This window comes from Aeromonas sp. FDAARGOS 1406 (assembly GCF_019048565.1).
GTDB lineage: Bacteria > Pseudomonadota > Gammaproteobacteria > Enterobacterales > Aeromonadaceae > Aeromonas > Aeromonas caviae.
In genome coordinates this window covers 3920587-3978257 of record NZ_CP077378.1, presented here as the reverse complement: position 1 = coordinate 3978257, position 57671 = coordinate 3920587, and the positions used below count along the sequence as shown (strand labels likewise).

At 53.6% G+C, this 57671-nt stretch carries 49 protein-coding genes and 6 pseudogenes (2 of these 55 only partly in view); 24 read left to right on the top strand and 31 right to left on the bottom strand.

Annotated elements, in window-relative coordinates; all coding sequences use genetic code 11:
• Positions 1-917, bottom strand: the 5' portion of a protein-coding gene (locus I6L36_RS18830) for a diguanylate cyclase (protein ID WP_216986784.1). Its footprint begins 370 nt before the window's first position; the window shows 917 of its 1287 coding nt (coding positions 1-917); its start codon is at positions 915-917; the stop codon falls past the left edge of the window.
• Between the two features lie 283 nt (positions 918-1200).
• On the bottom strand, positions 1201-2877 hold the full coding sequence (locus I6L36_RS18825; protein WP_216986783.1) for a sigma-54-dependent Fis family transcriptional regulator: 1677 nt from the start codon (positions 2875-2877) through the stop codon (positions 1201-1203).
• Between the two features lie 290 nt (positions 2878-3167).
• Between I6L36_RS18825 and I6L36_RS18820 the strand changes: the two genes are divergently transcribed.
• Positions 3168-4685 (top strand): aldehyde dehydrogenase family protein, encoded by a 1518-nt coding sequence (locus I6L36_RS18820; protein WP_039039283.1) that lies wholly within the window; start codon positions 3168-3170, stop codon positions 4683-4685.
• 51 nt (positions 4686-4736) lie between these two features.
• On the opposite strand, the gene I6L36_RS18815 is transcribed toward I6L36_RS18820, so the two are convergent.
• Positions 4737-5531, bottom strand: coding sequence for a helix-turn-helix transcriptional regulator (locus I6L36_RS18815; RefSeq protein ID WP_010673466.1), 795 nt, complete (start codon positions 5529-5531; stop codon positions 4737-4739).
• 96 nt (positions 5532-5627) lie between these two features.
• Here I6L36_RS18815 and I6L36_RS18810 point away from each other — a divergent pair, with 96 nt between their 5' ends.
• Positions 5628-6515: a DMT family transporter gene (locus I6L36_RS18810; protein ID WP_010673465.1), complete on the top strand. Its 888-nt coding sequence runs from the start codon at positions 5628-5630 to the stop codon at positions 6513-6515.
• Between the two features lie 114 nt (positions 6516-6629).
• On the opposite strand, the gene I6L36_RS18805 is transcribed toward I6L36_RS18810, so the two are convergent.
• Both I6L36_RS18805 and I6L36_RS22055 read right to left on the bottom strand, forming a co-directional pair.
• The gene (locus I6L36_RS18805) at positions 6630-7391 is read right to left on the bottom strand and encodes an aldo/keto reductase (RefSeq protein WP_254203445.1); all 762 of its coding nucleotides are present in this window, start codon (positions 7389-7391) and stop codon (positions 6630-6632) included.
• A gap of 57 nt (positions 7392-7448) precedes the next feature.
• Positions 7449-7613, bottom strand: a complete 165-nt coding sequence (locus I6L36_RS22055; RefSeq protein WP_254203444.1) for a hypothetical protein — start codon at positions 7611-7613, stop codon at positions 7449-7451.
• Between the two features lie 99 nt (positions 7614-7712).
• On the opposite strand from I6L36_RS22055, the gene I6L36_RS18800 reads away from it, so the two are divergent.
• Positions 7713-8621, top strand: coding sequence for a LysR family transcriptional regulator (locus tag I6L36_RS18800; protein WP_202044281.1), 909 nt, complete (start codon positions 7713-7715; stop codon positions 8619-8621).
• Between the two features lie 105 nt (positions 8622-8726).
• Here I6L36_RS18800 and I6L36_RS18795 read toward each other — a convergent pair whose 3' ends face one another.
• Both I6L36_RS18795 and I6L36_RS18790 read right to left on the bottom strand, forming a co-directional pair.
• Positions 8727-9419: a response regulator gene (locus tag I6L36_RS18795; protein ID WP_216986782.1), complete on the bottom strand. Its 693-nt coding sequence runs from the start codon at positions 9417-9419 to the stop codon at positions 8727-8729.
• A 3-nt stretch (positions 9420-9422) separates the two neighbouring features.
• A complete protein-coding gene (locus I6L36_RS18790; protein WP_104451731.1) occupies positions 9423-10988 on the bottom strand; it encodes a sensor histidine kinase in 1566 nt (521 codons plus the stop codon).
• A gap of 258 nt (positions 10989-11246) precedes the next feature.
• Between I6L36_RS18790 and slyA the strand changes: the two genes are divergently transcribed.
• The 4 genes from slyA (at position 11247) to I6L36_RS18770 (ending at position 14359) form a co-directional block, all read left to right on the top strand.
• Positions 11247-11720, top strand: a complete 474-nt coding sequence (slyA, locus tag I6L36_RS18785; protein WP_010673459.1) for a transcriptional regulator SlyA — start codon at positions 11247-11249, stop codon at positions 11718-11720.
• Between the two features lies 1 nt (position 11721).
• Entirely contained in the window at positions 11722-12777 is a 1056-nt protein-coding gene (locus tag I6L36_RS18780; protein WP_103260631.1) for an HlyD family secretion protein, read from the top strand.
• Positions 12778-12787: 10 nt separating this feature from the next.
• Positions 12788-13816: a DUF2955 domain-containing protein gene (locus tag I6L36_RS18775; protein ID WP_010673457.1), complete on the top strand. Its 1029-nt coding sequence runs from the start codon at positions 12788-12790 to the stop codon at positions 13814-13816.
• 183 nt (positions 13817-13999) lie between these two features.
• A complete protein-coding gene (locus I6L36_RS18770; RefSeq protein WP_010673456.1) occupies positions 14000-14359 on the top strand; it encodes an MliC family protein in 360 nt (119 codons plus the stop codon).
• A 58-nt stretch (positions 14360-14417) separates the two neighbouring features.
• Here I6L36_RS18770 and I6L36_RS18765 read toward each other — a convergent pair whose 3' ends face one another.
• The 4 genes from I6L36_RS18765 to nrdD form a co-directional block, all read right to left on the bottom strand.
• Positions 14418-14798 carry an energy transducer TonB gene (locus I6L36_RS18765; RefSeq protein ID WP_223931061.1) on the bottom strand — a complete coding sequence of 127 codons (381 nt, stop codon included), beginning with the start codon at positions 14796-14798 and terminating at the stop codon, positions 14418-14420.
• 147 nt (positions 14799-14945) lie between these two features.
• On the bottom strand, positions 14946-15116 hold the full coding sequence (locus I6L36_RS18760) for a YqaE/Pmp3 family membrane protein (protein WP_010673454.1): 171 nt from the start codon (positions 15114-15116) through the stop codon (positions 14946-14948).
• A gap of 63 nt (positions 15117-15179) precedes the next feature.
• A complete protein-coding gene (nrdG, locus tag I6L36_RS18755; RefSeq protein WP_048208156.1) occupies positions 15180-15689 on the bottom strand; it encodes an anaerobic ribonucleoside-triphosphate reductase-activating protein in 510 nt (169 codons plus the stop codon).
• 109 nt (positions 15690-15798) lie between these two features.
• Positions 15799-17916: an anaerobic ribonucleoside-triphosphate reductase gene (gene nrdD / locus I6L36_RS18750; RefSeq protein ID WP_216986781.1), complete on the bottom strand. Its 2118-nt coding sequence runs from the start codon at positions 17914-17916 to the stop codon at positions 15799-15801.
• 439 nt (positions 17917-18355) lie between these two features.
• Here nrdD and I6L36_RS18745 point away from each other — a divergent pair, with 439 nt between their 5' ends.
• Positions 18356-19324, top strand: coding sequence for an ABC transporter substrate-binding protein (locus I6L36_RS18745; protein WP_202015905.1), 969 nt, complete (start codon positions 18356-18358; stop codon positions 19322-19324).
• Between the two features lie 57 nt (positions 19325-19381).
• Here I6L36_RS18745 and I6L36_RS18740 read toward each other — a convergent pair.
• Positions 19382-20248: pseudogene (locus I6L36_RS18740) on the bottom strand (helix-hairpin-helix domain-containing protein); the annotation flags it as partial.
• A 278-nt stretch (positions 20249-20526) separates the two neighbouring features.
• On the opposite strand from I6L36_RS18740, the gene I6L36_RS18735 reads away from it, so the two are divergent.
• The 4 genes and pseudogenes from I6L36_RS18735 to I6L36_RS18725 all read left to right on the top strand — a co-directional run bounded on the left by I6L36_RS18735 (position 20527) and on the right by I6L36_RS18725 (position 25300).
• Positions 20527-22962 (top strand): hypothetical protein, encoded by a 2436-nt coding sequence (locus I6L36_RS18735; protein ID WP_162540649.1) that lies wholly within the window; start codon positions 20527-20529, stop codon positions 22960-22962.
• Positions 22963-23564: 602 nt separating this feature from the next.
• On the top strand, positions 23565-23771 hold the full coding sequence (locus tag I6L36_RS18730; RefSeq protein ID WP_005895552.1) for a helix-turn-helix domain-containing protein: 207 nt from the start codon (positions 23565-23567) through the stop codon (positions 23769-23771).
• 401 nt (positions 23772-24172) lie between these two features.
• A pseudogene (locus I6L36_RS22050) lies at positions 24173-24358 on the top strand (DUF4172 domain-containing protein); the annotation flags it as partial.
• 114 nt (positions 24359-24472) lie between these two features.
• Complete coding sequence (locus I6L36_RS18725) at positions 24473-25300, top strand: Fic family protein (protein ID WP_254203476.1); 828 nt, start codon at positions 24473-24475, stop codon at positions 25298-25300.
• A 396-nt stretch (positions 25301-25696) separates the two neighbouring features.
• Here I6L36_RS18725 and I6L36_RS18720 read toward each other — a convergent pair whose 3' ends face one another.
• Positions 25697-26104, bottom strand: coding sequence for an H-NS family nucleoid-associated regulatory protein (locus tag I6L36_RS18720; RefSeq protein ID WP_109112874.1), 408 nt, complete (start codon positions 26102-26104; stop codon positions 25697-25699).
• A 352-nt stretch (positions 26105-26456) separates the two neighbouring features.
• The gene (locus I6L36_RS18715; RefSeq protein WP_109112873.1) at positions 26457-26756 is read right to left on the bottom strand and encodes a hypothetical protein; all 300 of its coding nucleotides are present in this window, start codon (positions 26754-26756) and stop codon (positions 26457-26459) included.
• Between the two features lie 426 nt (positions 26757-27182).
• Here I6L36_RS18715 and I6L36_RS18710 point away from each other — a divergent pair, with 426 nt between their 5' ends.
• Positions 27183-28130, top strand: coding sequence for an IS30-like element ISAs2 family transposase (locus I6L36_RS18710; RefSeq protein WP_019706001.1), 948 nt, complete (start codon positions 27183-27185; stop codon positions 28128-28130).
• 31 nt (positions 28131-28161) lie between these two features.
• On the opposite strand, the gene I6L36_RS18705 is transcribed toward I6L36_RS18710, so the two are convergent.
• The 3 genes from I6L36_RS18705 to I6L36_RS18695 all read right to left on the bottom strand — a co-directional run bounded on the left by I6L36_RS18705 (position 28162) and on the right by I6L36_RS18695 (position 31346).
• Complete coding sequence (locus tag I6L36_RS18705) at positions 28162-29193, bottom strand: IS630-like element ISAhy2 family transposase (protein WP_001809438.1); 1032 nt, start codon at positions 29191-29193, stop codon at positions 28162-28164.
• A 105-nt stretch (positions 29194-29298) separates the two neighbouring features.
• A complete protein-coding gene (locus I6L36_RS18700; RefSeq protein ID WP_049790239.1) occupies positions 29299-29664 on the bottom strand; it encodes a hypothetical protein in 366 nt (121 codons plus the stop codon).
• A gap of 650 nt (positions 29665-30314) precedes the next feature.
• Positions 30315-31346, bottom strand: coding sequence for an IS630-like element ISAhy2 family transposase (locus tag I6L36_RS18695; protein ID WP_001809438.1), 1032 nt, complete (start codon positions 31344-31346; stop codon positions 30315-30317).
• An 851-nt stretch (positions 31347-32197) separates the two neighbouring features.
• Between I6L36_RS18695 and I6L36_RS18690 the strand changes: the two genes are divergently transcribed.
• Positions 32198-33688, top strand: a complete 1491-nt coding sequence (locus I6L36_RS18690) for a SulP family inorganic anion transporter (protein WP_109112871.1) — start codon at positions 32198-32200, stop codon at positions 33686-33688.
• Positions 33689-33707: 19 nt separating this feature from the next.
• Positions 33708-34553 carry a universal stress protein gene (locus I6L36_RS18685; RefSeq protein ID WP_109112870.1) on the top strand — a complete coding sequence of 282 codons (846 nt, stop codon included), beginning with the start codon at positions 33708-33710 and terminating at the stop codon, positions 34551-34553.
• On the opposite strand, the gene I6L36_RS18680 is transcribed toward I6L36_RS18685, so the two are convergent.
• The 3 genes from I6L36_RS18680 to I6L36_RS18670 are packed head-to-tail and all read right to left on the bottom strand — an operon-like array spanning position 34536 to position 37573.
• Positions 34536-35906, bottom strand: coding sequence for a bifunctional diguanylate cyclase/phosphodiesterase (locus I6L36_RS18680; RefSeq protein WP_216822661.1), 1371 nt, complete (start codon positions 35904-35906; stop codon positions 34536-34538). The genes I6L36_RS18685 and I6L36_RS18680 overlap by 18 nt on opposite strands.
• Positions 35907-35937: 31 nt before the next feature.
• Positions 35938-36690, bottom strand: a complete 753-nt coding sequence (locus I6L36_RS18675) for an MCP four helix bundle domain-containing protein (protein WP_216986780.1) — start codon at positions 36688-36690, stop codon at positions 35938-35940.
• Positions 36691-36709: 19 nt separating this feature from the next.
• The gene (locus I6L36_RS18670) at positions 36710-37573 is read right to left on the bottom strand and encodes a methyl-accepting chemotaxis protein (RefSeq protein ID WP_216822660.1); all 864 of its coding nucleotides are present in this window, start codon (positions 37571-37573) and stop codon (positions 36710-36712) included.
• Positions 37574-37682: 109 nt separating this feature from the next.
• Here I6L36_RS18670 and I6L36_RS18665 point away from each other — a divergent pair.
• A pseudogene (locus I6L36_RS18665) lies at positions 37683-38881 on the top strand (IS3 family transposase); the annotation flags it as partial.
• On the opposite strand, the gene I6L36_RS18660 reads toward I6L36_RS18665, so the two are convergent.
• The 9 genes from I6L36_RS18660 to I6L36_RS18620 form a co-directional block, all read right to left on the bottom strand.
• Positions 38876-39658, bottom strand: a complete 783-nt coding sequence (locus I6L36_RS18660) for an MCP four helix bundle domain-containing protein (protein WP_216986779.1) — start codon at positions 39656-39658, stop codon at positions 38876-38878. The pseudogene I6L36_RS18665 and the gene I6L36_RS18660 sit on opposite strands and share 6 nt — an antisense overlap.
• Positions 39659-39661: 3 nt before the next feature.
• The gene (locus tag I6L36_RS18655) at positions 39662-40153 is read right to left on the bottom strand and encodes a DoxX family protein (protein ID WP_216986778.1); all 492 of its coding nucleotides are present in this window, start codon (positions 40151-40153) and stop codon (positions 39662-39664) included.
• Entirely contained in the window at positions 40150-40920 is a 771-nt protein-coding gene (locus I6L36_RS18650) for a DUF2063 domain-containing protein (RefSeq protein ID WP_109113108.1), read from the bottom strand. Before I6L36_RS18650 ends, I6L36_RS18655 begins: the two co-directional genes overlap by 4 nt.
• Complete coding sequence (locus I6L36_RS18645) at positions 40917-41768, bottom strand: DUF692 family multinuclear iron-containing protein (RefSeq protein WP_234823653.1); 852 nt, start codon at positions 41766-41768, stop codon at positions 40917-40919. Before I6L36_RS18645 ends, I6L36_RS18650 begins: the two co-directional genes overlap by 4 nt.
• A gap of 13 nt (positions 41769-41781) precedes the next feature.
• Entirely contained in the window at positions 41782-42135 is a 354-nt protein-coding gene (locus I6L36_RS18640) for a DUF2282 domain-containing protein (protein ID WP_254052439.1), read from the bottom strand.
• Positions 42136-42179: 44 nt separating this feature from the next.
• Positions 42180-42746, bottom strand: coding sequence for a carboxymuconolactone decarboxylase family protein (locus I6L36_RS18635; RefSeq protein WP_109113105.1), 567 nt, complete (start codon positions 42744-42746; stop codon positions 42180-42182).
• A gap of 25 nt (positions 42747-42771) precedes the next feature.
• A complete protein-coding gene (locus I6L36_RS18630) occupies positions 42772-43293 on the bottom strand; it encodes an RNA polymerase sigma factor (protein WP_109113104.1) in 522 nt (173 codons plus the stop codon).
• A gap of 3 nt (positions 43294-43296) precedes the next feature.
• Entirely contained in the window at positions 43297-43506 is a 210-nt protein-coding gene (locus I6L36_RS18625) for a DUF2892 domain-containing protein (RefSeq protein WP_109113103.1), read from the bottom strand.
• A 225-nt stretch (positions 43507-43731) separates the two neighbouring features.
• Positions 43732-44763, bottom strand: a complete 1032-nt coding sequence (locus I6L36_RS18620; protein ID WP_001809438.1) for an IS630-like element ISAhy2 family transposase — start codon at positions 44761-44763, stop codon at positions 43732-43734.
• 1283 nt (positions 44764-46046) lie between these two features.
• Here I6L36_RS18620 and I6L36_RS18615 point away from each other — a divergent pair.
• The 5 genes and pseudogenes from I6L36_RS18615 to I6L36_RS18595 all read left to right on the top strand — a co-directional run.
• On the top strand, positions 46047-47228 hold the full coding sequence (locus I6L36_RS18615) for a cupin domain-containing protein (protein WP_162540683.1): 1182 nt from the start codon (positions 46047-46049) through the stop codon (positions 47226-47228).
• An 18-nt stretch (positions 47229-47246) separates the two neighbouring features.
• A complete protein-coding gene (locus tag I6L36_RS18610; RefSeq protein WP_109113166.1) occupies positions 47247-48059 on the top strand; it encodes a TylF/MycF/NovP-related O-methyltransferase in 813 nt (270 codons plus the stop codon).
• A complete protein-coding gene (locus tag I6L36_RS18605; RefSeq protein ID WP_162540684.1) occupies positions 48047-49267 on the top strand; it encodes an MFS transporter in 1221 nt (406 codons plus the stop codon). The genes I6L36_RS18610 and I6L36_RS18605 overlap by 13 nt, the downstream gene beginning before the upstream one ends.
• 141 nt (positions 49268-49408) lie before the next feature.
• Positions 49409-50310 (top strand): annotated as a pseudogene (locus tag I6L36_RS18600) (DDE-type integrase/transposase/recombinase); the annotation flags it as partial.
• Between the two features lie 110 nt (positions 50311-50420).
• Positions 50421-50555, top strand: a pseudogene (locus tag I6L36_RS18595) (IS481 family transposase); the annotation flags it as partial.
• 59 nt (positions 50556-50614) lie between these two features.
• Here I6L36_RS18595 and I6L36_RS18590 read toward each other — a convergent pair.
• Positions 50615-51646, bottom strand: coding sequence for an IS630-like element ISAhy2 family transposase (locus I6L36_RS18590; RefSeq protein WP_001809438.1), 1032 nt, complete (start codon positions 51644-51646; stop codon positions 50615-50617).
• 408 nt (positions 51647-52054) lie between these two features.
• Here I6L36_RS18590 and I6L36_RS18585 point away from each other — a divergent pair, with 408 nt between their 5' ends.
• Entirely contained in the window at positions 52055-52888 is an 834-nt protein-coding gene (locus tag I6L36_RS18585; protein WP_125117149.1) for a hypothetical protein, read from the top strand.
• Positions 52889-53254: 366 nt separating this feature from the next.
• Positions 53255-53504, top strand: a pseudogene (locus I6L36_RS22045) (IS481 family transposase); the annotation flags it as partial.
• 169 nt (positions 53505-53673) lie between these two features.
• On the opposite strand, the gene I6L36_RS18575 reads toward I6L36_RS22045, so the two are convergent.
• Entirely contained in the window at positions 53674-54504 is an 831-nt protein-coding gene (locus I6L36_RS18575) for a hypothetical protein (RefSeq protein ID WP_216986776.1), read from the bottom strand.
• 638 nt (positions 54505-55142) lie between these two features.
• Here I6L36_RS18575 and I6L36_RS18570 point away from each other — a divergent pair.
• Positions 55143-57671 carry the 5' portion of a UvrD-helicase domain-containing protein gene (locus I6L36_RS18570; RefSeq protein WP_216986775.1) on the top strand. 333 nt of this gene lie beyond the right edge of the window, so only the first 2529 of its 2862 coding nucleotides appear in the window; it begins with the start codon at positions 55143-55145; its stop codon lies beyond the right edge, outside the window.

Here is a 57671-nt window from a genome sequence, read left to right as displayed (position 1 = left end):
ATATAGATGAAGGAGAGCGGCATCTCGCCGAGCTCCCCGAGCAGCTTTTCGCCGCCGAGCCGATTGAGGGCCCCGGTCAGGGGATCGTAACGGGCCTCCTCCTCGGTACGCCGGTTCTGCTCGCACAGGCTCGCACTCAGGGCTTCAGCCGCGAGGCGCGCCTCCCTGGCCTTGCGCAGCCGATCCCCGAACATCAGGTTCTGGACCAGGAAGAGCAGCACGCCGTAGACAAGCCACCCCAGCAGCAGATAGCGATAGAAGTCCCCCGGCTTGCACCAGCGGCCATAGAACTCCAGCCGCTCGAGCCGCAACCGGTACTCCCCCGGCAACATCTTGTCATCGGAGGCGATCTCGATGGCGTAGACATGGTGCAGATCCGGCCCCTGCTGGACCAGCGGAATGTCGTACTGCTGCACCCACCAGGAGCTGGGGGCGAAGACGTTCAGGGGGACATCCTGCTCGCGGCCAAAATCCCTGGCGGTGAAGAGCACTTCGTTGAACTTGTGGGAACTCTCGTCTTCCCGCGTCGAGTAGACGGGATCGTAGTTGCGCAGATAAAGGCGCCAGGCCTGTACCCCCTGCCCTTCTACATCCAGCCTCACCCGCACCCCGGTGAAGCCGGAGAGATCCAGCCCCCGCTCGGGGTCGGTCAGGGTCAAAACCAGCTCGCAGAAAGGATAGGCATATTGGCTTCGCAGGGTGCACTGGATGGCGGGTCTGTCGCCCCCCTGACTCAGGGTGGCGACGGAGGAGCCCTTGTGGGCCCTGTCATCCTGGGCACGCACGGACAAACCGGCCTGGCTCAGGATGTCGAGCCGCCGCTCGGGTCCGAATTCGAATAACACCATGGCCAGCAGGCTCGCCGCCAGCAGGCACCAGAACAACAGCGTCGTCATGCGGGAATAGGAAGGGATCATCGGCATCACACCTGAAAAAGGGCTTTTACCCTACACCTTGACGCGCCGGACCGCGCTGATCCAGATCCAAGGTTATTACACGCGCCGCACCGGGCGCAGACGGGTGCCGACTAGCCGGCACGGGCCCCATGGGGCGCAAGCGGCATCGGCCAACCGCCGGGAGAGAGGCGGGGGGCCTCGTCGGTCGTAAGATGGATCATTGCGCACTCCCTGCGATGGAAACATAACGAAAAAACGTCCTTGCCTTCGCAGTCTACACAAGCGCTGGACGGCGCGACACCCTTCACCCCTCCTCCCGCAGCGCCCGATAGAGGGTGGTGCGACTGATGCCAAGACGGCGCGCCGCCTCGCTCACGTTGCCGCCGCACTCTGCCAGGGTCTGTTGCACCCGCTGCCGACTCTGCTCGCGCAGGGTACTCCCTCCCAAAGGTGAGCTCGCTCCCCCCGCCACGGCGGGCAGATGCAGATGGGCAGGTTCAATCCAGCCCTGCCCCTCTGCCAGTACACAGGCCACCTCCAGCGCCTGTTTGAGCTGGCGCACGTTGCCGGGCAGAGGATGGGCCAGCAACCGCTGCTCCGCCTCCCGGCTCAGTTGCAGTGCCGGGTCCATCTGGGCGAGCAGGTTCAGGATCAGCCCCTGACGCTCGGGCACCGACCAGGCCCGCAGGGGTGCCAGTTGCTGGCGCCAGCCGCAGATGCGGTAGTAGAGATCTTCGCGAAAGGTGCCGGCCGCCACCATGGCCGCCAGATCCCGATGGCTGGCGCTGACCAGCCAGAAGTCCACCGCCTCGGGTCTGTGGCTGCCTACCGGGGTGACAACGCGCTCCTGCAACACCCGCAGCAGCCGGGTCTGGGCCTGGAGCGGCAGCTCGCCAATTTCATCCAGCATCAGGATGCCGCCGTGGGCGGCGCGCAGATAGCCCTGGCTGCCCTGGCTGCGGGCACCGCTGAAGGCCCCCCCCACATAGCCGAACAGCTCGGCCTCCACCAGCTCCGCCGGCAAGGCGCCGCAGTTGACGCACACCAGAGGCCGCTCCCGACGGCTCGATCTGGCGTGCAGGGTGCGCACCAGGTGCTCCTTGCCGCTGCCGGTCTCCCCCTCGATGAGCAATGAGATGCCCCGCTCCAGCATCTTGAGCGGCACCTGCTGCGCCTGCGATCCCCCCTCCTCAACCGCGCTGGGCAGGGGGAGCCTGGCGGCGCGCTCCCCCGCCTCCGGCACCAATCGCAGCCCGCGGCGCTCGCGCAGCAGCTGCTTGCCGTCGAAGGGGTGCTGGCCGAGCCAGAGCCGACCGGCCCGGTTGGCCCCGAGCAGCTCGCCCCCTTCCCCCAGCAGCAGACGGGCAGACCAGAGGCTCTGGGGATCGAGATCCACCAGCCAGCCCGGCTGGCGGGCCAGCAGGGCGTTTTCCAGGGTCATGGCCAGGAGGCGCACCGTGCCCAGCATGTCGCCGCCGTGGTGGGCCGCATCGGTGGAGATGTCGAGCACGCCGAGCAGTTGCCCGTCCGGCCCGAGCAGGGGGCAGGCGCTGCAACTGAGAAAACTGTGCTGGGCGAAGAAGTGCTGCGCCCCCAGCACCTGCACCTCGTTCTGCTCGGCCAGCGCGGTGCCGATGGCGTTGGTGCCCTTGCTCGCCTCCCCCCAGCGGGCGCCGCTGCGCAAAAAAATGCGCTCGGCATGGCGGGCAAACCGGTCGTCTCCGCTCACCGCGAGGATGGCCCCCTCGCCGTCACACAGCAGCAGACGACAGGGTCTGCCCGCCAGCAACTGGCCAAAGAGCGGCAGCACGAAGCGCTGGAAGCAGGCGATGAGCGTCCTGTGCTGCTCCTGGCGAGCCGACAGCTCCCCCTGGGGCAGCAAGTCCAGCTCGGCGCTCTGCTGGCGGCTCAGCCCCTGATGCAGGCAGCGCTCCCAGGAGCGCTGGATTGGGCTGGCACCGGATTGAGGCAACTCGCTCATCACACCTCCTTCTACACACTCGCGAATAGGGCCGCCTTGGGGGAGCGCCTTCATCACGTCTCCTGTTCACAAACGGCACAGTGTCACACCCGATGTTCAGAAACGGCACAGTTCGGGGGCCGTCCTGGGGGGCACTGGTTAACCAAGATACCCCTTGGCACCCCGTTTGATAACGTTTTTGCAACCTTTTTGTGTAGAGCGCCACCCGCTGGCACGCCCCTTGCGATGACAGGAAGCAACCGGACTGCCCGCCAGGCCGGTCAGGACCACACACACATAAGGATGATGAGATGATTTATACCGCTCCCGGTCAGGCAGGTGCCCTGGTCAGCTTCAAATCCCGTTATGACAACTTCATCGGTGGCGACTGGGTGGCGCCGCGCGCCGGCCGCTATTTCGAGAACATCTCGCCGGTGGATGGCCGGGTGTTCTGCGAGGTGGCCCGCTCCGACGCCGCCGACATCGAGCTCGCCCTGGACGCGGCCCACAAGGCGTTCGCCAGCTGGAGCAAGACCAGCGTCACCGAGCGCAGCAATCTGCTGCTGCGCATCGCCGATCGCATCGAACAGAACATCGAGCGGCTTGCCGTCGCCGAGACCTGGGAGAACGGCAAGGCGGTGCGCGAGACCCTGGCCGCCGACCTGCCCCTGGTGGTGGATCACTTCCGCTACTTCGCCGGCTGCATCCGCGCCCAGGAGGGCTCCGCCGCCGAGCTGGACCAGAACACCGTCAGCTACCACTTCAAGGAGCCCATCGGCGTGGTCGGCCAGATCATCCCGTGGAACTTCCCCCTGCTGATGGCCGCCTGGAAGCTGGCCCCGGTACTGGCGGCCGGCTGCTGCAGCGTGCTCAAGCCCGCCGAGCAGACCCCGGTCACCATCATGCTGATGATGGATCTCATCAAGGACATCCTGCCCCCTGGCGTAGTCAACGTGGTCAACGGCTTCGGCGCCGAGGCGGGCCAGGCGCTCGCCACCAGCAACCGGATCCAGAAGCTGGCGTTTACCGGCTCCACCGAGGTGGGCGCCCATATCCTGCGCTGCGCCGCCGACAAGCTGATCCCCTCCACCGTGGAGCTCGGTGGCAAGTCCCCCAACATCTACTTCGCCGATGTGATGCAGCACGAGAGCAGCTACATCGACAAGGCGGTGGAAGGGATGCTGATGACCTTCTTCAACCAGGGGGAGGTGTGTACCTGCCCCTCCCGCGCTCTGGTGCAGGCCAGCATCTATGACGACTTCATGGACCGGGTGCTGGCCCGCGCCCGCACCATAGTGCAGGGCAACCCCCTCGACACCACGACCCAGGTGGGGGCCCAGGCGTCCCGCGAGCAGTTCGACAAGATCCTGAGCTACATGGAGATCGGCCGCGGCGAAGGGGCCAAGATGCTGCTGGGCGGCGGTCCGGCCAAGGTGAGCGGACTGGAGGGGGGCTTCTACATCCAGCCCACCATCTTCTCGGGCCAGAACAAGATGCGGGTGTTCCAGGAGGAGATCTTCGGGCCGGCGCTCGGGGTCACCACCTTCAAGGACGAGGCGGATGCCCTGGCCATTGCCAACGACACCCAGTACGGGCTGGGGGCGGGCCTGTGGACCCGGGACAGCAATCTGGCCTGGCGCATGGGGCGCGGCATCCAGGCCGGCCGGGTCTGGGTCAACTGCTACCACGCCTACCCGGCCCACGCGGCCTTCGGCGGCTACAAGAAGTCGGGGATCGGTCGCGAGACCCACAAGATGATGCTGGACCACTACCAGAACACCAAGAACCTGCTGGTGAGCCACGACATCAACCCCCTCGGCTTCTTCTAAGCCAATCCCGTGATCCACAAGGGCGCCTGCGGGCGCCCTTTTTCATGCGGTTCAGGCCACGGGTTGGCCCAGTTGCTGGCGATAGCGCTGGGGGGCGCAGCCCTGTTCCCGCTGGAACATGGCGATGAAGGCCGAGGTGGAGGCGTAACCGAGGCGCCAGGCGATCTCCTGCACCGGCATCTCGCCCCGCAGCCAGTCCAGCGCCTTCACCAGCCGCAGCCGGGTACGCCACTGGCCGAGGCTCATGCCAAGCTCCTTCTGGCAGCGCCGCGCCAGGGTGCGCTCCGTGGTGTGCAGCGCCCTGGCCCACTCCACCAGCGTGCGGTTGTCCTCCGGCGCCGCCTGCAATGCCGCCAGCAAGGGGGCCAGCAGGCGATCCCGGCTCTGGGGCAGGTAGCTCGGCTGGCAACGGGTGCGGGCCAGCTTCTCGATGAAGAGTTCACCTTGACGGGCATCCCACTCATCCTCCATGTGCCCGACCCGGCGCTGGGTGAAGTCCTCCAGCAGGGCCCGCAGCAAGGGGGTGAGCGCCAGCAGCTGGGGTTCCCGTGGCAGGCGCGGTGCCAGGGCGTGGCTCACGTAGATGGAGGTGTAATCCAGGGTCTGCTCGTTGAAGGCGGTGTGGGGAAGGTCCGCCGGCACCCAGATGAGGTAGTCCGGGGGCGCCACCAGCCGCTCTCCCCCCACCTCCACCACCATGACCCCCAGGCTGATGAGGCTGAGCTGACCCCAGGGGTGGGCGTGCTCGGCGCAGGCGTTGCCCCCCTGGATCTGGCTGTAGCGAAAGTAGAGGGGGTTGGGGTCGGCCAGCAGGCGATCCTGCTCGGCCAGGGTGAGGGTGCCCATGCAGATTGTCCCAAAGCGGTTATGACATGTCTTATTTACGCTACTTGCCTCGTTCAAGACAAGGCTAGACTCTCCCCATCGTACCAAGGAGTGCCTATGCCTTTTCTCTTCCCCCTGCTCGCCATCCTGATCTGGGCCGCCAATACCGTGGTCTCCAAGGCCGCCGCCGGCGTGCTGGATCCCGCCGCCATCTCCTTCTATCGCTGGGTGATCGCCGCCCTCGCGCTCTCCCCCTTCTGCCTGCCGCAGCTCTGGCGCCGCCGGGCCGACATCCGCCCCTGGCTCGGCAAGCTGCTGGTGCTCTCCCTGCTCGGCATGGTGCTCTACCAGTGCCTCGCCTACTACGCCGCCCACAGCACCTCGGCCACCAACATGGGGGTCATCGGCTCCCTGCTACCCCTGCTCACCCTGCTCATCGGGGCCTGCTGCTTTGGCCAGAAGCCGGGCAAGCAGGCGCTGCTCGGCATGAGCCTCTCCCTGTTCGGGGTGCTCTGGCTGCTGGGTCAGGGCAACCCCCTGGCACTGCTGCACAGCGGCATCAACCCGGGCGACGGCATGATGCTGCTGGGGGCGGCCAGCTATGCCCTCTATGGCCTCTTGATCCGCCGCTGGCAACTGCCGTTCGGCCCCTGGCTCAACCTCTACCTGCAGATCCTGCTGGCGGTGCTGCTGCTCATCCCGGTGGCCCTCTCTGCCGACTCCCTGGCCATTCCCGCCCAGGGCTGGAGCATGGTGCTGTTCGCCGGCCTCGCCTCCTCCATCTTCGCCGCCTACTGCTGGATGCGCGGCCTCGCCACCCTGGGGGCGGAGCGCACTTCGGTCTTCATGAACCTGATGCCCCTGTGCACGGCCCTCATCGCCGTCATCACCCTGGGGGAGCCCATCCACGGCTATCACCTGCTGGGGGGCGGCCTCATCCTGACCGGGGTCATGCTCTCCCAGCTCAAGCCGAGGGTACGCCGTCCTCTGCCGGAAGGGGCCTGAGCCCGCCAGCACCATGAAAGAAGGGAGCCTCGGCTCCCTTTGTCATTTTCCCGCCCAGGTGGTGCCCTCAACGGAGCGAGCAGGCCAACCCGGGGCGGGCTGAGTGCGGGCCGCTCATGCGCTCACCCCCTTCATCCCCTCCGGGGTGTAGCGCTCCCCCGCCACCGGCAGGGTCCGGACGGCCTGTCCCAGGGCCCCGAGTTCTGCAGGGGAGAGGCGCACCGAGAGGGCGCCGAGGTTATCCTCAAGGTGGGTCAGGCGCCGGGTGCTGGGGATGGGCACTATCCCCTCCCATTGCGCCAGCAGCCAGGCCAGGGCTATCTGCGCCGCCGAGCATCCCTTCTGCTGCGCCAGGGCCATGACCGCCTGCACCAGGGTGCGGTTGGTGGCGAGGTTTTCCCCCTGAAACCGCGGCAGGCCGGCCCGAAAATCCCCCTCCTCAAACACCGCCTCCTGCTGGTAGCGCCCGGTCAGAAACCCGCGCCCCAGGGGGGAGTAGGCCACCAGACCAATCCCCAGCTCCCGGCAGGCGGGCAGCACCGCCGCCTCCACCTCCCGCGTCCAGAGGGAGTATTCGGTCTGCACCGCCGCCACCGGGTGCACGGCATGGGCGCGCCTCAGGGTGGCCTCGCTCACCTCGCACAGACCGATGCGGGCTATCTTGCCCTCCTGTACCAGCTGCGCCAGCCCGGCCATGGTCTCCTCGACGGGATGGGCCGGATCGAGGCGGTGCACATAGTAGAGATCGATCTGCTCGATGCCGAGGCGGCGCAGGGAGCCCTCGCAGCTCTGGCGCGCATAGCGGGCGCTGTTGTCGAGGGTACGCCTGTACTCCCTGTGCTGGCGCACGATGCCAAACTTGGTGGCGACCTTCACCTGCCCCCGCCGGGTCGCGAGAAAACGCCCGATCAGCGCCTCGTTGTGGTGGGGGCCTTACATGTCGGCGGTGTCGAGCAGGTCGATGCCCCGCTCCACCGCCTCCGCCAGCACCCGCAAGGACGTCTCATCGTCCCGCGGCCCGTAGAATTCGCTCATCCCCATGCAGCCCAGCCCCAGTGCAGAGACCTGCAGATTGGCTCCCAGTGTTCGTCGTTGCATCGCATTTTCTCCCTGACAAGTTGCAGGGGAGTATGGTCTTCCGAAAATGAATGAGATATAGAGATAACTGGCAACCTATCTTCCGATTATGGAAACACTATGCACGATCCCCTGCTCTGGGACGACGCCCGCGTCTTCCTGGCCATCGCCCGCAGCGGCACCCTGAGCGGTGCCGCCCACGCCCTTCGCATGGGGGTGGCCACCGTCTCCCGGCGCCTGGACCGGCTGGAGGCGGCCCTCGGCCTGCCCCTGTTCAGCCGCCACCAGCAGGGCTATCGCCTGACCGACGACGGGGAGGCCCTGCTTGAGCGAGCCGAGGCGCTGGAACATGCGGGGCTGGCCTTTGGCGAGGCGGGGCAGTTGCAGGGACAGGTGGCCGGCACCGTGCGCCTCGCCACCGCCGAGAACCTGGCCAATCCCCTCATCATCCCCTCCCTGCCGACGCTCTTTGCCCAGCACCCCGAGCTGAGGGTGGAGCTGGTCACCGGGGTGCAGACGGTGAACCTGCACCGGCGCGATGCCGATCTCGCGGTGCGCATGGTCAAGCCCGATGCCGGCCACCTCACCCTGCGGCGCCTGGGCACCCTGGGCTTTGGCCTCTACGGGACCGGCGCCTACCTGGATGCCCGCAGCCCCGGGGTGGATGCCGCCAGCTTCGATCAGGATGACTTCATCGGCTGGAACGAAACCCAGAGCCACCTGCCCGCCGCCAGATGGATGACCCGCATGCTGCGCGGCCGTCCCTGCCGGGTGGAGACCGGCACCCTGGCAGCCCAGCTCGCCGCCGCCCAGGCCGGTCTGGGGCTCGCGGTGCTGCCCCACTACCTAGCCCGCCAGACGGATCTGGTCTGCCTGCTGCCGGAGCTCGGGGTGGATCAGCCCATCTGGCTGGTGCTCCACAGCGATCTCGCCCACTCCCGGCGGGTGCGGGCCGTGGCGGATCACCTCATCGCCCTGTTCGAGCGCGCCCGCTCCGCCCTGCACCCCTTCTCGGGCGACCCCAGATAGAGGGGCCGGGTCGCATCGGGGCAAAACAAAAGGGAGCTCAAAGGCTCCCTTTTATCTGCGCAGCATGGTGTGCGCGGCCTCTTCGGCGTTGTGCCCACGACGGGGTCACGACTCCCGGCGCCAGTGGTAACGCCGCTCCGGGCGGCCACGCTGGCCGTAGTTGAGCTCCACGTCCAGCCGATCTTCTGACTCCAGAAACTCCAGGTAGCGGCGGGCCGTGGTGCGACTCAGGGAGAGGCGCAGGGCCACGGTGTCGGTGGAGAAGGTGTTGTCCGGCTCCCCCGCCAGCAGATCCAGCACCTGTCGCAGGGTGATGCCGTCGATCCCCTTGGGGGTCTCCCGCGCCTCCCGACCCTGGTTGCGCGCCTTGCCCATCAGGCGGTCCAGGTCGCTCTGGGCCAGCTCCCCCGGCTCGCACAGGCGGCGATGCAGGACCAGGATCTCCTCCAGGCTCTGCTGGATGCGAAACAGCCGCAGCGGCTTGATGACGTAGTCCTGCACGCCCAGGTTGAGGGCCTGCTGTATGGTCTCCACGTCGCAGGAGGCGGTCACCATCATCACCATCACCTCCCGGTTGTGGCTGCGCAGCCGGCTCACCCACTCCAGGCCCGAGCCATCGGGCAGGGAGATGTCGACCATCAGCAAGCGGGGCTCGCTCCCCGCCATCAGGCGATCCGCCTCGGCCAGGGTACCGGCCCGCCCCATCAGGGAGAACCCGGCCGTGGAGGAGACCAGCTCCCCCAACATGGCGCCTATCCGCTCGTCATCCTCGATAATCAGCGTGAAGATTGGCTTCATGACTTACACCAATTGGTTTTTATTCAAATAGATACCGAACAGGGTCGTCTGCTCGGCGGTGCGGCGCCATTCTATCACGCCCCCCCGCCTGGCCACCGTCTTCTTGACCAGGAAGAGGCCGACCCCGTGATCCCCGGTCTGGCGGCTGACACCGTAGTCGAACAGGTGATCCGCCAGCGCCTCGTCCACCCCCTCGCCACTGTCCTCCACCTCGATCACCAGCCGCCGCCCCAGATCATCGAGGGAGAGCAGCACCCTGGGCGCGGCGTGCTCGCGGTTCCCCCAGGCGGCGCGAATGCCGTTGTCCAGCAGGTTGCCGATGCAGGTGATGAGATCCGCCGACACCTCGGCCGGATACTCCCCGAGGGCCGACCCCGCATCCAACACCAGCTCCACCCCCAGCTCCCGCGCCCGGCTGAACTTGCCGAGGATGAGCCCGGCCACCGGCTTGTTCTCGATGACCCGCAGCAGATCCTGCAACATGTTCTGGCAGGCTTCGTTCTCCTGCTGGATGAGGTCTACCGCCTGATCCACGTGGCCGAGCTGGAGCAGACCGGAGAGGCTGCTGAGCTTGTTGGCGAATTCATGGGTCTGGATGCGCAGCATCTCGCCGTACTGGCGCAGGTGGGTCACCTGCATGCCCAGGCTGCCGGTGCCGTCTGGCCGGCTGAAGATGAGCATGCGCCCCGGCTCGCGACCGCTGAGCTCCTGCCAGTGGCCGACGAAGTCATCCCCCTGCACGGTGAACCTGACCGCCCCCCCTTGCTGCAACGTGGGCACGAGGCCGGGGGCCAGCTCCGCCAGGGAGCGGCCCAGCAGGGCGTGGCGCCCGGTGCCGGGCAGTCGCAACTGATAGAAGGCGGCGCTGTTGAGCATGGTGATCCTGTGCTGGTTGTCCAGGGACACTATCCCCTCCGAGATCCCCTCCAGCACCAGATCCTGCTGGGCGAAGCGATTGGCGATGGTCTCCGGCTCCAGATCCAGCAGGGTGCGGCGCAGCAGGTGCTGCACCCAGAGCGCCAGCAGCAGGCCGCACCCCAGCACCGCTGCAATGGCGCCGACCAGCAGGGCGATCCGCTCCTGATAGGTGCCCTCCACGGTGCGCATCAGATAACCCACCGCCACCGCGCCGATGGCCTGGCCATCGGGCCCCACCACGGGAGCGAAGCAGCGGATGGCGGGGCCCAGGGTGCCCACGTCCCGGGAGCAGTAGCTCTCGCGCGACTGGAGCGCAGGCCAGATGTCCTCCCCCCGGAAGGTCTGGCCCACCAGCTCGGGCGAGGGGTGGCTCAGGCGCCTGGCATGTTCGTCGGTCACCACCATGTAGGCGGCATCGGTGCGGCTGCAGATCCCCTGCACATAATCCCGCAGCCCGGGATCGCTCCCCTTCTCCAGGGCCTGGACCACTCGGCTGTCCGCCGCCAGCACCCGGGCCAGATCGCTCCCCTTCTCCTTCAGGTTGTTCTCCAGCAGGTGGCGCATGAAGAGGGCGAGCAGACAGCCCAGGATCAGGATCAGCAGCAGTGACAAGCCAAGCGAGAGGGTGACTAGCTGGTGGCGCAGTTTCATCGTTCAACCTTGCAGCGGACGGGAAAGCCCAGGGTGAGGGTGTCCCCCGGCCGGGTCAATGGCCAGCCTGGCGCACCTCAAAGGTGACCACTCTAGCGCCTCCTCCGGCCGCTGTCGGTTAGCTGGCCCGCAAAGCCATATAAAAACTTAAACACCACGGCCCGGGCAAAAAACCTGAACGTGAGCTGTATCACACTATTTACTTAGCCTGCGAAATAAATATAATGCTTCGCAAGCTAAGTAATTGAGGTGCCAGTCATGAAAAAGGATCTGGAGATGTTGCGAGAACTCTCCCTCGCCGAGCAGCTGGGGCGATTGCACCGGCTCTGGCGCACCGTGGCCGATCTCGAGCTGGCGCCTCTGGGGCTCACCCATCCCCGCTGGACCGCCCTGTGGAAACTCAGCCGCCTCGGCGGCCACCTCAGCCAGAAGACCCTGGCCGAGGCCCTGGAGATAGAGCTCCCCTCACTGATGCGGACCCTGGGTCAGCTCGAGGAGCAGGGGCTGATCGAGCGCCATTGTTGCAGCCAGGACAAGCGGGCCCGCATCGTCACCCTGACCCCGGCGGGCAAGGCGCTGCTCGATCAGATCGAGGGCCGCATCATCGCCGTGCGCCGGGAACTGCTCACCGGCATCAGCCAGCAGGAGCTGGCCCAGTTTGAAGACATTGTGCACCGCATCTCCGCCAACGCCCTCGGCAAGATAGCCGCACAGCATGAAGAGAGAGAATAAGATGACACCGGATCAACAATTCAAGCGCTGGATAAAGTGGGCCATCGCCTGCTTCGTCCTGGTGTTTGGCTACTTTCTGCTGGCCGACATCAAGATGCCCCTGACCCCCCAGGCCATGGCCACCCGGGTCGTCACCCGGATGGCCCCCCAGGTCAGCGGCAAGGTGGTCGAAGTCGCCGTCGCCAACAACCAGCACGTCAAGCAGGGGGATCTGCTGTTCGCCCTCGACCCGGAACCCTTCCAGCTCGCCGTGGATCAGGCCAGGCTCGCCCTGGATCAGGCCAGGCAGCAGAACCGCCAGCTGGACGCGACCCTGACCGCCTATGAGGCGGAGTACAGCTCGCTGCGCACCCAGGCCGACCAGAAACAGCGGGAAGCGGCGCGCATCGACGCCCTCTACCGCCGTCACATGGTCTCTGAACAGCAGAAAGATGACGCCGACAGCGCCGCCCGCACCGCCCGTGCCAACCTGCTCGGCAGCCAGGCCCGGGTAGAGCAGGCCCGCGTTAACCGCGGCTTGCCAGGGGAAGACAACCTGCTGCTGCGCCAGGCCCGCAACCGCCTCGCCCAGGCCGAGCTCAACCTCGCCTACAGCCGGGTTCATGCGAGCCAGGACGGCATCATCACCAATTTGCAGCTCAAGCCTGGCAGCGTGGCCAATGCGGGCTCCCCCCTGCTGGCCCTGGTCTCCGAGCAGGTGGACGTGATCGCCGATTTTCGCGAGAAGAGCCTGCGCCACGTCAGCGCCGGCAGTCAGGCCCTCGTCGCCTTCGACGGCGAGCCCGGTCGTCTCTATCCGGCCCGCGTCGCCAGCCTGGATGCCGGGGTCAGCGCCGGCCAGTTTGACGCCAACGGCCAGCTTGCGAACCCCGTCGAGTCCGATCGCTGGGTGCGCGATGCCCAGCGCCTGCGCCTGCACCTGACCCTGGAGCAACTGCCCGCCCACCTGCCGGCCGGGGCCCGCGCCACGGTGCAGTTGCTGCCGGACAACACCCTGACCGGGCTGCTGGCCCGCGGCCAGATCCGTCTGCTCAGCCTGCTGCACTACATCTATTGAGATGACGACCATGAACCTGTGGCACAGACCCCTCACCCCCAACGAACTGCGCCAGTGTCTGCGCATCGCCTTTGGCTGTACCCTGGGGTTTGTGCTGTGCAAGATCTTCGGCTGGAGCAACGGGGTCTTCTTCACCGTCACCCCGGTGCTGCTGCTCGGCCTGGTGCCGGTGATGAACGGTCACGCCGCCCGCCAGCTCATCGCCTCCGCCGCCATGTGCGGTCTGGAAGTGGGGCTGCTCGGCGGTCTGTTCGGCGGCCACCCGGGGCTCATGACCCCCCTGGTCTTTTTGCTCTTCCTCTACCGTTTCGCCGCCATGTCCCGGGGCAGCCTGTTCCTGTTCGGTGCCAACGGGGTGCTCAGCCTCAGCATCATGCTGCACTTTGCCAGCTACCCCGGGATTGATCTGAACGACCTCATCTTCAGCAACCTCTGGGCCAGCGTCCTGTCGGTGCTCATCGCCTATCTGATGACGGCCCTCATTCCGGACGTGGAGGAGCGACCCAGGCCGGCCCCCTCCCCCAAGGCGCCGCACCGGATGCGACACGAAGCCCTGCTGGGGGCGTCCATCGCGACCCTCTCGTTCCTGGTGTTCCAGATCTTCGATCTGCGCGACTCCATGTCCGCCCAGGCCACCACCCTGCTGCTGCTCTTCCCCATGCACTGGAACGGCGCCCTGGACTATGCCCGCAAGCGGGCCATGGGCACCCTGCTGGGGGTGAGTTTCGGCATCCTGGGGCAGCTGGTGCTCTATGACTGGTCCGGCTTGCTGCTGCTGGTGACCCCGGTGCTCTGGCTCGGCGCCATGCTGTTCAGCTATGCCCATGTGAAGGAGGCGAGCGGCTCCGGAGTCGGCTTCGGTGCCCTCACCACCCTCGGCATCCTGTTCGGCCAGTACCTGACCCCGGGTAACGACCTGGTGTTCAGCGCCCTCTATCGGGTGAGCAGCATCCTCTTTGCCATCGTGGTCACCCTGCTCGCCTGCTACCTCATCCACCGGCTGCTCAATCGCTTCGAGGCGACACGGTTCGGCCACTGACCCTTTTCTGCAGCCATTGGACGGCTCCCTTTCGCCCCGCTTGCCTGCCGGGGCGTTTTTTTTCCTGCCCCACGGACCAGAGGGAGACGGACGCATCCCGACGCAGGGCTCCTGCCACGAGGTTGCAGTTGTGCCTCATCCTGTTAGGCTCAAGGCCATATGACACCGTTGTGAGGATCAAACATGAAACACGCCAAGCTCTTTCTACTGGGGGCGGGCGCCATCACCCTGCTCGGCGGCTGCGATCTGGGCAGCGGCAAGCTGGGAGTGACCGGCGGCGATCCCGTCACCTATCTGTGTGAACAGAACCAGAAAGTGCAGGTTCGCTACTTCTCCCTCTCGGACGAGAGCCTGAACTTCGTCAAGCTCTCCCTCCCCGATGGCAAGGATTACACCCTGCCTCAGGCGGTTTCCGCCTCCGGCGCACGCTATACCGACGATCACGAGGTGGTCTGGTGGAACAAGGGCAAGGAGGGGTTCGTCGAGATGCGCGATGACGCCGGGGAGTGGCAGAGCCGCTACAACGACTGCAAGGAGCAGTGATCCGCGCCGTCATGGCACACCGCCCACACGAAACACCCCGGCCTGGCCGGGGTGTTTGTCATTTCACTTCCACTTCGAATCGGGCCACAACCCGAGCCGGAATGGCTTGCTGATTCTGCTCCGATGGCCGGTAGCGCAGCTGCGCCAGCCCGGAGATGGCGATGAGATCCAGCACGCCGGGCGGCTGGGACTCCAGTACCTCTGGGCTGAACAACGTGCCATTGGAATCGATGAGGTAGCGAAGGGTCACATACCCCTTGACCGGCCTCTTCGCCGGCAGCCCCCCGACCGGGTTAAAACTGATGGCATCCCCCACCAGCACCCAGTATTCGGGCAGCGTTTCCCAGGTGACATCCACCGGAGGCTGATTCAGCTTGGCGGTGGGGCTGGCACAGCCCCCGAGCAGGGCCAGGGCGGCCCACAGCAACAACCCTTTCACTCGCACTCGACATTCCCTCTTCGTTGTATCGCTCGACTCCATGAGCGACGCGCCAGTGTCAGGCAAAGGGGCTCATCCGGGAAGCCCCCATCTGGCAGGCAAAAAAAAAGCCAACCCCGGAGGGCTGGCCTTGTGATCTCTCACGGCTCAGGCGCGCTTGTCGCTTACCACCAGCCAGAGGGCATGAACCATGCCGGGCAGACCGCCCAGCAGGGTCAGCACTATGTTGATGAGGAAATGGAGGCTGAAGCCTACCTGGATAAAGGCGCAGACCGGGGGGAGAAAGATGGCCAGCAGGATCTTGAGCAGATTGTTCATCTCATGGTTCCTCATGAAAGATGTCTCGTGATTCGGATGGGCTAACCATAAACATCCCTGGCCTCAACTGCAAACCAGACAGGGGATCCGCTCTCCTCCTTTCCGCCAGGCGTTGAGGTCGTGAACCATCTGGTTGCTGCTGCCACGCCAGAGCAGACCGGGATCCGCCAGGGCCTTCTCGAACCTGCCATCCACCAGCACGTCCAGCAAGGCCACCAGCTCCCGCTGGGCCGGGCTGAGATCGGCCAGCAGATAGCCGGTCCAGCACCAGATGTCCTTGCCGGGGCACTCGGTTCGCACCCGCTTCACCAGCGCCAGCACATGCGGCACGTTGGCGGGGTGGAGCGGATCGCCGCCGGAGAGCGACAGTCCGCGCCGCTTGATGCGGCTGTCGTTGAGATCGTGAATGATGCGATCGCTCATCGCCTCATCGAACGGCTTGCCCCCATCGAGCCGCCAGGTGCTCTGGTTGTAGCAACCTGGGCACTGGTGCTCGCAACCCGACACGAACAGGGTGGCGCGGGTGCCGGGGCCGTTGATCACATCGACCGGGTAGTACTGGTGGTAGTGCATTCGAGTTCTCTGGGTTAACGGCCAACCCCCTCCCAACCTCCCCCCTTCGAAAGGGGGAGGAGCTTCTTTACCCCCTCCCCTGCCAAGGGGAGGGGTGGGGTCTGCTCGCTTACATATGCTTGACGCGGCGTTTGACCTCTTCCTGCTTGCCCGCATTGAAGGGGCGCGCATCCGGGCTGCCGAGGTAGCCGCACACCCGGCGGGTCACCGACACCTTGGCCGGGTCATGGTTGCCGCAGCGCGGGCAGGTGAAGCCCTTGGAGGTGCACTCGAACTCGCCGGTGAAGCCGCAGTCGTAGCACTCGTCGATGGGGGTGTTGGTCCCGTAATAGGGCACCTTGTCATAGCTGTAGTCCCAGACGTTCTCCAGCGCCTCCAGGTTGTGCTGGATGTTGGGGTACTCGCCGTAGCAGATGAAGCCGCCGCTGGCGATGGGCGGATAGGGCGCCTCGAAGTCCAGCTTGTCGTAGGGGTTCACCTGCTTCTCCACGTCCAGGTGGAAGCTGTTGGTGTAGTAGCCCTTGTCGGTCACCCCTGCCACCACGCCAAACTCCTTGGCATCGATGCGGCAAAAACGGGTGCAGAGGTTCTCGCTCGGGGTGGAGTAGAGGCTGAAGCCGTAGCCGGTCTCCTCCTTCCACTCGTCGGTGGCCGCCTTGAGCCGCGCGATGATGGCGATGGCCTTCTGGCGCAGGGTCTCGCTGTCGAACAGGTGGACGTCGGTGCCATAGAGGGCGTTGATGGTCTCGTGTACCCCGATGTAACCCAGCGAAATGGAGGCGCGGCCATGTTTGAAGATCTCGCTGATGTTGTCATCAGCCTTGAGGCGCACCCCGCAGGCCCCCTCCATGTAGAGGATGGGAGCGACCCGGGCCTTGACCCCGTCCAGGCGCTTGATGCGGTACATGAGCGCTGTCTTGGCCACCCGCAGGGCGGCGTCCAGCTTGTCCCAGAAGTCCGCTTCATCGCGGGATTTCAGGGCAATGCGCGGCAGGTTGAGGCTCACGACCCCTAAGTTGTTGCGCCCCTCGTGGAGCAGCTCGCCATTCTCCTCGTAGGCACCGAGGAAGGAGCGGCACCCCATGGGGGTCTTGAAGGAGCCGGTCACTTTGACCACCTGGTCGTGGTTGAGGATGTCCGGGTACATCCGCTTGGAGGCGCACTCCAGCGCCAGCTGCTTGATGTCGTAGTTGGGATCCCCCTGCTTGTGGTTCAGGCCATCCTTGATGGCGAACACCAGTTTCGGGAAGACGGCGGTCTTCCTGTTCTTGCCAAGGCCGGCGATGCGGTTGCCAAGGATGGCGCGCTGGATGAGGCGCGATTCCCAACTGTCCCCCAGGCCAAAGCCGAAGGTGACGAACGGCGTCTGACCGTTGGCGGTGTGCAGGGTATTGACCTCGTATTCGAGGGACTGGAAGGCGTCGTGGCACTCCTTCTCGGTGCGGGCCATGGCATAGGCATCCACGTCCCGGATCCCCCACTCCTCGGCCACCTCCCGGTGCTTGTGCCAGCTGATGGCCACATAGGGTGCCAGCACCTCGTCGATGCGGTTGATGGTGGTGCCGCCATAGATGTGGCTCGCCACCTGGGCGATGATCTGGGCGGTCACCGCAGTGGCGGTGCTGATGGATTTGGGAGTGTCTATCTCCGCGTTGCCCATCTTGAAGCCGTGGGTCAGCATCCCCTGCAGATCGATCAGCATGCAGTTGAACATGGGAAAGAAGGGTGAGTAGTCGAGATCGTGGAAGTGCAGGTCGCCGCTCTCGTGGGCCTGCACCACGTCACGGGGCAGCATGTGACTGATGGCGTAATGCTTGGCGACAATGCCCGCCAGCAGGTCACGCTGGGTCGGGATCACCTTGGAGTCCTTGTTGGCGTTCTCGTTGAGCAGGGCCGCGTTGGTCTGCTCCACCAGGCCGCGGATCTCCTGGGCCAGGCGACCCCGGGCCTCGCGAGCCTGATCACGGTCGTGACGGTATTCGATGTAGGCACGGGCGATGGCCTTGTCGTCGGAGGCCATCAGGTGGTTCTCGACCCGGTTCTGGATCTCGTGGATGTCTACCTCCCCTCGCCCCTCCAGCTCCTGGCTGACAGCGGCGGCAATGCGCTCTGCCAGCGCCGGACTGGCCTGATTGACCGCTGCCGCCGCTCGGCTGACCGCATCGCGGATCAGTTGGCCATTGAATGGTGCACGACATCCATCGCGTTTGATCACTACCGGTTTCATCGATTTTCCCCGTATTGAAAGACCTGGTGGCCACCCTCGGCTCACCCTCGTTGAGTCCCCTTCTCCACGCCCGTCCCCGGCGCAAACAAGGTCAGCCAAGGCTTGAAACACCTGGGCTGACACTGAGAGGGCGACCACTTATGCACAGCTTTATGACACTATATATGGGTGTTTTTTTTATGCTTGCCCCTATATGTGGGGTCTATTAGGCACCAAAGCGGTACCCTGTTTCTTGATCCAGAACAGGTTTTGGAAGGAGTGGGGCAGTTCACGACCAGCGCCAAAAGGCGCTCTTTCTGCTCACCCCAGACGGGATGCGGGCTCCCGCCCGGCAAGGGATAAAAAGAGAGGGGCACGCCTTCCGACAACAATTGACCGAGGCGCCAGAGAGCGGGAGAGCACATACTGGGGAACAGTCTGTCCCTTGCGGAAAACACACGTGACCAAGGTCTTGCTCCTGCTCTCCCTCCTCTCCCTCCCGCTGCTGGCCGCCGAGATCCTGGTGATCAGCAGCTATCACCAGAGCAACCAGTGGGATCAAAGCTACAGTGCCGGCCTAGAGAAACACCTCAAGCAGGCGCATCACCTCGGCTATCTCTATCTGGACACCAAGCGCCAGCCCGGCCAGACCCGTGACGAACTGCTCGCCAAGGGAATGGCCGCCTACCGGACCCACCAGCCGGCGCTGGTGATCCTGGGGGATGACAACGCCATCAACGCCCTCGCCCGACCCATCGCCGCCCGGGGAACGCCCGTGGTGTTTCTCGGGATGAACGAGAATCCGCGCCCCAAGGGGCTGGTCGGCCACCCCCTGATCACCGGCGTACTGGAACGCCCCCTGCTCAAGCGCAGCATCAGCGAGATGAGTCAGTTGATGGGAGGACTGGAGCGCGCCCTGGTGCTGTTTGACGAAAGCGAGGTGTCCCGCACCGCCGTCGCCCACGAGTTCAAGGGGCGAGGCGAGCTGACGATCGGTCAGACCCGGGTCAGCAGCCGCCAGTTCACCGACTATGGACACTGGCAGGAGGCAGTGCTCGCCAGCCGGGAAAACGGCTATCAGGCGCTCTTCCTCGGCCTCTACCACACTCTCACCGACGCGCAGGGCCAGCATGTAAGCGAGCAACAGGTACTGGCATGGACCAGCGCCAACAGTCCGGTGCCACTGTTCTGCTTCTGGGCCTTTGCGGTGGGCAGGGGAGCCGCCATCGGCGGTCTGGTGCTCGACGGCCACAGCCAGGGAGAGAGAGCCGCCGAACTGGCCAATGCCATCCTCTCGGGCACGGCGCCCGGCGCCCTCTCCCCCCGCGCCGCATCCCGCGGGGAATATCTGTTCAGCAAGAGCGAACTGGCACGCTGGCACCTGACGGCTCCCGATGCCTGGCAGGACAAGGTGAGCTACATCGAGTGAGCCCACCAACGACAAACCCGGCCAGTGGGCCGGGTTTGTCTGCTCAAACGTGCATTCTCAGGGCTGAATGGCCGCCTGCAACTCGGCCTCGGTCCAGATGGTGATCCCCAACTCCTGGGCCTTGGCGAGCTTGGAGCCTGCCGCCTCCCCCGCTACCAGCACGTCGGTCTTGGCCGACACCGAGCCCGCCACCTTGGCCCCCAGGGCCTGCAGCGCCGCCTTGGCGTCGTTGCGGGACAAAGCGGTGAGGGTGCCGGTCAGCACGAAGGTCTTGCCGGCAAAAGGTTGATCGCTTGCCTCTTTCTTCTCGATGGCCGGCCAGTGGATACCGGCGGCCAACAGGGCGTCGAGCACCTCGATGTTGTGGGGCTGGCGCAGGAAGTAGTAGACGTGCTTGGCCACTATGTCCCCCACGTCGGCCACCTCGAGCAACTGCTCCACGGTCGCCGCGCGCAGGGCCTCCAGGGTGAGGAAGTGGTTTGCCAGATTCAGCGCCGTCGCCTCCCCCACCTCGCGAATGCCCAGGGCAAACAGGAAGCGCGGCAGGGTGGTGCTGCGGGCCGCATCGATGGCCGCCACCAGATTGAGGGCGGATTTTTGCCCCATCCGCTCGAGGCCGGCCAACTGGATGGCGTTGAGGCTGAACAGATCCGCCGGGGTCTTCACCAGCCCCTTGTCCACCAGCTGCTCCACTATCTTGTCACCCAGACCATCCACGTCCATGGCGCGGCGGGCGGCGAAATGCTTGATCGCCTCCTTGCGCTGGGCCTCGCAGAACAGGCCGCCGGAGCAGCGGGTCACCGCCTCCCCCTCCAGCCGCTCCACCGCCGAGCCGCACACCGGGCACTGGGTGGGGAAGAGGATCGCGCGAGCATCCGCGGGGCGCTGGGCCTCCACCACGGCCACTATCTGCGGGATCACGTCCAAGTGTCACCTCACACCTTTCACTTCATTTAGAAAAAATCAGCATTTTCGGGCTTGCAGAGCCAAAAACGGACTACGCTTTCTATGTGAAACTTTCATCTAGGGCAGTATTCATCGTGTCGAGCAAGCGAATCGAGGCTATCTACACATACTTGGGGACGCATCTTAGCGATGAAATTATTCTATGGCTTAAAACGTTCAACAGCACAGTGTCAAATGACCATGCCAATTGGCTACTACGGGTCATGTTGGTATCCGTTACGGGTTATGGAGATACATTGAATTCAAAAAACGCCATTAACATTCATGAATTCATAGAAATGTATTGCGTTATTGCAAGCCATAAACATAGCTTCATAGTTGCTAATAATTATATTCGCACATTGAAAAAATTCATTCGCTTCATGAAGGAAAATGAAGCGTTTTCAGGGCAGCCTCTTAATGAACTAGAGTTAACACTAGGAAAAATAATAACAGAGGGTACATTTCAAAATTACAGATCGCAGAGTCTACCCGACCATCAATTAGAACGTTTCAATTTTGACATTAAACTGCCATCTAGCACGGATGAAAAAATTTATCCTGGGCTGCCTACTCACCTAGAAACAATACGTCCCCACCTTAATAGCGACATATATGAACTGATATCATCATTTATACATTCATGCAGTTTTGCAAATCAGCAAGTGCTGTCCATAAATCTAGCGAGATACATAAATCCTTTACAGAGTAGTTTAAATGAAAAAAATTTATCAGAACTAGTAGAAACGCTTGGCTATATTATTTCGCATACTACGACCTACACAAAGTCCTTACATGTCTTTAATAAATTGCTGTTCACATATTCAAATTTATTTAAATATCTGGTTGACAATAACTATTTTGAAGAGAATATTTTAACCGCTATAACTCCAATTTTAAAAAAAATGGATGAAGCTCAATATACCTTATGCAAAAATAAAATCTTACCCTCATCCTTCCTGATTAAAACGACAAAAATACAAGGTAGCAATGATGAATTCAATGACATATTGTCTTCAACCTGCCCTCCTGACATTGCACAACGAATCAAAGAACACGTAAATTCCTTCAAGATCGTAAAACATCATAGAGAGCCTATTGGAGCATTTCTTAAACACATATCATCAATAAGTAGCAAGTGGTATCAACAACCCAACGTAATACAGGGTGAACTGGCGACCTTTAGGGGAGATTTGCTTAACCGCCTTCAAAGAAACACTGCGTACATGAAATTTCAAAACGTTAAAAACTGCATTTTAGTCCTAATTGAACATGGTTTATTACCTAATAGCATTGATCTTCCAAACAACTTACGCAGGGATACTAATACAGAAAAAATAAGAGATGACAATCCGATAATTTCAAAAATCAACATATATGAAGAAAACTTATTGGAACATGCCGTTGATTCAAAATCTTTTCTAGAACAGGTAGAGAAAGAAATTAAAAATAATATTCAAGCTCTCTTATCATACGCAAAAAAAATCGTTTATGAGTCATACAAAAAATTTTGTGATACTCCAAGTTTAATCGCTATAAGCAACTATGGGAAAGAAACTGAAAGTAATACTCAATCTGCACGAGCTAAAAATAACGCATTCAGTCAACACAACCCTCTAAGGTTAGAAAACTCTGTTGCATATTTCTCTCAAAACTACCATAAGTTAATCCAAGGCACAAAAGGAAATGAAACAAACGAGGTTATTCTTCAAGAAGATGCTTTGCAATACCTAGGTCTAACTATCCTTACAGCATCAGCTATGCAGATTATTATTACAGAAGAGCTGGGTATTAACCCTTACTCCCTCTACACCATGAAAGCATTTGCTACTAATCATGGATTAGAGTTTATGCAGGTAGATGATGATGGTAGTGTTAGAGTAAGGACTATAAAACCACGGGCTAGACATGCACGAACTAAAAAAGCAATTGGTGATTTAACTCCTATAGCTAAAGTTAAAGCTCAAGATATTGACGCATCCATTTGTCTTAAAATGGCTATGGAAATGACTGAAAATGCGCGTAATGTTGCGCTTGATCACAGCCTGTGGCTATGCATGACGATTAGAGGAATATCAAAGTGTAGAGCTGATGATTTTCAACGTGGCTTCAAGCAGATTCGAAACCATGTTACAAGTGAAAGCAATATAGATGTAATTAATGATGCCACCTTAAAAAAAGTAAGAGTATCTAAAGGAATACTAATCTACCTACAGTCACATGGTGATGCACTACGTACAGCGACATATTTTGGTAATACTGTTAAAACAACTTTAAATAGATACATACCAAAGTATCTAACAGAGTTAATTTACAGGGTAAAGATCCGTTCATTCCAAAGAATATTATTGTTTATGGCTATAGCTAATAACGACCACCCCTTCGAATCAGTTCACCTCAGCGAGAGTAAATTCAAGAATCAGCTTGCAAGTGCATTTTCTAACCCTGAAATGGGCGGGGAATTGTTCAATAGCCTGACAGCAAAACCTAGTAATGATGAACGTGAACAATCAGTATATTTCTGTGTTTCAGAAAAAAATCTAAAGTTAGCGATTGTTTATGCTAGAGAAGGAGAGGATGAGCACCTAAAGAAACTATGCTCAGATGTTATAAGTATGGTGTCCACCTCTAATACACCTTTAAAAATCATGTTGCGAAATGCTCATAAATCAATAGAGCAAGAGAGTTCATAAATGAAGAGTAAAGTATCACCAATAAAGGAATTGGTAGACCCAGAAAAAATTCAAGCTATGGCTTATGAATCAGCATACCCTAGACCAAGGGAAAGTGCGAACAAGTATCCCACGAACAAAAAATGAAAATTTTAGTCATTTAATATCAATGGGTTACCAGTAAATGCTCTCGTGCCATATGACTTATTCGCACCTTCCCTAGGTCACTCGGTTCTTCTTGAAAGTTCACCTCATCAAACAGGGGGGTTTTAACGTAACTTGGATACAATCGCACATCATCAACATTTCTCCGTTCCAAGAAACCCGCGTCAACCAGCTTCATCAGATTACGATAAACGAGGCCGTATCGCCTCTTATGGGCCTGATTGTACTCTGAGTCACCAAAGACTGCGTTCAAGCACTCCGTTGTAGTGAAATCATCCATCTGCAATCGAATGAGTGCGGTGTAGAGCGCGGTTGGTAACCACACGGTCTGGGAGCTCATAAGTAATCCTAGGTCTCGAACGAAAACATTTAGTGGAAATCTAAACTCGGTTGCGGATTATAATCCGTGGTCGTTAGCCAGACAACCAGAGATAGTGCTCGCCAGCGAGAGGCGAGACATGCAAGAGCTAGCAAAAAAATTTGGTGATGCTGTACGTGATAGACGGCTTCAATTGGGCGTATCGCAAGATGCACTCGCATATGCGGCCGAAATTGATAGAAGCTACGTAGGACGAATTGAGCGTGGTGAGGTCAATGTCACCCTGGAAAAGGCTTATCGTCTTGCCAGGGTTATGGGGTGTGACATTCGCGATTTGCTGCCATAGATATATTTGCCAAATAATTATCTCTTAACCCAGATAAAACTAAATTTCCCTATAATTATTCACAGTGATGGCATAGCGAGTACCATCAGGCATATGAATGAGCAGACCAGACGGCATCTGCTTGTGCGTGGCTTTATGCAGCGTAAGCTGCAAGCTCACAAGATCTATTCGAAACGAAAATGAGTTCCCGCCTTGTCTATCCACTGGTTGCTGTAGCGCCACACAGCAGCAATAAATCCAGTTTTTCGTTAGCTCTGGTCTGAGATTTTCAGCCTGTATCTCCATCCTCACTACCAGCTCTGTTGGTCTGCTGTATGTGTTATATTCGGCTCAAACATTGAGCCGAATGATGGGCTGGGTCGGCTCATTATTGAGAGCCTAGCACGTTGGATGAGGAAATAATGGAACCATTTTGGATTTGGCAACAAGCTGATTGGCCCCATTTTCGTTGGCAGGATAGCGAGATATTGCCCAGATTACGGCATGCTCAACGCAGGCTGGGAATGCTAATAGGTAGTCATTTCAGATTGGGGAACTCCGACCAAACGTTGGATACGTTATTGGCTAACATCATCGCCTCGTCCGCTATCGAAGGCGAACGCCTCAATGCACAATCCGTGCGTTCATCCCTGGCTAGGCGGTTAGGGAGCCCACAAACTCAGTCCTATCCAGTATCAGAGCGCTCAGAGGGGCTCGCGGCCATGATGCTGGATGCCATCGACAACCATGAACAACAGTTGACGATTGAGAGGCTTTACCAATGGCATCGTTGGCTGTTCCCTGCCAACGAATGGTCGGTGCAGCCAGTGAATGTAGGACAGTTGCGAGGAGATGAGCCGATGCAGGTTGTCTCTGGGCGTGTTGATCGCCCCATCGTGTATTTTGAGGCACCGCCCAGAGCAACTCTGGACGATCAACTGGCTGCGTTCATCCTGTGGTTTAATCAGACTCAGAATGATCCTGTGGTGGACCCGCTTCTTCGTGCGGCGATTTGCCATCTCTGGTTTTTGACCCTTCATCCCGTTGATGATGGCAATGGGCGGTTAGCGCGGGCACTGACCGATTTCGCGTTGTCACAGGCTGACTGCCACAGCATCCGGCTGTATGCCATGTCAGCTGCTATTCTTGGACGGCGGGCAGACTACTATCGGGCACTGGAGTCAGCACAGAAAGGCTCGCTGGATATTACCTCCTGGATCTGTTGGTTTCTCGACACACTGGATTTCTCCATAGAGCTGGCATTACAAAGTATCGCCCGTAGCCTTGCCAAGGCATCTTTCTGGCAGCGGCACTGTCATGACGGCCTGAGCCCAGAGCAAACCAAAGTGATTAACCGCCTACTGGATGGCGGCGAACAGGGTTTTGAAAATGGCATCAGTGCCAGTCAATATCAAAAAGTCGCCGGAGTCAGTAAGCCCACGGCTACACGGCATCTGGCGGAGTTGGTGGATAGGGGGTGCATTGAGAAATTACCTGGTGGCGGACGCAGTACACGCTATCAGATCTGCTTACACACCGAGGGTGTTTGAAAAAGCATCGCTATGGGGCGTTAATTTCATTTGGTAGATGAGATCTGCGATTAACGAACCAATGAAGCTCTTTAATTAAATATTGACGCCATGATGAGTGCCGTCAGGCATATGAACGAATAGATTTAACCGACAGTCATGGCTCTCAACTAATCTTTTGAGTGATAACAAACTATCGAGAACATTGGGATCTATTGCAGGAACATCACCTGCCCCGAGATTTGAAAGCAATTTAGTCACACTCAGACGAACCAATTGCTCGTCTACGATCTCTTGGGCTTTCTGGACAACCTCGGGTGATTCGGATGAGATGATATCCTCTAATGTTCTCCCCATATGGGCTCCTACTAGAAATAGAATTAAAGGCCCACGCCGATCTGGCATGGGCTCTCAGCCTCAGATAAGGAAATCTTCCAGAGCCTTGCCACCCTCAACCGCTGCCGCGATGGCCCTTGGCATGCGGCCCTGACCAGTCCAGGTCTTTTCCAAACCATCCTCGGTGTATCTGTATTTTGCAGGACGAGGAGCGCGCTTGCTCTTCACAGTACCCTCTGCTTTTGCAGTGGTTGCAGTACCAACCAGCTCGCTCGGATCGATGCCAGCGGCTTTCAGCATCTCGGTAAACTCAGCCATTTTTTGCAGGCGCTCAGCTGACTCAGCTCTGATTTTGCTCTCTTGCTGCTCACGTTCGGCATAGATTTCGTCAAATTTTTCTTTAGCCTCGACCAACTGCTCAAAAGAGAGCTCGCGCAATGCAGCACGAAGGCTACGTATATTCAGCAGAATTTTCAAAAAATCGTTCATTGATAGCCTCATGTATCACATTTTTATATCAGGAAAATTATCTCTCAATCCCAGCATCAGCTCCACTGTTTTTTGGCACCAAGACGATTTTAAAATAGTATCATTCAAAAATAACGAGCTAAATTGCGTTTGGATCTGCTTAGTGGCCTGGCTCCAATCTTCTACGAGACTGTGTAGTTAAAAAATTAATATAGGTGGTAGTGAGCGTAGAGACCACCTCACCAGATGAGCCGATGAAGGATCTTGATCGGCTCACGAAATGAGCCGATTGGATAATATCATTGGCTCACGAAACGAGTCGATGGGAAGAAATATTTATCTCCACACAAACTAGAGCATGGATGAATATTATTCATATGATTTCTCTATTAGAGTCACCACGCCCAAATGTTTCTGGATTTGCAGCCTCATAGTCATCGTCAAACATATGATTTCCACGATGCATCTCCCTCACTGTCGCGAGTACACCAAAAAAACACCCCTCACACAGATGCACCTGGTAACGTTCACCATCGTGACGGGAACCATAGCCAAAATCCGCCGATAACGAGCCATACTGATTGGTTCCAAAATTCGTTTTTGTACTACAACCACAGGCATCACAGAGGACATCGACAACTTGTTCTGTTGGCAAAATTTCTTTTACGAGCATGCTGTGCCCCTAATCTGATGAGAATAGGAGTTATCATACGCGGACTGACTATATATGGTGCAACCTGTTTATGGTTACTTTTTGGTATCCATGCGAATGAGAGCTTTCACCTCGACAACAGTAGATCCGATAGGAACACCTAGCGAACTCAATAACTCGCCATTTTCAGTTCTGGTAACCTCGGGATCCCCCTTGTACCAACACCATTCTCGGCCAGTTTTTGTGTCGGCTGCCTCTAAGATGCCACAACGATAATCAAAATTGATAGCCATCGATGTTTCTCTCGACCGGATGTCTAAATAACTGATCCCAATAGTGCTACGGGAATTCAGATAATAAGTGCGACACTCATGGATGAATGGCGAGAGGTGGCCAACTGCTGATTGGTGGTACCCTTCTGCTCGCCAAAGTAAAAGCAGTATCACCATGAGCTATCAGCAGTTGACCGAGGGGCAACGATACCAGTTATCGGTGCTTCGCGCACAGGGGATGTCCATCCTTGCCACCGCACGCGCCATTGGCGTTCATCGCTCCACCCTCTACCGGGAGCTGCGTCGTAACGCCGGGCCGCAGGGCTACCAGCCAGACAATGCGCATCAGCACGCCACCCACCGACGGGCCAGTGCGGCCAAATCTCGGCTATCTGCCGATGTCATCCAGTTTGTCGAGCTGACACTCGCCTGGTGGTGGAGCCCGGAGCAGATAAGCGCGGTGGGCAAGCAGATAGGCCTCATGGTGAGTCACGAGTGGATATACCGCCATGTGGCCGCCGACAAAGCCCGGGGTGGCCAGTTGTACCGCCATCTGCGCCAGGGCCACAAGCGCTACCGCAAGGGGGCGAGCAGCCTGCGTTCTCCCATCAAGGAAGCCCGCTCTATTGATGAACGGCCGGCTATCGTCGATAGCCGGGAGCGGCTCGGTGATTGGGAGGCGGACACGGTGCTGGGCAAGCAAGGCACAGGTGCACTGGTCACCCTGGTGGAGCGCAAGAGCCGGCTCTATCTGGTCAAGCGGGTCGCGAGCAAACAGGCTGGGGTGGTGCGGGATGCGATAATCGAGATGTTAACGCCCTACATCGAGCAGGTGCATACCATCACCTTTGACAACGGCGGCGAGTTTGCCGAACACAAGGCGATAGAGGAAGCGCTGGGTGCCGAGACTTACTTTGCGCACCCTTACTCTTCGTGGGAGCGCGGTCTGAACGAGAACAGCAATGGGCTGTTGAGGCAGTTTATCCCAAAGGGAACAGACCTGAGAGAGGTCACGGACGAGGATGTCAGGAGAGCGGAGCAGTGGCTCAACCTACGACCTCGGAAATGTCTCGGATTCAGGCAGCCTGTCAAGGTATTCGAAGAGTACCGTCAGGCGGCATAGGCGAGTGTCGCACTTCGAAGTTGAATTCGCGCTACACCTTCGCTGTGCCATAGCCATTCCCCGGGAAAGGAGACACGGTATCCATGAAGTGTTTCACTCGGGCCAGCAGGTTTGCCATCCCTCTGCATTGATGATTGCGCGTGATGGTTTCATGTAACTTGTGCCATAGCCGTTCTATGTGATTAACCCAAGGGCTGTAAACTGGCTGGAACACCAGGCAGAACTTGGGATTCTTCTTCAACCATCGCTCGGTCTGTTTGCTTTTGTGAATGATGTAGTTATCGAGGATCAACGTGATGGTTTTGGCTCGTCGGTAGTGGTGGCGCAGCTTTTCCAGCATGGCAATAAACAGCGATGAGTTTTTCTTGATCCCGCTGACGTAAAGTACCCTTCCGTTGCCTGCGTGGAGAACGCCTGCCAGATAATGCTTGGCATTCTGCCCCGGTGTGACAACCCGCTTTTGCTGCGCTCTGAACATCCAGTCGGCTCCTAATTTGGGATTGAGGTCTATATCGACTTCATCCTCATAAAACACCGGATTATCGGCATCACAGCGGGCCAGCGCGGCGTCGATATTCGCCATTTTTTCCTGATAGGCTGGGTCTTTTATCCGCAAGGTCGGCACGGGCCTGCGCCAGACAATGCCCATACGAGGTAACCATCGGCGGAGCGTGGAGGCTGCCACATTGAGCCCTGTTAACCGATTGATTTTTATAGCCAATAGTTCAGTACACCAACGGCTGCGCTGATAACCAAAATCTTGCGGAGAAAACTGCATGAGCAGCACCAGTAGGGTGACAATCTTGGCGATAGGTAAGACTGGGGCACGGCCAGCCGGTAAGGCTTCTAGCGCATCTATGCCTTCATCTCGATACCACCGAAGCCAACGACCGATGGTCGAGCGCGCAGCGCCGGTAAGGTGATGAACATCGGTGATCGTGCGTCCTTCATGTAACAGCAAGATGGCCATCAAGCGACGAGCATGTCCTTTATCACGGGTGGCATGGATGATTTTGTGAATGCGGCGCCGTTGTGGTCGTGGCAGAGGTGGTAGGATAGGCATCAACTCAGTCCTTTGGGTGTGGCTTGTTTTGTTTAGCGACTAATCAGATCGCACAAACTGGACTGAGTTCCCTTCCTCCGGTGATCTACTATTCGGAACAGCTATTTAGTTATTAGCATCATCACGCTCAGCTTCTTGCATTAAACGAGTCACTTTTCTCAGCGGATTTTCAACACCAATATCATCCGTCAGAACGATGATCTGCTTTCCAATATCAAAAGCTGGGGCAGCAACAGCTCGCCCTGCAAGATCCAATGATTCGAGGACGGCAGTTGCCTTCTTTAGCGTTTTGAAGGCTTTTGCTGTTTCAGGGCTCAACCCCCACCACATACCCGTCATATCAGAGTTTGATGTGTACTTAACCAGAAACTCGTCCTTGTAGGGGTCATGCAGTAGCCACCCCAGCATTTTTGCGTGAGCAGGTAGCCCCCACGTCTGTTTTAGTTCATGTGCGGACGGTTCTTTACTCATGACTTCATCCTCTGTATACGGCGCTAGCTAGTATGATGGTTAAACATAGTCAATACATCATAAAAAGGGCCTCATAAAGACATCAGATAGAATTATGCCCAGAGATTCACGAAAAAGTTGGTATTGCCCGAATGGGGGCTTCAACCTCTGTCTCCAGTGTCTCATCCAACAAAGTCCTCAGACCCATCGCCATCGCTACATGGAACAGATAGGATAGGGTAATCTGGTATCGTAGGTTCAGGGGAGATTTCATCATGTCCTATGCGAGTTATCATCCAGGTAAGGCTACGGCCTCTACTAAGACAATATTTGACTCTCTTGGCATACCGAGTGACCCGTTGGGGGCACATCTATGGATCGTGGCCGGAGTCGCACCGTCCATGATTCATCAGTTGGCAGGAACAGTGAAGACAGACGTGGGTTCGATATGCCGCTTAGCAGGCATTAGCCGCCACACTATTGCGCGTAAGCTGAGGATTGGGGCTCCCCTATCAATCTCTCAGGGGGCCAGGGTATACGGCGTTGTACAGGCTCTCGAGGCGGTTCTATCTCTACATAGGAATAATGCCGCCAGAGCACTGTCATGGTTACATCGTCCAGCCTGGGGTCTTGGTGGCGTAGCGCCAGCTAAATAACTGATCCCAATAGTGCTACACCTTCGCTGTGCCATAGCCATTCCCCGGGAAAGGAGACACGGTATCCATGAAGTGTTTCACTCGGGCCAGCAGGTTTGCCATCCCTCTGCATTGATGATTGCGCGTGATGGTTTCATGTAACTTGTGCCATAGCCGTTCTATGTGATTAACCCAAGGGCTGTAAACTGGCTGGAACACCAGGCAGAACTTGGGATTCTTCTTCAACCATCGCTCGGTCTGTTTGCTTTTGTGAATGATGTAGTTATCGAGGATCAACGTGATGGTTTTGGCTCGTCGGTAGTGGTGGCGCAGCTTTTCCAGCATGGCAATAAACAGCGATGAGTTTTTCTTGATCCCGCTGACGTAAAGTACCCTTCCGTTGCCTGCGTGGAGAACGCCTGCCAGATAATGCTTGGCATTCTGCCCCGGTGTGACAACCCGCTTTTGCTGCGCTCTGAACATCCAGTCGGCTCCTAATTTGGGATTGAGGTCTATATCGACTTCATCCTCATAAAACACCGGATTATCGGCATCACAGCGGGCCAGCGCGGCGTCGATATTCGCCATTTTTTCCTGATAGGCTGGGTCTTTTATCCGCAAGGTCGGCACGGGCCTGCGCCAGACAATGCCCATACGAGGTAACCATCGGCGGAGCGTGGAGGCTGCCACATTGAGCCCTGTTAACCGATTGATTTTTATAGCCAATAGTTCAGTACACCAACGGCTGCGCTGATAACCAAAATCTTGCGGAGAAAACTGCATGAGCAGCACCAGTAGGGTGACAATCTTGGCGATAGGTAAGACTGGGGCACGGCCAGCCGGTAAGGCTTCTAGCGCATCTATGCCTTCATCTCGATACCACCGAAGCCAACGACCGATGGTCGAGCGCGCAGCGCCGGTAAGGTGATGAACATCGGTGATCGTGCGTCCTTCATGTAACAGCAAGATGGCCATCAAGCGACGAGCATGTCCTTTATCACGGGTGGCATGGATGATTTTGTGAATGCGGCGCCGTTGTGGTCGTGGCAGAGGTGGTAGGATAGGCATCAACTCAGTCCTTTGGGTGTGGCTTGTTTTGTTTAGCGACTAATCAGATCGCACAAACTGGACTGAGTTCCCTTCCTCCGGTGATCTACTATTCGGAACAGCTATTTAGGTTGTTGACTACAGATATGGGGGTTCAGGCAGTTATCCATTTGGTGGGGCGGATTCAGCATGGGGTGTGCAACTAAATCGAGGGTTCTGATAGGCGAACCTCCACAGAATGCTTCAAAAACAACCAATCTCATCTTTTTTTGAAATTTATTTCATTTACCCCACTTGAAAAATTCGGAAAACTGTCCATTTACTAATTATGAGAGCTATAAATTAATTTTTTCCATTTCAACATTCCGCTGCTGCGCAGCGAAGAGAAACCAGTTTTACTACCCCCTATAAGCTATTTTATTAAATAAATGAAATTTAAAGAGCACTGATAAATTAAAGTTCCTTAACTTGGCTTAAGACATCAATGCTCCATCACTCAGTAATAAATTAGATTCATATAAACAGAAAATAGAAAATAGAAGTTAAAGCATAATAAAAATGTGGCTATATTCGCCCTGTAGGGCGGAAAATTAAAAAGGCGTTTTTGCAAAGCATGATAACCCTACCTGTGCAAGCGCTTCTCTGCTATCATCCGCAGCCCATGAACAAATCGCATACTGGCGTGACTGTAACGCCGCCCTAACCCCTCCCTCTGCGGCTCCTGCCGCCTGACTCTGGTTGTCACAACCGGAGCGCTTTTTTACACCCATTAGATCCCAATACAACAATCTGATCCTGCCCGAACTCCATCTGACCCCCAAGTCGATGGGTGCGTTGTGCTATGGATCCTAAACAAGCGAGAAAATCCCCCCATGCTAGAACGTGCAAGACAAGAATGGTTCTCCAACATCCGTGGTGACCTGTTAGCCGGAATCGTGGTCGCCCTGGCGCTGATCCCAGAAGCCATCGCCTTCTCCATTATTGCTGGAGTAGACCCCAAAGTCGGCCTCTATGCCTCCTTCTGTATCGCCGTGGTCATAGCCTTTGTCGGCGGTCGTCCAGGCATGATCTCGGCCGCCACAGGCGCTATGGCGCTCCTGATGGTGACCCTGGTCAAAGAGCATGGCCTGCAATATCTGCTGGCAGCAACTCTGCTCACAGGGGTACTCCAGATCGCGGCGGGTTACTTGAAGCTCGGCAGCCTGATGCGGTTTGTCTCCCGTTCCGTGGTCACCGGCTTCGTCAATGCGTTGGCGATCCTCATTTTTATGGCCCAGCTACCAGAGCTTACCAACGTCACCTGGCAGGTCTACGCCATGACGGCGGCGGGCCTTGGAATCATCTATCTGTTCCCGCTTATTCCGGTGGTAGGCAAGCTAGTGCCTTCTCCGCTGCTCTGCATCGTGATCCTGACGGCAGTCGCCATCACCATGGGCATCGATATCCGTACTGTAGGCGATATGGGCGAGCTGCCCGATACTCTGCCCATCTTCCTGTGGCCCGAAGTGCCGCTCAATCTGGAGACGCTGGCGATTATCTTCCCTTACTCTGCGGGCCTAGCCGTGGTTGGTCTGCTCGAATCCATGATGACGGCAGCCATTGTCGATGACCTGACGGATACCCAAAGCGACCGCAATCGCGAGTGCAAGGGCCAGGGGATCGCGAATATCGGCGCGGGCCTGATGGGTGGCATGGCGGGCTGCGCCATGATTGGTCAGTCCATCATCAACATCAAATCCGGTGGTCGTGGCCGCCTCTCTACCTTTGTCGCAGGCACATTACTCATTCTGATGGTTGTCTTCATGGATGAGTGGATCCGCCAAATCCCCATGGCCGCATTGGTGGCCGTGATGATCATGGTTTCTATCGGAACGTTTTCATGGGATTCACTGCGTAACCTCAAAAAGCACCCGCTCTCCACCAATATCGTGATGGTGGCAACAGTGGCTGTGGTCGTTGCTACCCATAACCTGGCACTTGGGGTATTTGTCGGGGTACTGCTCGCCTCCTTGTTCTTTGCCAACAAGGTTGCCCGTTTCATGCTGGTCAAGAGCGACAGCGAGCGCAAAGGTGAGGTGCGTACCTATCTGGTTCGGGGCCAGGTGTTCTTCGCCAGTGCCGAACAGTTCTTTGCCGGATTCGACTTCAAGGAGGTGGTAGAGAAAGTGGTGATCGACCTTACCCATGCCCACTTCTGGGATATCACCGCTGTCACCGCACTGGACAAGGTGGTCATCAAGTTCCGTCGTGAGGGCACAGACGTTGAGCTGATTGGCTTGAACGAGGCGAGTACCACTATCGTTGACCGCTTTGGCGTTCACGATAAACCGGAAGAAGTTGAAAAGCTGCTGGCTGGACACTGATCACAAGAAGGAATTTACCATGACAAACATTTTTGCCTGTATCGATGGTTCACCTGCCATGACAGCTGTGTGTGATGCTGCGGCATGGGCCGCAGCCAACACTGGGTTACCTGTCACCCTACTGCACGTATTGGAAAAGAATGAGTTTGAAGGACACAGCGATCTCTCCGGCAATATTGGTCTTGGCAGCCGCGAGCTTCTTCTCCAGGAGCTCGCCGAGCTGGATCATCAACGCAGCCGCCTCGCCCATGAGCAGGGACGGATGCTGCTCAACAGCGGCAAGGAGTATCTTGCTGACTTGGGTATGACAGAGGTCGAGACAGTGCAACGCCACGGCCAGCTGGTAGAGACGACCCAGGAGCTCGCATCCGGTATGCGGATGTTGATCATGGGCAAGCAGGGCACGACCCATGCCCACGATCTGATTGGCAGTAATATCGAGAACGTCATCCGTACCCTGGCTAATCCCATCATGGTGGTGCAGCCAGGCTTTCAGGCCCCAAGCCGCTTCCTGTTTGCCTATGACGCAAGCCCGACTGCCAAGAAGGTGCTGGAGTTGATTGCAAGCAGTCCGTTGCTCAAGGGACTGGCGTGTGATCTGGTGATGGTCGGCGAACCGAGTGGCGAGCACGAACACCAGCTGGCACAAGCCAAGCAGGTGTTGAAAAGTGCAGGCATCAGGGTTGAAACAATGCTGCTGCAAGGAGAGGTGGTGTCAGTGGTTTGCCAGCATGCCGCCGACATGGGGTGCAACCTTATCGTGATGGGGGCTTACGGTCACTCGCGGATCAGGCAGTTCATTGTGGGCAGCACGACAACTGGTATTTTGAAAAAGACTAATGCTTCTTTAATGTTGCTCAGGTGACAATTCTGCTGTGGGGGGGATGGAACTATCCTCCCCATTATGAGTGTTGGTGTTATGGGACGTAACCCAACCAGCAAATTCCTCTGCGGGCATTGGCTTGGCGACAACATAGCCCTGCACGATGTCGCAATGATTAGCCCTCAGCCATGCAAGTTCTTCCTGGGTTTCGGCCCCCTCTGCGACAACAGACAATCCCAGTTCCTGACACAACAAAATGGTGGAGCGGACAATCGCTGCATTTCTAAAATGCTGGTCAACACCGCTCACGAAAATGCGGTCAATCTTCAATTCATGCACAGGTAAATTCTTCACATAAGCGAGAGAGGCTTGCCCTGAACCATAATCGTCAATGGATAGCTTTATCCCCAATCTGGCAAGCTCTTTCAAATGCAGTAACGCAATATCAGGATCATCCATGAGTGCGCTCTCAGTGACTTCCAGACAAAGCAGCTGAGCAGGTAAGGTATTCTCTTGCAGTGACTTCATGACCTTTGGTACTAGGTCTGGGGATGTCAAGTCGAGCGTAGACAAGTTGACTGACGTGACGATATCGTGTCCCTCGCGGTGCCAGGAAGCCGCTTGACAAATCACATGCGCTAATAACCATGGCGTGATCTCACGGATAAATCCCGTTTGCTCGGCAAACGGAATAAAGCGTCCAGGTGGCACCAACCCTCTGGTTGGATGTTGCCATCGCAATAATGCCTCTGCCCCCTTGATGAGACCACTCGCAAGCTCCAGTTTGGGTTGAAAAAAGGCGACAAACTCCTCGTTGATTAAGGCATCTCGCATTTCACCAATCAAGGCTAATTGCTCATGGGGGGATTCATCTGCAATCTTGGACGCAAAGGCGAAACCGTCACGGCGGCGTTTAGCATGACGCATTGCCATACCCGCTCGCCGCATTAGCAAGGTGCTGTTATTACCATCTTCTGGAAATATCGTGATCCCCAGACTGGCCTCAACGTCCAGCCGTTGACCATCCAGTTCAATAGGCTTACGGAGTTGCCCCAGTAACTCTTGGGCATTATCAAGGATATTGAAGTAATCGACTTCTTTGATAAGTAGCGCAAACTCATCGCCTCCCAAACGCGCCACCAAGTGCTTGCCTGCGACCATGGCGAGTAAACGGTGAGCCATCTCCTGGAGGAGTCTGTCGCCGACCTGATGACCCAGAGCATTATTAATTTGGGCAAATCTATCAATATCGATGAGCACCAAAGCGCCACTACCTTGTAAAGCCGCCTCTGTCAGCGCCTCCATAAAACAGGTACGGTTTGGGAGTTCAGTCAGTGGATCCGCATAAGCTAGCCGCAAAATATGCTGCTCACGGGTCGAGATACTACGGCGCATGGTATCAAGAGCCCGCATGAGTGCTTTCGTTTCAACGCCCTGGCCTAAAGGCACCTTGCACTGGTAATCCCCTCCAGCTATAAGCCTCAGCAACCATCACGGCTTTGTGTACAGGTTTGGCAATGCTTCTGGCAATCAACAGCGCCAAGACACTTCCAGTGACGAGCGCACTGAATGCAAGAATAATAACGGTTATACGCGCTCGGTTTGCATCGTCTTTGAGTGCGATAACCCCACTTTGCATCAGTTCTTGCTGATGCTCTGCAATACGTAGTGTCTGAACCAGCAATGCTTTAAGAAGTACATCAGTTTGTTCTTCATAGTGTTGGCGGGCGGAGGACAAGCCATCAATTTCGATTCGCTCCACGGTTTGTTGAAACGAGTCTCCATAGCGCTGTCGGAGGTCAACAAGTCGATCAATATCACCCACATCGACCCCCATTGATGCGGCTCGCTCCAATCCTCCAATAGCGGCATCAGATGCAGCTAACGCTGCATTCATCGCGGTATAAAGGGGCACACGCTTGTTGCGTTCATCGGTTTGCAAAAGAAGTAGTAAATGGAGTGCTGCGTTTTGAGAGTATTGGTTAGCCCGTTGGGCAAGAAACCCAACTCGTGCTTGCTGCTCTACAAACTCATCTAGCCCATCAGTTAGCGTATTAAAGCGATGCAGCGCAACGGACGAGACGGCAAGCAGCAGTAACAACAATAAGGAAAAGGCCATGAGAAGGCGTGTTCGAATTGAGCTCTTGTCAGCTAACACCGAAAAAGGATTATTCGCCATCTGTAGCCATCCCGCTTGATCATGTGTGGAAGCTTGAAACCGAATCCAGTAAATTATTGGAGGTCTCGCCCAGTACCTGCGTTATTTCAGCAACATCCGCAGCGGCGATCTGATTGGCGTTTGCCTTTTGAACGATAGCATCGACATGAGTAGCGATGGACTGGCTTTCTCTCACTTGTTCGCTCACGACAGCACTCAAACTATCCAGACTATCTAACGAATGTTGAGCACCTTCTTGTAGGGCCTCCAGTGGGGCTATAAGGCCACGGATTAACGTTGTGCCCCGCGCCATGCCCTGTTGTCCATTTTTGATTTCGTGAGTGGCTTGCTGAGTTTGCTGGTTGATGGTGGCAATCACATTGTCAATTTGTCCGGTCGCATCAGCTGTCCTGGTTGCCAGAGTCCGCACTTCTTCTGCTACGACCGCAAATCCTCGTCCACTCTCACCCGCACGAGCCGCTTCTATAGACGCATTCAGGGCAAGTAGATTGGTCTGGTCAGCAATCTCTCGGATCACACCGACCATATTGGTTACCACCAACGCACTTTGCTCCAACTTGGCAACAGTGTGTGCGGACTTTTCCACGGCCTGCGCAATTTGCACAATCTCGTCAGCAACATTGATGATCTCACGCACACCTTGTTGCGCCATATCGTGTGCCTTGGAGGCTTCTTCACGGGTAGTTTGAACATTGCTAGCCAGAGAGGTGATTCCATCTGAAAAAGCGGTCACAGAGGTCTCAATGGCATGGGCCAACGCACTTTGCTCCGTGGAACCGGTGTTCACTCGAACAGATGCTTCCTCAAGCGCACTGGCTGCATCACTGACATTATTCGCATTGATGTTGATAGCTCGGATCACGTCATGCAAACGCTGACGCATATGTGACATGCTAGAGAGTAGATTGGCCCCTTGAAGATCCAGACACTTCGCCCCTCTTAACTTAAGAGGTAGTCTTGGAGCTATGTTCAGTACTAGTCACAACGAGAAGATGGTCGAAGTGTTAACAGGGGCCGAGCGCCGTCGACGCCGGACTCCACAAGAAAAGATCGCCATCGTGCAGCAGACCTTTGAGCCCGGGATGACCGTCTCTCATGTTGCTCGCTTGCACGACGTCAACGCAAACCAGCTTTTCAAATGGCGTAAGCAATTCCAAGAAGGGTCTCTCACGGCGATCACCGCCGGTGAGGATGTTGTTCCTGCTTCCGAGTTGGCTGCTGCCATCAAGCAGATCCGAGAGCTACAACGTCTGCTCGGGAAGAAGACCATGGAGAACGAGATCCTCAAAGAAGCCGTGGAGTATGGTCGAGCAAAAAAATGGATTGCGCATGCGCCCTTGTTGCCGGGGGACGACGATTAAGTGCTGTGAGCCAGGCTCTTAATGTATCGCGTGCGCAGCTATCCGTTCGTGTTCATCGAAAACCGGGTTGGCAAGATGGTCGTCATCATCGCCAGCGTGATGATGCAGCCTTACTTGGCCGTATCATGGAGGCGATGGCAGAGCTTCCCTCCTATGGCTATCGCCGGGTCTGGGCGCTGTTACGGCGCCAGTCTGAGGCAACAGAACAACCTGTGGTAAACGCTAAGCGGGTATATCGCGTAATGCGCGAGCATGGCTTGCTGCTGGAAAGAAAACCAGCAGCACCATTGGCCCAGCAGGCACATAAGGGGCGTGTTGCCGTCAAGGAGAGCAATCGACGGTGGTGCTCAGATGGCTTCGAGTTTCGCTGTGATAACGGTGAAAAACTACGTGTCACGTTCGCCATGGATTGCTGCGATAGGGAAGCGTTGGACTGGGCGGCCAGTACTGGGGGTTACGACAGTGACACTGTGCAAGATGTCATGCTGAGGTCTGTCGAACGTCGCTTTGGGGATTCGTTGCCGGCATCACCGGTGGAGTGGCTGACTGATAATGGCTCGGCGTATCGAGCCCATGAGACCCGCGCGTTTGCACGAGAAATCGGGTTGGAGCCCAGAACTACTGCGGTGAGAAGCCCACAGAGCAACGGTATGGCGGAGAGCTTCGTGAAGACGATGAAGCGAGACTATATCGAGATGATGCCAAAACCGGATAGCCGAACAGCGGTAGGCAATTTGGCTATCGCGTTTGAGCATTATAACGAACACCACCCGCACAGCGCCTTGGGATACCGTTCACCCCGGGAATTTCTGCGCAGTCGGGTATCACAATCCTAAGCGGGAAAAAGTGTCTGGACCTATGGGGTCAAATCCAGAGAGCAACTCACCTAGCTCATCTTGCCCAGCAGACATCACTTCTTTAGCCAAATTGCCCTGTGCAATAAGACGGGTACTTTGCACCGCGTGGCTCAGGGGCCTCACGATAGATCGCGTGATATGCCATGCCATGATAGTTCCAACCCCAAATGCACCAAGGCCGAGTATCAGAACCCACAAAACAGATGAGTGAACAACACCAAGCGCCTCGGTTTGTCGGATATTCATCGCCTCTTGTTGACCTTGTGCCATCACGGTGGTCGCATTCAGCAATGCCTTCAAGGCTGTATGGGTCGGCCCACTCATAAGCTGTACTGCGTCTTCGCGGGCTCCCATTTCCAGCGCTTCAACTGTCGCCGTGAAGTGCTTATCGAACTGGTTGCGCAATACCAGCAGGTTATCCAGTTCGACCTGCGCTTCTTCTGATGTCATCAAGGGCTTAAGCTCTGTCAATGCATCGTTGATATCGGCATTGTGACGGTCTATCTCCTTGTACATTTCGACACGTTGATCTCGGGCCTCCAGGATAAAGAGCAACAGCAGTCTTCCTGCTGCGCTCTCTGCATGAATATTGATGGCATTTGCCAGCGCTGTGCGGCGAGAGTCCTCTTCAACCAACGTTCGGGTCGTCCCTGCAAGCATGGTCAAGCGTGATGCAGCGACTGCTGCAATAGCCGCTAAAAAGACAAGCAGCACTACATAGCTAAAGGTGAGACGAGAGCGGATGCGCATGCATCACCTCGCTACAAAGCGTTTGGAGATCAAGTGATCAAGGGCTACTGGCCCTGGCCCACGCGCAACGAGAAACAGCAGAGCTGCCGCCCATACGCCATGCGTTGGATAGGCATCAGGATAAACAAGGAACTGAATAACGATGGTCATTCCTAACAATGCTAGTGCAGAAAATCGAGTGGCGAGCCCAATCAGTATTAGGGCAGGAAAGAGATGCTCGGCAGTGGCTGCCATAATAGCGCCTAATTCTGGAGGGATAAGTGGCAGCTGATATTCATAACGAAACAGATCGATTACTGATGAAGAGAGCTGGGGCCAACCAAAATGGAATTCTCCAGAAACTATATCCAAAGAAAACCCCTGAATTTTTGTTTGGCCTGATTTCCAGAAAATAGCGGCAATAGAAAAACGAGCCAGCAGTGCAATCCACGCATCGGGTATACGTGAGAGTAACTGAACAACCGAATGGGTCAACGCTGTGAGTCGGAGGATCATAGGGAGTGCTCCATCGGTGATGCTGCAATTAACGCATGGCTGCGTATTAGCAAGCTAAGGGTTTCTGAAAGATCAAATGGGCCTGATGCCATCACTGCGTCTGCAAAAGAAGCACCGCTGCTTAAACGCTCTATGAACATGGCAGCATTGTGTTCTATGTGCATGATCTCAACCCCCAACTGAGGGCGCACTAACAATGCACTCTGGCTACAGGTGAGATCCACCCTCCTCATGCCTTCTGCGGGCTCCTGGCCCTGATGCACCGACCAAATTGATACCACTGGATAAGTCGAATGCAGGACTCGCAGTGCCGGATCCAGAGTAAAGCAAATACGCGCAAGCATGGCCTCATCTGACAACAGTGATATTAGCGCTTCTTGGGATAAAGGTTTTGCGTCAGCCGCATGCCACGACTCTATTCGCAACCACTCAAGACGTGCTACATCAGCAAGATATGGCAAGCCTGCTACAGGTGGAAAATTTGCGATGAAATCTGGATATTCTTCACCATACCAGACAAGTACCGGAGACGAGGGGGGATAATGGCGCATGAACTCGGCAGCCATTGCTCTGAAAAATGCCTCACCCACAAGGGCTTGTACAACAGGATAACTGTCTGCCAACGCATCAATCAGTGAGACGGTCACGTTGTTGCGATATACATCAAACCGCTTGGTTGGGTCTGACCCGTTCCAGGTACTTAACCCTGAGGGGGGGGCGGATGTTGGCGTCAAGAGAGCGGCCATCCATTCGGCTTGGTTGCTCATAGGCCCATCTCCTTGTTTCTTGCCATCAACAACTCAGCTTGTCGAGCCTCGGCTGCAAGCACCGCAAAAGCTGGAATGTCGTTGTCTCGCTCAATAAGGGTGGGTTGAGACCCTATAAGAGCGATGACGGTGCTGTAGAGATCCCAGACTGCATTGGCGACAGGAGCACCATGACTATCAATCAACAGGGGGGCTCCAGCAGCATCAAGCTCTTCGGCATGGCCTGCCAAATGTATTTCGCCGACAGCTGAGAGTGGCAAGTCACGTATGTAGGCCATCACATCACGTCCATGATTCACGCAAGAGACATAGGCGTTGTTCACATCGAGGAGTAGCCCGCAACCGGTTCGAGTAATAACCTCACTCATGAAGTCCGCTTCCGACATCGTTGAGGCGACAAATTCAACATAAGTCGCAGGGTTCTCAAGCAACATCCGGCGACCGAGCCGCTCCTGAACTCGGTTCACGTGTTCGCAAACGCGATCTAAGGTTTGTGGGTTATAGGGTGCTGGTAACAGGTCATTGAGAAACGTACTTTGATGACTTGACCAGGCCAGATGTTCAGAAAATGACTCTGGTTGATATCGAGAAAGGAGTGTGGCGAGCCTATCCAGGTGGGATTCATCCAGTGGCCCTTCACCACCTATTGATAGTCCGACCCCATGTATGGACAGGGGGTAGTCAGCTCGAATGCGTTCGAGGTAATGATGGAATGGGCCCCCCGCCACCATGTAATTTTCGGCGTGGATCTCAAAAAAACCGATAGCTGGGCGGGTGTCGAGGATCGTCCGGAAATGTTCCGGCTTCAACCCGACACCGCCCGCCCTCGGTAGGGCAGGCAGTGTCATGGTTTGCATCCTATTAGGCGTTCTTTTCCTTGAACTCTTTCAGCTGACCAAACCCAGTCGGTGAGGTGCTGGACTCGGTTTGCTCGCAGGTTCCTTTGGGAACCATTGACCAGGCATTGCCTTGATGATCACGTACAGAGGTGCCCGCGCAGGAAGTGCCAGCGCCTGCTTTACAGTCATTCTTTCCTTTGAGAGCAACACCGTAGCATTTCTCCATGTTTGCCATCTTGCTGTCTTCGGCAGCACTGACAGGTGCGGCAGCCATAACCAGGGCGGTGCCAAAAGCGATGGCAAGGGAGGCAGAAGTGATTGTCTTTTTCATCGGAATTTCCTTTTCGTGGGTTGATAAACCAGTCAGCAACAGCATGTCAGATTATTCTTTCAGGCTTTGCTGTCCGGAATTACTAATAATTAAATCTTGTAACCAGCAAACTTATCGTCCAGTTCGGTCTTGCAAAGATGATTCGTGTAATTCGACAAGGTTTTTACCGCTGCCGCTAACACAATCTGCAACACAAGAATGTCGCTATATCCAGCGGCGAGGAAGGCATCCCCAATTTCTTGGCTAGGTTTACCATTTGTCGAAACCAGCTCCTGTGTGAAAGCATAGAGAGCCTGCAATTTAGGGTCTGGAAGTGGTTGATTAGTCCGTATCGCAGCTAATACAGGGCTTGGAACGCCAGAGACTTTATCTGCCAACATGCTATGTGCGGCAGTACAGTAGCGGCAGCCGTTATGCTGACTGATAGCCAGGAAAATAACTTCCTGTTCAACAGGTGTGAAACCTGAACGTTGGCGAAACTCGGCGTAGCCATGCAAATATGTTGATAGCACACCTGGCACATTAACCATATTTGCGTACATGTTTGGAACGAAGCCAAGCGCAGCATGTGCTGCATCGAGCATTTTCTTCTGCTCTACATCAGCATTCTCTGACGAAACTGGTTCCAACGTTTGTGTGGTGAAGTGTTGGCTCATTATATTCTCCATGACATGGTGGTCATTAACTGATGAGATATTCTCTGACGAGTTCACGTGCCCTGTGCAGTCGGCTTTTTATTGCACCTGGCTGCTCACCGAGCCGCTCAGCTATTTCTGCAATCGTGAGCTCTTCAAAATCTCGCAGCAACACGACCTCCAAGTAATGTGCGGGCAGAGACTCCAGCGCATTAGCCAGGTCGATGCGTAGCGATTCATCACTACGATTTGCCAGTTGTTGTTCTGCCACATCATCTTCTAGCGGGTCTTGCTTAAACATCATGCGCTCAAGTCGATGACATTCACGTTTAATGACCGTGAATAACCAGGAAGAGAAAGCAGCCACTGATTTGAGCCCACTGACTTTGCGGGAGATCACCATCAGGGACTCTTGAACAGCATCATCAACATCACTGGCATGACAGTGTTTGCGTGCGTAGCGCCGTGCATCTGCATGGCATACTGCCAGCAAGCGGGAGATAGCCGCATGATCTCCTGTCTGAGCAGACAGAATGAGGTTCTCTTTTTCCATCATGCCATGTGTCATGACTCAGTTCCTTTTGTCGAGTTTACGGCCAACCATGGCGCACATCGGGCAGAACCCCATCAGGCCAGTCATGGAAAGGATGCCACTCATTACTCCTGCTGCAACAGCAAGGTCAGATTTCCCCCAGCTCATCACTGCAAACACAAGCGCCATGATGCCCAGGATGATGCGTAACACTCGCTCCCAGTTTGGGACATTCTTTACATAGAACATGTCAGTCTCCTTCGATGGCAAGAGTGTTGAATCACTCTCTTGCTTGATAAGAGGGGCTGGGTGAGCAAAGCGGTTCGCAGAAAATGAAAAAAATCTGAAAAAGCCCAATTAAGCCCATTCGAGTCTATCTGTCGATTGTTGTCAATGTGTATGGAGATGGTATTCACCTGACAGTTGCCCACAAAAGTGAGTGGCGCGTCTGCTAAATAACTGATCCCAATAGTGCTACACCTTCGCTGTGCCATAGCCATTCCCCGGGAAAGGAGACACGGTATCCATGAAGTGTTTCACTCGGGCCAGCAGGTTTGCCATCCCTCTGCATTGATGATTGCGCGTGATGGTTTCATGTAACTTGTGCCATAGCCGTTCTATGTGATTAACCCAAGGGCTGTAAACTGGCTGGAACACCAGGCAGAACTTGGGATTCTTCTTCAACCATCGCTCGGTCTGTTTGCTTTTGTGAATGATGTAGTTATCGAGGATCAACGTGATGGTTTTGGCTCGTCGGTAGTGGTGGCGCAGCTTTTCCAGCATGGCAATAAACAGCGATGAGTTTTTCTTGATCCCGCTGACGTAAAGTACCCTTCCGTTGCCTGCGTGGAGAACGCCTGCCAGATAATGCTTGGCATTCTGCCCCGGTGTGACAACCCGCTTTTGCTGCGCTCTGAACATCCAGTCGGCTCCTAATTTGGGATTGAGGTCTATATCGACTTCATCCTCATAAAACACCGGATTATCGGCATCACAGCGGGCCAGCGCGGCGTCGATATTCGCCATTTTTTCCTGATAGGCTGGGTCTTTTATCCGCAAGGTCGGCACGGGCCTGCGCCAGACAATGCCCATACGAGGTAACCATCGGCGGAGCGTGGAGGCTGCCACATTGAGCCCTGTTAACCGATTGATTTTTATAGCCAATAGTTCAGTACACCAACGGCTGCGCTGATAACCAAAATCTTGCGGAGAAAACTGCATGAGCAGCACCAGTAGGGTGACAATCTTGGCGATAGGTAAGACTGGGGCACGGCCAGCCGGTAAGGCTTCTAGCGCATCTATGCCTTCATCTCGATACCACCGAAGCCAACGACCGATGGTCGAGCGCGCAGCGCCGGTAAGGTGATGAACATCGGTGATCGTGCGTCCTTCATGTAACAGCAAGATGGCCATCAAGCGACGAGCATGTCCTTTATCACGGGTGGCATGGATGATTTTGTGAATGCGGCGCCGTTGTGGTCGTGGCAGAGGTGGTAGGATAGGCATCAACTCAGTCCTTTGGGTGTGGCTTGTTTTGTTTAGCGACTAATCAGATCGCACAAACTGGACTGAGTTCCCTTCCTCCGGTGATCTACTATTCGGAACAGCTATTTAGAGCCCGCCAAGGATCTCAATTGCGTCAGCCAAGCATGCAAGCTCATTGGCTATAGCCGTCAGCAGTTCTACGAAATCCGCCGCAACTATCAGACCGATGGAGCCAAATCCAGACGGATTGCTTGGTTGCAAGAGGAGTCCTCGATTACACCCACACTAGGCAAACTTATGGCGCTTTACGGATGCGTAGGAGCTGGCTGACCATCAGGGAGGGGGCAGCCCCTACAACATGTTGAAGAGGCTCTGAAATTGATACCAAAGGAAGGGCGCACGTAAGTAGCGTGAAAAAGACTCTGGATTGAGGCTGATTCAGAGGTAACTAGATCTGCACAACCGTACAGTGCTGTCCGTCGGTTGTAAGAGTTGACGCGGTAGGCTAGTTGTTTGCGCACACAGATACGGTCACATTATGTGATGACGGGTCGCTCTAGCGTTTCACTCCTGACCTACTACTCTCAAAAGAACATGTCTTTGAGCGCCCTTGACTCTATTCTTGTCTGAGTTGAAGTCGGTCTGATATCACCACGTTCATCATAGGCTACGAGCAACAGCTTTCTGTGCCATTGCTTACCAATGCAGAGGTTACATGTAGAGCAGGAGACTGAGCATAACATAGCTTGTATGTTTGATTTATTTCCAAACAACTACAACCAAGCTCATTTACCAGATTAAAAACCACTGAGTTATCACAAGATGTGTAAAAGAAGTCTATTAATCTAATTAATAGCCAAAGTCACATTTCACATATAGATGTCAATTGATTTTTGTTACCCATATAAATAATCACTTAGGGTCAAAAAATATTTTGGCCTTAATTTTGGTAAAGAATTTGAATTTTCTATATCAAATATGCATTTTTCTCAGTCAATATCACTACTCGACTCAACATCCTACGGATTATCATTTGTTACAAATAATAAACACTTGTGCATCTTGTTGCTAACGGGTGTTTACATCTAACTTCTCGGCCATTAAATTGAAGTCGCCGTTTGGAGCCTTCGCTCCTGGTGTTCATCAACCTTCATAAGGAAATAAAAAATGACTCTGAATAAAAAGGATATTAAATTCGTTTCTGCGGCTGCACTGAAACATGTTCAGCACGTACTGTTCTGAATATGAACGTATGAAAAAGGATGGTGTGTATACACCATCCTTTTTTAATAGGGGATTATAGAATGTTGCAAAATATAATAGGGTCTATTGACCAAGAAAGTTTTTTTAATACTTACTTCGAAAAAAAACCGCTCTTCCAAAGAGCAGAGAGCAGTCTCATCAACATGTTCACCCTGGCTGACTTTGATCGCTATTTGATTGCTGGAGAGGGCATGCTTCATAACTTAGTTAGAATAACTAAGGATGGGGGGGCAATAACGATACCGACCTATCATGGTCAAGCAACAACACAACGAGAGTTCGTACTTGAAGCGTTCAAATCTGGTGCAACACTTAAGCTAGAAGATCTTGATAATCGTCACAGTGAAATCGCTAAGATCTGCAAAAGCCTTGAGGGCATTTTTGGTGGATATGTTTTCGCAAAGCCATTCCTTACTGGCGCAAACTTCCCAGGCCTTGATACGCATTTTGATACAACAGAGGTTTTTGTTGTCCAACTAGAAGGACGTAAAGTTTGGCATGTTTGGGACAAGGTGATCGATAATCCAACCCTTCCACTCCAACAGAACTTTAAAGATGTCGATCTTGGGGCTCCGTCCATTGAGGTCATTCTCGAACCTGGAGATATATTATATATTCCAGCAGGAGCGCCACATTCTGCACGATGCTTAGATAGCCACTCATTACATATGGCTATAGGTTTGCAACCAATAAAAATATTTGAAGTACTGGAAGGATACCTACGGCTAATGTCTGAGCACATAGTTGAACTCAGACAGAATATATATCCATTCACTGAACGAGATCTTCTTGATAAAAATGCAAAGCTACTTTTAGATCGATTAAAGAAAGTACCTTTTGATGTAATTAAAGCTGACTTTGATATCGCATATAGCGCAACCAAACATGAGACCTGCGATAGACGCTTGGAAACTCTTGCTGCATCACATGCGATTACTGAGTCAACAAAGCTACGGCTAAGGCAAGGTGTTGATATACAAGCTAGAACTGGTGATGGTTCTATATCAATTTATTTTAGTTCGACAATCAGCCCAGGAAAGCCGCTTGTTTCAAGGCCTTCGAATGTCTCTCTTCCTGATTATTGCCAGGGTGAAATAGATTATATTTGCTCAAGGGGATTAGTTTGCTTTACTCCAAGCCAGCTCTCTGGCGACCTAAACCTAGAGTCGAAAGTTCTGCTCTGTCAAGAGTTGGCTAATGTTGGCATTCTTATTTTAGAGTAACATTAAAGGGGCGTTCTCGTGTATCTTGATTTATTAAGTAAAGTGCTAACAAACAAAATCTATGAGCCTGATAGTCCAAAAGCAACACCTGATGAAGTGGACGAGATAAAGAAGACTCTAGACTTATTAATGAACGATGGTATCAATCTTAATATCAGCGCAGAAGACTTGACTCAAATCCTTCAGTACACCAAGAGATCTAGAAATATTCATACATACGTTAGCATCGACGCATTAAATAATATACGAGATGCCATAACAATCATAAATGAAAAAAAGATTGTTGGCGATGTATTAGATTGTGGGGTTTTGAGAGGGGGGACTTCAATCTACATGGCTGGAGTTCTGAAAAGCCTGAACTCATCTCGTAAGGTTTATGTAGCAGATTCCTTTTCAGGTCTACCAGTTCCCAGCACCCAGGATGGGATTTTTGCGAATCATTTCTGGCATCGTTTTTCTAAGGCTCTCCCGATATATAACCTGGACTGCTTAGCAAGCATTGATGATGTAAAGGAAAATTTTAATCGTTATGGATTACTCGACGATAACATAATTTTCATGCCCGGCTGGTTTGAAGATACACTACCATCATTATCAGCCGCTAATGTTAAGTTTAGTGTTGTAAGAATTGACGCGGATTGGTATAGCTCAACAAAAGACGTTCTAGATAACGTATATCACCTAATATCCGATGGCGGATTCATCATCATTGATGATTATAATCTTCCAGGATGTAAGCTAGCGGTTGATGAATTTAGAGAAAAAAATGGAATTTCAAAACCACTTCAAATTGCAGATGAAGTTGCAGGAGTATTCTTTTGGATAAAATAACTCATTCATTTACAAACCGTCTCAAGCTACTTTTACTGGGTGATGGGTTGGTCGTGTTCGGGGGATGGATTGACTATATAGCCATACTGACAATATGTGTGTATCGATTTCAAGTTGATAGCATGGAGATAGCAATTATCGGCGCAAGTATGCTATTGCCAGGTATCATATTTACCGGATTTATTAGTAATTTGGTTAATGGCTGTAAAGTTCTTCATTGGCTACGTACAAGTCTTATACTAAGAGCGTTGCTGACCGTTGCACTATTAACTGCAAGCAACGTATATATTTTTGTGGCAATCGCTGTAATTAGATCTCTATTTAATAGCATAGCCACACCAGCTATATCAGTTATCAGTGCTCGTTGTGTACCAGCGGAAAATAGAACTCGCTACTATTCTTTGCTAAATATGATGAATAGTGCAGCAAAGATAACTGGCCCTGCACTTGGTGGAGCAATCGCGTCATTCGGGAGGGATGAATATGCATTGGTGATTTCAGGTGGATTAACGCTGGCTGGTTGCTTTGTGTTCTGGACAATAAAGACTACAACAGTTAAAGATGGGCTGGACAATTCACCAAGCTCAAAGCCATCAACATTGAGTAATGAAAGTTGGAATTCATACGCCATAGTAATGGCAATATTTTTTATCGCCGTTTTCATGGTCAACAATCAACTCCCAATTTTACTTAGAGATAACGGGTTAGATAAAAGTGCCCTTGGTGTATTAGTATCTTCATCTGCTATAGGAAACTTTCTGTATGGCTTGTGGAGTGCTCGTAATGCTACGTCTGCTTCTCTTAAAGGACTAATTGAGGAGATCTTGTTCCCTGCCTTTATTACTATGTGTATGTTTATTTTGATCGCCCCCATATTATATGAACCTTTTACATTACAATTGGCATCATTGGCTATAATATTTTTTGTTGTAGGGCTTTTCAGTTCTAGATTTGCGATCTCATCAAATGTATACCTGGCTGAAAACTTTCAAGCTAGCCTTGGGATTGCAGCTGGACGACTGCAAGCAATCCAGAACAGCGCTATGCTTCTAGCGCCATTCATAGGAGCATTTGTTCTTAGCCATTCATCTGGAGCTTTTTTATTTGTACTGGCAGGTGCTACGGGTATCACAGGGTTATTTTCTGTGTATATGATAACTGCAAGAAAAGGCGTTAAACAGACGTTGGATGCAAAGAGCCCAGAGTAGGTGCTAAGAGGTGATATGCGTTGTTAGGAAACATGTATGGAGATAGTATTCACCTGACGCTTGTCCACAAAAGGGAGTGGTCATACGGCTTCAAACCGGATAATAAAACGGTCCCTCTACCGTGTTATCTGGAGTCACCGTATGACCACCAACGAGAAAGTAGCACGTCGCAAACTCAGCCTGTTAGAACTCGCCAAAGAGCTCAATAACGTCAGCAAAGCCTACAAGCTCATCAGCTACAGCCGTCAGCAGTTCTACGAAAATCGCCGTAATTACCAGACCTATGGCGCCGAGGGATTGCTCGACAAATTGCCCGGCTGTAAAGGGGCTCATCCCAATCGGGTCGCTCCCGAGATTGAACAGGCCATCCTCGATTATTCCCTCTCCAGACCAACTCATGGCCCGCTGCGGGTCGCTCAAGAACTGGCTCTGCAAGGGATCAATGTCAGTGCGGGCGGTGTGCGTGGCGTGTGGCAACGGCACGACTTGCTCTCCAAACACGACAGCTTGCTGCGCCTTGAGAAAACTCACCGTGAGCAGACCATTGAGCTCAATGACGAGTAGATTCGCCTGCTCGAACGCTTCAGCCCCGAGTTTCGCGAACGCCAGATTGAGGTTCACTACACCGGAGAACTGGTGGCGGTCGACACCTTCTTCGTCGGCGCGCTCAAGGGGGTTGGCAAGGTGTATCTGCAAACCGTGCTGGACTGCTATAGCCGCCACGCCTGGGGACGGCTCTACACCAGCAAGCTGCCGGTGACCTCGGTTCATGTGCTCAATGAAACGGTGCTGCCGTTTTTCGAGGCCCACGAGGCACGGGTCTATACCATCCTGTCGGATAACGGGCGCGAGTTCGCCCAGACCATCATCCCTACGAGCTGTTCCTGCAACTGGAGGGGATTGAGCACCGGACAACCAAGGCACGCAGGCCGCAGAGCAACGGCTTTATCGAGCGACTGCATCGCACACTACTGGATGAACACTTCCGCATCAAAGGGAGGACGACCTGGTATGAGTCGGTGGAGCAGATGCAGACAGACCTAGGGAAAGTGCGAACAAGTATCCCACGAACAAAAAATGAAAATTTTAGTCATTTAATATCAATGGGTTACCAGTAAATGCTCTCGTGCCATATGACTTATTCGCACCTTCCCTAGATAGCTACCTGGAACACTACAACACCCAGCGGCCACATCAGGGCAGGATGATGGAGGGACAAATCCCCTACAGCATGTTCAAGAAGGGTCTGAAATTGATACCGAAGGAAGTGCGATCTAAAGTAGCGTAAACAAGACACCGGTTTGAGGCCGGTGTCAGGTGATAACTAAATAACTGATCCCAATAGTGCTACACCTTCGCTGTGCCATAGCCATTCCCCGGGAAAGGAGACACGGTATCCATGAAGTGTTTCACTCGGGCCAGCAGGTTTGCCATCCCTCTGCATTGATGATTGCGCGTGATGGTTTCATGTAACTTGTGCCATAGCCGTTCTATGTGATTAACCCAAGGGCTGTAAACTGGCTGGAACACCAGGCAGAACTTGGGATTCTTCTTCAACCATCGCTCGGTCTGTTTGCTTTTGTGAATGATGTAGTTATCGAGGATCAACGTGATGGTTTTGGCTCGTCGGTAGTGGTGGCGCAGCTTTTCCAGCATGGCAATAAACAGCGATGAGTTTTTCTTGATCCCGCTGACGTAAAGTACCCTTCCGTTGCCTGCGTGGAGAACGCCTGCCAGATAATGCTTGGCATTCTGCCCCGGTGTGACAACCCGCTTTTGCTGCGCTCTGAACATCCAGTCGGCTCCTAATTTGGGATTGAGGTCTATATCGACTTCATCCTCATAAAACACCGGATTATCGGCATCACAGCGGGCCAGCGCGGCGTCGATATTCGCCATTTTTTCCTGATAGGCTGGGTCTTTTATCCGCAAGGTCGGCACGGGCCTGCGCCAGACAATGCCCATACGAGGTAACCATCGGCGGAGCGTGGAGGCTGCCACATTGAGCCCTGTTAACCGATTGATTTTTATAGCCAATAGTTCAGTACACCAACGGCTGCGCTGATAACCAAAATCTTGCGGAGAAAACTGCATGAGCAGCACCAGTAGGGTGACAATCTTGGCGATAGGTAAGACTGGGGCACGGCCAGCCGGTAAGGCTTCTAGCGCATCTATGCCTTCATCTCGATACCACCGAAGCCAACGACCGATGGTCGAGCGCGCAGCGCCGGTAAGGTGATGAACATCGGTGATCGTGCGTCCTTCATGTAACAGCAAGATGGCCATCAAGCGACGAGCATGTCCTTTATCACGGGTGGCATGGATGATTTTGTGAATGCGGCGCCGTTGTGGTCGTGGCAGAGGTGGTAGGATAGGCATCAACTCAGTCCTTTGGGTGTGGCTTGTTTTGTTTAGCGACTAATCAGATCGCACAAACTGGACTGAGTTCCCTTCCTCCGGTGATCTACTATTCGGAACAGCTATTTAGATCTGTACAGTCATGATTTGCTGGCTGATTTGGGAAATAACGCTTGCCAACGCTGCTATGTACGAGATGAGGTTGAGTAGGCTAAGAAGGTTAGTTAGAGCCAGTTGTGGTGCTTTAAGAGGAGGGCACCCCAATATCAATCACTAATTAATGGCTCTTTGAGAGTATTTTATTACATGCTATTTGTTCTTCATGAAATTTTACCCCCAATTATATCCTTGTTATTGCGTTTCCCGATTCTTGATTGTAGTTTATTTTCCGATTGAAACCATGGAAGCAAATAAAATAAGGAAATATAAATGAAAAAGTGGTTGTTAGTAGTGGCTATGCTAATAGCATCAACGAGCGCAAATGCCTTAGAGTTTCGAACAGTCTGTAATACATGTGCGACTGATGGAAACTTTCTTGCTGCTGCAAAAAAAGAAGTTGGTAATTTTAATGGTTCTCACACGGTTTATGTTATTAACTTTGAAACAAGTGTTGCAAAGAAATATTCAGTTTACCAAAGTGTGAGATACAATAAGATTGGTGATCCAATTTACTCTCTTGCATATGATGCCATTCCACTTGACGCACCAATGGCGTCTAACATGGTAGTACAGAAACGGTTAAAGAATGACTATCAAAAATTCATTGACACATCGATTTCAATACCTGCTGAAATTGCTCCAAGTGCATATTCCCTCGTTGCAAGACCATATTTGGAGAGCCAGGTTTCACAATATTACTTCACAACGTCCAGCTATGGACAGAATGCTGTTGATTATTTGTCGCTAATTATAAATATAGCAGGGAAATTACATGGCGTGCGTTTGAACGCAACAGTTAAGTTCTCCGACGGTACAATTGCAAACTTCCGAATATCCGGTCTTAATCATATCGGTGAGTTAACCTTCGATCTAACTGATTCACGTGACAAGGATGGTAATAAATTACCTCTAGATAAAACGTATCTTAACAACGAATATAAATTCTCTGGTGATCCAGGTACGTTCCAAGAGTTCATTAAAGCATTGGATAGACTTAATGTTCCCGTTTCGTTTGGAGGGGGAAGCAACATCGGCCCAGGCGGTTCATCTTCTCCACTCAAATGTGGATTTGAGGGCAAAGTGTATAAATGCTATTTTGGATGAGGTGAAGAGATGGATATTAACAATAACATTTACTTTGCAGTTGCTACGCTGATTGGATTGATAACCAGCATTATATTGTTTATCTATAAGAAAGAAAAAAAGATAGCTTTTGCTAACTTCATTCTCTGTGTGTTGTTTTCTCCAGTTGCATGGGCCTTCACCGTTTATGCGTTTTTAAGAAAAGAAAAATCTAAACACTAAGAACAGATTTTTATTTAAAAAACATTGTCATATAAAAATTTTAATCCAAGCCCTGGCATGCTCTCTGGTCAGGGTTTTTTCTCTTTTTTGTTTGGAGATAGTATTCACCTGACAACAGCCTACAAAAGGGAGTAATCATCCGTCTTCAAAACGGATAATGAAGCCATATGTCACCCCAGCGAGGAAGTCGCATGTCGTAGACTCAGCCAGCTAGACCCCACCAAAGAGCTCAATAACGTCAGCAAAGCCTTCAATTTCATCGGCCATAGCAGCCAGCAGTTCTACGAAATCAGCCACAATTATCAGACCTATGGAGCCAATGGTTGGCTCTAAAATTTTCTTGGTTAAAAAAGAGCACGATCGCGCCCTCGCCAAGCCAAATCATGGCCCTTTAATGGGAGCACAAGAATGGGCTGGCAATCAGAGAAGGGTGATGGAGGGGCAGACCCCCAACAGCATGTTCAAGAAGGGTTTGAAATTGATATCGAAGAATTGTGTACTAAAGTACCGTAAACAAGACACCGGTTTGATGGCCGGTGTCTGATGATAACTAGAGCTGTACAGTCTCTCTATTACATGAAGTCTTATTCCCTCAAGTCAGAGAACTGCTTGTTAACTACATCCTCGAACTGCTTTAGTGTCTTTTGATACTCCCTTAGTTCACGTGGAACAAGTGCATCAACAGTTTTAAGCAGCTGCTCAACATGACTAGGCAGCTTAGGCATCGCTGCACCTCTAATCAGCTGCTCAACATGATCAGGCAGCTTAGGTATTGCCGCATCTCTAATCAGCTGCTCAATATTATCAGGCAGCTTAGGCATCGTTGCACCTCTAATCAGCTGCTCAACATGATCAGGCAGCTTAGGCATTGCCGCATCTCTAATCAGCTGCTCAATATTATCAGGCAGCTTAGGCATCGCTGCACTTCTAATCAGCTGCTTAACATGATCAGGCAGCTGAGGCATTGCCGCATCTCTAATCAGCGGCTCAATATTATCAGGCAGCTTAGGTATCGCTGCACCTCTAATCAGCTGCTCAATATTTTCAGGCAGCTGAGGTATTGCAGCATCTCTAATCAGCTGCTCAATATTATCAGGCAGCTTAGGCATTGCAGCACTTCTAATCAGCTGCTCAACATGATCAGGCAGATTAGGCATTGCTACATCAATCTTCTCAAACAGTTTTTCCAATTTCTCAGGTAGTTTAGATGATATTACCGCAGAGGGCTGAGGCTTATTATTAAGCTGCTGCATGGCATTGTGCCACCCACCAGAAATCCCATTGAGCTCAGCAATGATGTCTAACGCTTGGGCTAGCTTTATTCCCTTTTCCTTGACGAGTTTTTTGGCTTTTTTGCGGCAAAATTCGACGGTATTACCAGAAGGGAATTTGATGTGATCGTTTTGGTGTTTCATGATACGCCTGTCCTTCATCAATTTAGATGCGCTAGCCGACATACGCCCTATAGAAGAATAGGGTTAATTGAATTTTCTTTCACTCTGCTGGTCACACACCTTCGCCTAGGTCGGCTAACTGGGTGCAGAAGTACCCATGACATTATCATGCCATGAACGAAGAGGACTCATCAAGATCTTTTCTATTGGCTTTATCAGTTAGCTCTCTCTGGAATCGTAGTATCTTCAACGATGATGCTGACCGTACTCTCCCGCTTGTCGCCAACGTAGCCGTATGGAGCGATACATTGTTGCCAGCCCTATGAGACTTGTATGCTATGCCACACGCCACACGCCACACACCACACACCACACACCACACACCACACACCACACACCACACACCACACACCACACACCACACACCACACACCACACACCACAAGAGTCAAACAACACCCAGTGTGCTGTCAGTTGGTTTTACGTACCCAAAGCACAACTTAGATGTAGCTCAGTGTGATCGCCCTCTCATCTAGTTTTCTCTGCTCACAGGTTTGTGACCAAACCACTCATGTAATCTGTTACGATATCACTCATTTGGCACCACAACTTGTGGGCAAGTAAATAAGTCGCATGACGCATTAATTAGAGAGTTGTTAATGAATGATTCCATAGCCAAGCTCTCATTTAACTTCATTGGGAAAATCCTTGGCTCAGATACTATTGTTGTGCAGGGAGATAATTTAGTATCCTCAAAAAAAAATACTATTTTAGAAAATGACTCTGCATCCGATTTCAGGAGTTTTGCAACTTTTGAACGAAAACTCCTAGGCGGAATACTTACCTACAAAATTGGAAGTAAGACTAAGAAACACAAATTTATTAGATGCGCTGATTCAGATAGCTTCGTTGAGTCGCTAAATACTTTAATAGCAAAACACATTACAACAACAATAGAGCAGAAAGTTACTGAGTTTAATAGTCTTGCTTTTGACGAGTACCCAAGAGATTCTTGGGTGATCAATCTTGCTCAGATATGTATGTCATTGAGCCGCGACTATGAGGCCCAGAGCGAACAATGGGAAAGATATTTAAATCCTGAACTAATAGAGAAGGTAAAAAACCTAATATCATACCATCCTCTTAATATTGACTACATACGCGAGCAGCACGAAGAGTATCAACTTATAAAAAGAAAAGAGTTCTTTGATGTAGTAGAATCAAATCCATTAACTAATGAACAGCGTTTAGGCGTATTACGTTCAAATGATAGGAATATGGTACTTGCAGCAGCTGGTACTGGAAAAACATCCGTCATGGTTGCTAAGACCCTCGATTTGATAGACCGAGGATTAGCGAAGCCATCGGAGATCTTGGTTCTTGCATATAATAAGACTGCTGCGGGCGAACTAAGTGAACGCCTCGAAGATAAAGCTAAGAAGTCTAATATTGAGCTAGAATCGACTCCAGAGATTGCTACTTTCCATGCGTTAGGCAGGATGATTCTACGTAATTCAAACGTTGATACCAACATATCTATTTTTACTGAGGATGACGTAAAGCTAAAACTATGGGTCACCTCATGGCTTGAAGAATATTTATCATCAGATATCGATAGAATTTATGACTTTATAAACATGTTCCCAGAACCCGTTAACCCTTTTGATTTTAAGTCAAAATCAGAATATGAAGCGTATATCAGGGACAACGAATTTAGAACCCTCAATAGTGATCTCGTTAAGGGCTATCAGGAACTCCTTATAGCAAATTTCCTCTATGAGAATGGTGTTGAGTATAAGTATGAGTCTCCATATGTGACCAAACGGCGTATTGATATTGGTTTTGACTATCGCCCAGACTTTAAAATCATAGAACCTGAACTTTATATTGAGCATTTTGGTATAGACCGTCATGGAAGAACCAGGCCAGATATAGATCGTGTTTCTTATAATCAGTCCATTAATAATAAAAGAATGCTTCATAATGAATGTGAAACTGTTTTAATTGAGACATTCCATTATGAATGGATAGAGGGTGTTTTACTGGAAAACCTCAAGAAAGAGCTGTTAGATAATGGTGTCATTCTTAATCCATTATCTCCTGATGAATTGTTCAGCAAGCTGCGTGATATGGGTCATATCACAGGCTGGGGTGAACTTTTGACAAAAGCCCTCCAATCAATTCGAGTTGAACGCCTAACGAAAGAGTCCATACAGAGTAGGTTCGATGCTACTGGTGTGCATCATTCCAAGAAGCTCTCAGAAATTTTGGATTTGCTTCATCATGCATATATCAGTGAGCTCAGAGAACAGAATGCAATTGACTTTGATGACATGATAATCAGAGCGATTCAGGAGGTGAATGCTGGAAAATATATTCCTGAATGGCGATACATACTGGTTGATGAGTTCCAGGATATATCAACAGCTCGAATGGAGTTCATTCAGACCATCATTAATAATGGGCCACAGCCATCACTAACTGTCGTTGGTGATGATTGGCAGTCAATTTATCGATTTAATGGTGGAAAGTTAGAGCTAACAACTCGCTTTGGTGAAATCGTTGGTAGCTACACGCTTACTAAACTACAAAAGACCTTCCGCTATAACAATAGCATTGCCGATACTGCTGGTCAGTTCATTATGGAAAATCCTGAACAGTATAAAAAGTATATAGAAACGCATACTGTGGTTGAAGATTCACAGATTTATCTGCTTGATGACAAATCCCCAGAAAAAGGAGGTTTGAATAAAAGAGTCGCTGAGGTTGTTCAAAAGATTAGAGAGAATGATGCGACTGGAAGCATTGCAGTTATTGCTCGTTATAACTATCTTTTAAATGAGGCTAAGAGTGCATTAAAACAGACTAATAGTTTGCGCAATGTTAACTTCTGGAGCTTTCATAAATCTAAGGGGTTAGAGGCAGACTATGTAATTTTAATCGGCTTCTTTCAAGGAAAGATGGGATTCCCTAATGAAAATAAAGACAACCTTATAGTTGAATCCCTGCTGCCATCTCTAGACCCATATCCTCATTCTGAGGAAAGGCGTCTCCTGTATGTAGGCATTACCCGAGCAAGGAAGAAAGTCTACATTATTGCCAATCCTACAGCACCATCCGATTTTGTGACGGAGTTACTCTCGCCAAAATACAAGATAAATGTTGTTTCAAAAGCATTCAGTGAGGAA

What these genes read in the sequence shown, in the direction of transcription:
- I6L36_RS18825 (WP_216986783.1), bottom strand. Translation starts at nt 2,877, where the DNA reads ATGAGCGAGTTGCCTCAATCCGGTGCCAGCCCAATCCAGCGCTCCTGG.
- I6L36_RS18820 (WP_039039283.1), top strand. Translation starts at nt 3,168, where the DNA reads ATGATTTATACCGCTCCCGGTCAGGCAGGTGCCCTGGTCAGCTTCAAA.
- I6L36_RS18815 (WP_010673466.1), bottom strand. Translation starts at nt 5,531, where the DNA reads ATGGGCACCCTCACCCTGGCCGAGCAGGATCGCCTGCTGGCCGACCCC.
- I6L36_RS18810 (WP_010673465.1), top strand. Translation starts at nt 5,628, where the DNA reads ATGCCTTTTCTCTTCCCCCTGCTCGCCATCCTGATCTGGGCCGCCAAT.
- I6L36_RS22055 (WP_254203444.1), bottom strand. Translation starts at nt 7,613, where the DNA reads ATGCAACGACGAACACTGGGAGCCAATCTGCAGGTCTCTGCACTGGGG.
- I6L36_RS18800 (WP_202044281.1), top strand. Translation starts at nt 7,713, where the DNA reads ATGCACGATCCCCTGCTCTGGGACGACGCCCGCGTCTTCCTGGCCATC.
- I6L36_RS18795 (WP_216986782.1), bottom strand. Translation starts at nt 9,419, where the DNA reads ATGAAGCCAATCTTCACGCTGATTATCGAGGATGACGAGCGGATAGGC.
- I6L36_RS18790 (WP_104451731.1), bottom strand. Translation starts at nt 10,988, where the DNA reads ATGAAACTGCGCCACCAGCTAGTCACCCTCTCGCTTGGCTTGTCACTG.
- slyA (WP_010673459.1), top strand. Translation starts at nt 11,247, where the DNA reads ATGAAAAAGGATCTGGAGATGTTGCGAGAACTCTCCCTCGCCGAGCAG.
- I6L36_RS18780 (WP_103260631.1), top strand. Translation starts at nt 11,722, where the DNA reads ATGACACCGGATCAACAATTCAAGCGCTGGATAAAGTGGGCCATCGCC.
- I6L36_RS18775 (WP_010673457.1), top strand. Translation starts at nt 12,788, where the DNA reads ATGAACCTGTGGCACAGACCCCTCACCCCCAACGAACTGCGCCAGTGT.
- I6L36_RS18770 (WP_010673456.1), top strand. Translation starts at nt 14,000, where the DNA reads ATGAAACACGCCAAGCTCTTTCTACTGGGGGCGGGCGCCATCACCCTG.
- I6L36_RS18760 (WP_010673454.1), bottom strand. Translation starts at nt 15,116, where the DNA reads ATGAACAATCTGCTCAAGATCCTGCTGGCCATCTTTCTCCCCCCGGTC.
- nrdG (WP_048208156.1), bottom strand. Translation starts at nt 15,689, where the DNA reads ATGCACTACCACCAGTACTACCCGGTCGATGTGATCAACGGCCCCGGC.
- nrdD (WP_216986781.1), bottom strand. Translation starts at nt 17,916, where the DNA reads ATGAAACCGGTAGTGATCAAACGCGATGGATGTCGTGCACCATTCAAT.
- I6L36_RS18730 (WP_005895552.1), top strand. Translation starts at nt 23,565, where the DNA reads ATGCAAGAGCTAGCAAAAAAATTTGGTGATGCTGTACGTGATAGACGG.
- I6L36_RS18725 (WP_254203476.1), top strand. Translation starts at nt 24,473, where the DNA reads ATGATGCTGGATGCCATCGACAACCATGAACAACAGTTGACGATTGAG.
- I6L36_RS18720 (WP_109112874.1), bottom strand. Translation starts at nt 26,104, where the DNA reads ATGAACGATTTTTTGAAAATTCTGCTGAATATACGTAGCCTTCGTGCT.
- I6L36_RS18715 (WP_109112873.1), bottom strand. Translation starts at nt 26,756, where the DNA reads ATGCTCGTAAAAGAAATTTTGCCAACAGAACAAGTTGTCGATGTCCTC.
- I6L36_RS18710 (WP_019706001.1), top strand. Translation starts at nt 27,183, where the DNA reads ATGAGCTATCAGCAGTTGACCGAGGGGCAACGATACCAGTTATCGGTG.
- I6L36_RS18705 (WP_001809438.1), bottom strand. Translation starts at nt 29,193, where the DNA reads ATGCCTATCCTACCACCTCTGCCACGACCACAACGGCGCCGCATTCAC.
- I6L36_RS18700 (WP_049790239.1), bottom strand. Translation starts at nt 29,664, where the DNA reads ATGAGTAAAGAACCGTCCGCACATGAACTAAAACAGACGTGGGGGCTA.
- I6L36_RS18695 (WP_001809438.1), bottom strand. Translation starts at nt 31,346, where the DNA reads ATGCCTATCCTACCACCTCTGCCACGACCACAACGGCGCCGCATTCAC.
- I6L36_RS18690 (WP_109112871.1), top strand. Translation starts at nt 32,198, where the DNA reads ATGCTAGAACGTGCAAGACAAGAATGGTTCTCCAACATCCGTGGTGAC.
- I6L36_RS18685 (WP_109112870.1), top strand. Translation starts at nt 33,708, where the DNA reads ATGACAAACATTTTTGCCTGTATCGATGGTTCACCTGCCATGACAGCT.
- I6L36_RS18680 (WP_216822661.1), bottom strand. Translation starts at nt 35,906, where the DNA reads ATGCGCCGTAGTATCTCGACCCGTGAGCAGCATATTTTGCGGCTAGCT.
- I6L36_RS18675 (WP_216986780.1), bottom strand. Translation starts at nt 36,690, where the DNA reads ATGGCGAATAATCCTTTTTCGGTGTTAGCTGACAAGAGCTCAATTCGA.
- I6L36_RS18670 (WP_216822660.1), bottom strand. Translation starts at nt 37,573, where the DNA reads ATGCGTCAGCGTTTGCATGACGTGATCCGAGCTATCAACATCAATGCG.
- I6L36_RS18660 (WP_216986779.1), bottom strand. Translation starts at nt 39,658, where the DNA reads ATGCGCATCCGCTCTCGTCTCACCTTTAGCTATGTAGTGCTGCTTGTC.
- I6L36_RS18655 (WP_216986778.1), bottom strand. Translation starts at nt 40,153, where the DNA reads ATGATCCTCCGACTCACAGCGTTGACCCATTCGGTTGTTCAGTTACTC.
- I6L36_RS18650 (WP_109113108.1), bottom strand. Translation starts at nt 40,920, where the DNA reads ATGAGCAACCAAGCCGAATGGATGGCCGCTCTCTTGACGCCAACATCC.
- I6L36_RS18645 (WP_234823653.1), bottom strand. Translation starts at nt 41,768, where the DNA reads ATGACACTGCCTGCCCTACCGAGGGCGGGCGGTGTCGGGTTGAAGCCG.
- I6L36_RS18640 (WP_254052439.1), bottom strand. Translation starts at nt 42,135, where the DNA reads ATGCTGTTGCTGACTGGTTTATCAACCCACGAAAAGGAAATTCCGATG.
- I6L36_RS18635 (WP_109113105.1), bottom strand. Translation starts at nt 42,746, where the DNA reads ATGAGCCAACACTTCACCACACAAACGTTGGAACCAGTTTCGTCAGAG.
- I6L36_RS18630 (WP_109113104.1), bottom strand. Translation starts at nt 43,293, where the DNA reads ATGACACATGGCATGATGGAAAAAGAGAACCTCATTCTGTCTGCTCAG.
- I6L36_RS18625 (WP_109113103.1), bottom strand. Translation starts at nt 43,506, where the DNA reads ATGTTCTATGTAAAGAATGTCCCAAACTGGGAGCGAGTGTTACGCATC.
- I6L36_RS18620 (WP_001809438.1), bottom strand. Translation starts at nt 44,763, where the DNA reads ATGCCTATCCTACCACCTCTGCCACGACCACAACGGCGCCGCATTCAC.
- I6L36_RS18615 (WP_162540683.1), top strand. Translation starts at nt 46,047, where the DNA reads ATGTTGCAAAATATAATAGGGTCTATTGACCAAGAAAGTTTTTTTAAT.
- I6L36_RS18590 (WP_001809438.1), bottom strand. Translation starts at nt 51,646, where the DNA reads ATGCCTATCCTACCACCTCTGCCACGACCACAACGGCGCCGCATTCAC.
- I6L36_RS18585 (WP_125117149.1), top strand. Translation starts at nt 52,055, where the DNA reads ATGAAAAAGTGGTTGTTAGTAGTGGCTATGCTAATAGCATCAACGAGC.
- I6L36_RS18575 (WP_216986776.1), bottom strand. Translation starts at nt 54,504, where the DNA reads ATGAAACACCAAAACGATCACATCAAATTCCCTTCTGGTAATACCGTC.